This is a genomic window from Kitasatospora sp. NPDC023118, from assembly GCF_055560875.1.
Window position 1 is genome coordinate 1 of record NZ_JBVHHW010000027.1, and the last position, 54,223, is coordinate 54,223.

The following is a 54,223-nucleotide window of genomic DNA, read 5'->3' on the forward strand; positions in this document are numbered from 1 at the left end:
GCGCCCCCACCCGCACCCACCCCCCCCCCCCCCCCCCCCCCCCCCCCCCCCCCCCCCCCCGGCCACCCACCCTCCCGAAAGCCCCCCACAACAGACACCCCCCATCCGGTACCGTCCAGGCTGGTCCGACGACGCCAACGGGGGGCGGGATGACGCAACACGACCACGAGGAACTCACCACTCTCGTCCGCGCGGCACAGCAGGGTGACGCCCTCGCCCTCGACGAGCTCCTCTCCCTGCTGATGCCGTACGTCGGCCGGGTCTGCGCCCCGATCGCCCTCCAGGACGCCCCCGACGCCACCCAGGAGGCGATGATCGCGATCGTCCGCGGCCTGCGCCAACTCAAGGCGCCCGAGGCCCTGTTCGGCTGGGCCCGAACGATCGCGGCCCGCGAGGCCGTCCGCCTCGCCACCTGCCGGTCCCCACCGCCGACAGCCCCCGCCGACCAACCCGACGACCACGACCCCGAGTTGGCCGCCGACATCCAGGACGTCCTGGAACGCCTACCACCCGACCATCGCGCCATCCTGACACTCCGGCACATCGAGGGCTTGGACGAGAAGTCCGTCTCCGAGGTCCTCGACCTCCCACTCGGAACGGTCCGTTCACGACTCTTCCGCGCGCGTCACGGCTTCCGCACCGCCTGGGGCACCGAACACCGCTGATCCCGAAAAAGGCCCCCACCCCACGGATTGCAACCCCCTCTCCCGCCCTCTCCTCTCCTGACAGCCCCCTTCAGGAAGGAGCCCCCTGATGACCGACCCCCGCCCGCTGCCCGACCTTCCCGCCCTGCCCGACCTTCCCGGCGTACGCCACCACCACCTCGACGCCGACGGCGTCCGCCTCCACCTCGCCGAGGCCGGCCAGGGCACCCCGCTGCTGCTCCTGCACGGCTTCCCCCAGCACTGGTACGCCTGGCGGCACCTACTCCCCCTGCTCAACGGCGAGTTCCGGCTGCTCTGCCTGGACCTGCCCGGCTTCGGCTGGTCCGAGGCGCCCCGCCACGGCTACACCACCGACGATCGCGCCCGCCTCGTACTCGCCGCCCTCGACCGGCTCGGCCTGGACCGGGTGGGCCTGGTCGGCCACGACTGGGGCGCCTGGACGGGCTTCGAACTGGCCCTGCGCGCGCCGGAGCGGTTCACCGGCTTCCTGGCGCTCAACATGACCCACCCCTGGCCGCGCCAACGCGCCCTGCTCGGCACCGCCTGGCGCTTCTGGTACACCGCCCTGCTGGAGTACCCGGGCATCGGCCGCCGGGTCGTCCGCCACCGCCCCGGCCTGCTCGCCCACCTGCTGCGGCGCGCCACCAGCGCCGAACACCCCTGGCCCGCCGAAGAGTTGGCCGGGTACGTGAGCGCCGGCAGCACCCCCGCGGCGGCCCGCGCCGCCGAGCGCCTGCACTGGGGGTTCGTCGTCCGCGACATCCCGCGCCTGGCGCTCGGCCGGTTCGGCAAGCGCCGGCTCACCGTCCCCACCCTGCTGCTCGGCGGCGAGCAGGACCCGGTGATCCGCCCGTCCCTGCTCTCCGCGGCCGGCGCCCCCGCCGACGACCTGCGCGCCGAAGTCCTGCCCGGCTGCGGCCATTTCCTCCCGCACGAGCACCCCGAAGCGGTGGCCGAAGCCGTCCGCCTCCTACTGCGGCGATGAGAGTTCCGCCACCCGCGACTCCAGCCGGTCCAGCAGCACCTCGCCGCGCCGCTCGGTGAGCCCGCCGAGGAGTTGCTGCACCGGCCCGGCACCCGGCACCCGCAGGCTGCCGAGCAGGGCGAAGCGCGTCCCGTCCCCGTCCGGTACGGCCGCCATCCCGCCCAGCAGCACCCTGCTCTGCATCAGGCACCAACCGCTGCGCAGCACGATCTGGAACCGCTCGCGGTGACCGACGACGCTCACCGCGAGCCCCTCCAGCCGCCCCCCGCCCCCTGAAGGCCCGACCTCGAAGGATCGCAACCCGCTGATCAGGCCCGGGAGTTCGCCGGACAGGTCACTGGCGACCGCCCACACCCGGTCGAAGCCCGCCGCAAGGCGCCGTTCGGCGAACAGCGGCCGCCCGGCCCCGGCCGCCGCGAGCACCCGCAGCCGCCGCACCGGGTCCAACTCGACCGTCGGCCACCCGTCCGCCATCCCCGCCCCTCCCACCGCACGACGCCCACCGCACGAAGCTCATCGAAGACGGTACCGGCCCGGCCCCGGAACGCCGACGGGGCGGCGACCAACCGGTCACCGCCCCGCCGGAACTACCCAACGAACATCCCAACCGGTGGATCAGACCGCCGGGGCCGGGAAGGTCGGGTACTCGACACCCGAGATGTACTGCACGACCCGCACGACCTGGCACGAGTAGCCGAACTCGTTGTCGTACCACAGGTACAGGATCGCGTTGTCGCCCTCGACCTTGGTCGCGCCGGCGTCCACGATCGAGGCGTGGCGCGAGCCGATGAAGTCGCTGGAGACCGCGTCGGGCGAGTCGGTGAAGTCGATCTGGCGCTTCAGCGGCGAGGTCAGCGAGATGTCCCGCAGGTAGTCGAGGACCTCCTCGCGGTTGGTCTCGCGCTTCAGCTGCAGGTTCAGGATCGCAATGGACACGTCCGGCACCGGCACGCGGATCGAGCTGCCGGTGATCTTCGCCTTGAGGTCCGGCAGGGCCTTGGCGACGGCCGAGGCGGCACCGGTCTCGGTGATCACCATGTTCAGCGGCGCCGAGCGGCCACGGCGGTCGGCCTTGTGGTAGTTGTCCAGCAGGTTCTGGTCGTTGGTGAACGAGTGGACGGTCTCCACGTGGCCGCGCACCACGCCGTACTCGTCCTCCATCGCCTTCAGCGGCGGGACGATGGCGTTGGTGGTGCAGGAGGCGCAGGAGATGATCTGCTCGTCCGGCTTGATCATGTCGTGGTTGACACCGTGCACGATGTTCGGCACGTCGCCCTTGCCCGGGGCGGTCAGCACGACCTTGGCGATGCCGGGGCGCAGGTGCTTGGACAGGCCCTCGCGGTCACGCCACTTGCCGGTGTTGTCGATCAGGATCGCGTCCTTGATCCCGTACTCCGTGTAGTCGACCTTGGTCGGGTCGTCGGAGTAGATCACCGTGATCTCGTTGCCGTTGACGACGATCTTGTTGTTCGCCTCGTCGACGGTGATCGTGCCCTGGAACTGGCCGTGGATCGAGTCCCGGCGCAGCAGCGAGGCGCGCTTGACCAGGTCGTCGCCGCCGCCGTTGCGCACGACGATGGCCTTCAGGCGCAGGCCGTTGCCGGAGGCCTTCTCGATCAGCAGGCGGGCGACCAGGCGGCCGATGCGGCCGAACCCGTACAGCACGACGTCCTGCGCGGACCGGCGCTCCAGCTTGTTCTCACCGGTGGCACCGGCGACGGCCCGGGCGGTGAACTCCTCCACCGACAGGCCGCGGTCGTCCGCCCGGTAGGTCGAGGCGAGCATCCCGAGGTCGATCTGCGAGGGGCCGAGGTCCAGGGTGGTCAGCGCCTGCAGGAACGGCATGGTCTCGGTGACCGAGAGCTCCTCGCCCGCGATCTGCCGGGCGAAGCGGTGCGTCTTGAGGATGCTGACCACCGACTTGTTCACCAGGGACCGGCTGTGGAGCAGGACGGTGACGTCCTTCTCCCGGTGCAGCCGCCCGATGATCGGGATCATCGACTCCGCGATCTCCTCGCGGTTCTTCCAGTCCGTGAACACGTCGTCGTTGACAGTCACAAGTCCATCTTTCGAGCTGAGGGTGTTGCCCACATGGTAGCTTCGCCCGCTCCCGCCCCAACGGCCGGTCCCTCCTCCGACCACCTCACACCACCCTCCCACCTGCGTTTTCCCCCGCCGCCCCGCCCCCAAAGGTGATCACCGCCACGCCCCCCACCCAACAAGAGCCGACCCGGGTGGGGTTCGTCACGCCCGTCATCACTCATCAGAGGGAACCAGCGGGCCCGCTTCCCCGCCCGGTAGAGGGAGGGCACGCCAGGTCGGCGAGCAGATCCTCCAGGACCAGCTCCTCCTCGATGCGCCGGCCCGAGGCGAGGAGTGCCGGGCTCAGGTCCGGGTCCCAGGGCGCTTCGGCGGGGATTCCGACGAGGGCCGCGGTGCCGGGGTGAGCGTCCCGGGCGGTGCGGTAGTCGGCGGCCGTGTAGCGCCACGGGATCCACGGGACGTGGGCGAGCAGGCGGGTGGCGATCCGGATACCGCCCCAGTCGAAGTCTCCGTGGTAGCGGAAGGTCCAGCCGGAATCGGCGTAGAGCGACAGGAGGCGTAGGGCGGCCGTACTGGGCTGGCCCTGGAGGCAGACCAGCGGGGCACAGTCGGGGCCGAGCCGGTCGGCGGCGGCCAGGACGACGGCGGGGTTCTCGCAGACGTACGCCGTGCCGCCGCGCGGCGGCCGGGGTGCGTCGTGGACGAGCTGGCGGAGCGTCAACGCCATCGGTTGGCCGACCGACCCGAGGGCGTCGAGGGCTCGTCCGGTGGCGGTGGTGCCGTCGCCGGGCAGGCCGAGGACGAGGACCTGGGAGGAGAGTTCGTCGAGCAGGAGTCCGGCTGCCGCCCAGGCGTCGCGCCGTGCTTGGGCGCCCTCGCCGGGCGGTGTGCCGGTGAGCGCCCGGACGGCGTCCAGGGTGAGGGTCGCCAGGGGGCCCTGGTCGAGGGCGTGGGCGTCGCCGGTGTGTTCGGCGGCGAAGGTGCTGAGCGAGCAAGGCGCCGAGACGGGCAGGTGGGGAAGCAGCCGAGCGAGACGGACGAGCAGCGGTGCGGCTTCCTCGGGGGTGTGGACCAATCGGCGGACCAGGCCGGTGGCGCGCAGGGAGGCGTACCAGTCGGCGAGTTCGGGTCGGGCGGCCACCGCGGATTCGAGCGGGGCGAACGCGCCGGCCCAGGCCCGGGCCAGCCAGTCGGCCGTCTCCTGCCTGGGAATGACCGGCCCGGTGAGCGCGACGACGGCGGCGGCCAGGCCGTCCGGGCTGGCCCCGCTGTCGCGCAGTACCCGGTCGACCGCCGTCAGCGACACGGACAGTGAGCGGCCGGGGCGCGGGACACGCCCCAGGAGCCGGGCCACGGCAGCCCGTTCGGCATCAGCCGCACCGGTGAGGGTGACGGTGCCGTCGAGCGACTGACCCGCCTCCATCCGTCGGCGGGCGCGGTCCAGCAGCCGGGCGAGTTCGGGCGTGCCGATCAGGCGTTGAAGTCGGGGAACGTCCATGGTCAAGAGAACACGCTCTCCTGCCGCGGGCCCGGCACCTCGCCGTCCTCCACGCGCGAGCGCCGACGGCCGTCCCATTCCCAGCGGGTGACCAGCACGGCGGCGATCTCGTCGACCCGGGAGAGCTGGGCGATGGCCAGCCCCGGCACCTGGGGGTAGCAGCCCCACTCGCGTTCCGAGGTCATCACCACGTCCAGGTCGAAGGCCGCGAGCAGGCCGAGGGACTTGGCGCGGGAGTCGTCGTCCACGCCGGCGAACGCCTCGTCCAGGGTGACCAGGCGCGGCGCGTGCGGGTTCCCGGCCGAGGCGTAGTGCGAGGAAGCGGCGGCGAACAGCGGCAGCGACACGGTCAGCACCCGCTCACCACCCGAGGCCGGGCCGGTGGCGGACTGCCACTTGCCGTGCTGGTGGCGCTCGATGCCGAACTCGTGCCAGGAGCGGTAGTCCAGGGCGGTGGTGAGGTGTTCCAGCCAGGTCCCGGAAGGGTTGTCGGTACGGGCCCGCTCGATCTGGGCCTGGAGGAACTCGCCGAGCGCGGTCCGGTCGGCGGTGGTCCAGGCATCGGAGGACTGACGCAGGAGGCGCTCGCGGGCGGCGGCCAGACCGCCGGGGGCGTTGCGTGCGGGACGCCACACGAGCCGCAGCAGCATGCCGGTGCTGGTCGGACGGTGCTCGAGTTCCCCGTTCATCCGCAGGACCTGGTGCTCGGCGGCGCTGACCAGTTCCTGGAGGGTGCCGGCGACCTCGGTGATCAGGTGGTTCTCCAGGATCTCCTGCTCACGGGCGGAGAGCAGCTGCTGCCGGTCCGCGACCTCGGCGGCCAGGGCGGTGGCCAGCTCGGGGACGGACCGCTCGCGGCCCTGGAAGACGATGTCGACGACCAGACCGACCTCCAGCATCCGGGCCGCCGCGGTGTGCCCATGGCGGGCGAGGGCATCGGAGAGCTCCTTGAGCTCCTCGGTGATCCGACGCTGGACTCGCTCCCAGGCCGGGTCGGCGTCGTCGACGGACTCCAGCTCACGCTCGACGGCCCGGGCGAGGCGGACGGCCGGCTCGGGGGCCCAGGAGTCGCCGACGTGCTCCTCGGCGAGCTCGGGCAGAGCGACGGCGAGCAGCCCGGTGGCGGCGAAGCGGCGCAGCGCGTCGATCGCCTCGGCGCGTGTGCGGGCGGTGTCCTCGATCTCGGTGCGCACCCGGGCCCGGAGAGCGTCAGCAGCGGCCTGACGGCCGATGGCGGCGCTCTGCGCCTGGCGGGTGGCGCGCTCGCTGTCCTCACATTCCCGCAACGCGGCTGCCACGTTGGCGAGTTCGCGCTGCAGCTCGGCGACGGCGGCGCCGACGATCGCAGCAAGCGTCTCGTGGCGCTCGCCTGCCGTCACGGCCTCGAGCCCCGCCTCGCGAGCGCGCCCGGCCAGGTCGGCGGCGTGCTCGGCGGCGCGGCCGTGGTCAACCTCCTCGGCTGCCAAGGCGGCCCGGGCGGCGCGGGTCTCACGGACGGCCGGCCAGAGTGCGGCCAGGACCTCCCGGTAGGAGGCGAGCGCCTCACGGGCCTCGCGCAGCCCGATGCCGGTCGGGGGAAGGGCGAGTTCCTGTGCCAGGGCGTGCAGTTCGTCGGTGGCCTGCTCGGCGAGGACGACAGCCTCCGCCGCCGCCCGCTCAGCCGTCGCACGGTGTTCGGCGGCTCGGGCGTGCTCCCGCTGGGCCGCGACCGCGGCAGCGTGTGCACCGCGCAGGGCAGATTCGTCCGGCAGCGCGGCCTGTTCCGCCGCCAGGGTGCGGACCTCCGCTTCCATACCCTCGAAGCGGACCGCCAGATCCTCCGACCGGGTTTCGAGCAGCCCGAGTTCCGCGCCGATCACGGCCATCCTGGCACGCCGGGCCTGTTCGCGGGCGCCCTCGCCGAGGTACTCGGCGGCGGGCTTGGACCAGGCGCCGGCGAGCGCCCCCAGGCGGAACCTCCCGTCCAGACCGATCCAGCTGCCGGCGCCTGGCAGGTCCCCGTCCGGGTGGAGCAGGCCGATGCCGTCGAGCAGTCGGACGACCAGTTCGTCGGACAGCGCGGCCGCACCGGGGTCGGCACGGTCCACCGCCGGGCGCAGCACGGTGCCCAGTGACGGGCCGTCCACCGCCGGACCGACGATCGCCAGGGTGTCCCAGGTGTCAGCCGCGGCCACCGTACCGTCCGGGGCGACCCAGGCGTCCAGCAGGCCGGATGCCTCCAGGGCCGCTTCGAGATCGGCCGCCTGCTGCTGCGTCAGGCCTTCCGTGAAGTCGACCAGATGCCAGAGCGGTGCACCGGGGCGGCCCTGCCGGGTCTCGGGTGAGCGGGTGTACGGGGCCCGCGGGCCGCGCCGGCCACCGGCCTGCAACTCGGCCAGCTCGACCCGCAGCCGCCCGCGGCGCTCGGCCACCTCCCGCTGCTCGGATTCCAAGGCCGCGCGGTGTCGGGCGAGTTCGGCGCCGACGACGGAGGCTGCCTGCTGCGCGGCCGCCCTGGATGGGTCGACGCCGACCAACGTCCCTGTCCACTCCGCCAGTTGGTCGAGCATTCCCTCGACGTCGGCGGGGCGGAGCAGCGCGCACGCGGCGAAGTGCGCGCGGACGGCGCCGAGATAGTCCCGACCTTCCTGCGCCGTGTTCTCCTCGGCCTCGGCCCGCAGCTCGGCCCGGTGCGCCAGTTCGCCGTCCGCGTCCTCCAGCCGGCGGCGCGCCCGGTCCAGCTCTCCGACGGCACCCTGCGCGGTCGCGACGTGCTCCTCGACCAGGGCGATCGAGCGCTGGCGGCGGTCGGTGAACTCCGCTGCGTTGCGCTGCGCGGTCTCGGGCGTCTCACCCTCGCCGAGCGGGCGAACGACCCGGTCGGCGTGTTCCCGCTCCAGGCCTGCCGCCGTCGCCGTCGCGCCGGCCCGGTCCAGTGCGGCCTGACCGACCCGCTCGGCTGCCTCCGCGCGCGACCGCGCGGAGCCCAACTTGGCGGCGCCCCTGTCCAGTTCTCCCTCGGCCCGGAGACGGTCCGCCTCAGCTCGTTCGGCGTCCCGCGCGGTGCGCTCGGCCAGGGCCGCGGCCCGCTCCAGCTCCCGGGCGCTGCGCATCTCCGGGCCGGCTCGCAGGGCTTCGTCCTTGGCTCGCAGTCCGGTGCGCTGTCGGTACAGGTCCGCCAGCCGGGTCTCAGCCTCGACGAGTGCCGTTCCGGCGGCCTCGAAGTCCTGCTCCGCGGTGTTCAGCTCGGCGCGCAGTGCCTCGTACCGGGAGTGCTGTGCCCGGGGAGCGCGGGCCTTGCGTCGGGCGGCCACCCGGGCGTAGCGGCGGTAGTGCTGGAGGAACGCGCCCGCGGCGCGCTCGGCGGCCGTCATGACCGCCAGCTGCTCCTTCTCCTCGTCCAGTGATCGGAACGCCTCCGCGACGTCGGCAACCACCGCCTGGTCCATCGGCGGCAGCGACTCGGTCAGGGCCTGGGAGAGCGCCTTCTCGCTGGGCCGCTTGGACAGCTGCGGCTGGCGCAACTGGATCAGCAGGTCGACGAGCGCCGCGTACCGCTGCTCCCCGAGGCCGAACAGGGCCTCGTCCACCGCGCGCCGGTAGGCCTTGGCCGAGTCGTACAGCAGGCCCCGGCCGTCCAGCGCCTCGGCCAACCGGTCCCGGCCGATCGCGGCGCCGGTGGAGTCCACCAGCCGCAGCTCCGGACCGATCCGCCGGTCGGTCACGAAGTACCAGTGACGGGCGATGCCCCGGCCGCTGACCGCCTTCAGGCCGCAGCCGAGTGTGGTGTACTGCGCGCCGCCGCCCTCGTCCAGGCGGCCGAACTCGATCCAGGTGTATCCGAGCCGCTCGGGGTGCGGATGCTCGCCGCCGAGCAGCAGGTTCCACTCCATCCGCTTCTTCGGGTCGGCGTCCGGCTCCACCCGGTGCGGGGAGAGGTCGCCGTCGAACAGGAAGGGCAGGGTCAGCGCGAGCACCTTCGATTTGCCGGTGCCGTTGTTGCCGCGGAAGAGCAGCCTGCCGTCGCGGAAGTGGAACTCCTCGATGTCGTAGTAGAAGAGATCGACCAGGCCCACCCGCAGCGGCTGCCAGCGGGCTCGGCCGGGCAGTGGCAGCGGCAGCCGCTTCTCGGCGGTGGTGTTCATCGGGTCCTCGCGCCCTTCGTACGGCCGGCAGTCGTCTTCGTGTTCTTCCGGGGAGCGCTCCGGCCGGGTTCCAGCAGAACGGCCTCGCCGACTCGATAGCGGTCCAGGGCGGGCCTGGAGCGCGCCAGCGCGGTACCGTCCGGAGCCTCCGCGCGCTCCAGCAGCCCGAGCGCGACCAGTCGCTCCACGGCCTGCTCGGCCAGCTCCGCCTCGGCTCCGGGGGCGGTGGCGCTCCGCCTCCAGAACCCCGCGTGCTCCTGCGCCCAGCCGGCGATCTGCCGTTGCAGCTCGGCCAGTGGCACCGGGCCGCCCCTTCCGGCGAGGTATTCGGCCACCAGCAGGGCCACATGACCGTCGGTGCCCGACTCCGGCATCCGCAGGTCCGTCAGGTCGTCGTCCGGGTCCACCATGGCCAGCCCTTCCGCCCTGACCTCCGGGACCAGGCCGGTGAGTTCGCCGATCCGCCGGGTCAGCGCGCCGCGCTGCGAGGTGAGGTAGGCGCTCTCGCTCTCGGTGAGCCCGTCCAGGTACATCACCGGGTCGTCCAGCAGGCGGCGGGTCAGGCTGTGCCGCAGCGCGCGGTTGCGCAGTTCGTCACTGTCCGGCAGGACCTCGGCGTTGAGTTCGGCCAGGCGTTCCTCGAAGCCGTCCGCGCGTACGGTGCTCGGACCGCGCCGGGACACGAGCAGGACGGCGAGCACCCGGCGGTCCACGTCGTACAGGGCGTCCCCGGCGGACTTCAGGAAGGCCTCCTCGTCTCCGGCGACCTTGGCCAGCACCCCCCACTCCAGCAGCAGCCGGACCACGGCCACCAGATCTGTGCGCTGCTCCCGGTCGGCGAGCGTGAACGCCACACCCGCGGCGTCGAGCGCCGGATCCGCCGCGGCGAGCACGATCTGCTCCGCCAGCCGCCCCAGCGCGATCTGGTGCTCGGCACGTTCCAACACCGCCAGGCACAGGCAGACCAGGACGTAGCGGCGCCGCGAGAACGGCAGACCGATGCGATCGCGGGCCGGATGCGTGGCGTCGTCAGCCCGGCCCGGAGTGCGCCGCAGCCGGGCCACCTCGGAGTCCACCAGCAGCGGCCAGCCGGTGTTCCGCTCGAACCAGGCGCGCAGCTCCGTCGCATGCTGCCGCACCAGGCGGAACTCATCGGATTGGGAACCACCAGCCCGCAGCAGCGGTCGGCGCAGTAGCGCCCGCGCGGCGCGCCGCACTTCGGCTGCGCGCTGCGCCGCGAGGGCGTCCCCCAGGCGGTGATCAGTCACGGTCAGCTCCCACCGGATCGCGTTCGCTCGCCAGGTCGGTGACCTCGACCAGGTGTTCCGGGCCCCACAGCACACCGTCGAGGGTGTGGATCTCGGCGATCCCGCCGCCCGGCACCCTGGTCAGCCTGATCTCCATCGTCCCGTCGTTGGTGGTGGTCGAGACCGACTCCGTGCCCGGGCGCCAGGCCGACAACGCGTCGCCGAGGAGCAGCAGGAACAGCCGGAAGGCCTCCCGATCCAGTTCGTCCAGGTCGCTGAGCCGCACCTCGCCACGGGTGGCCAGCCGGGCGCGGACCGCCGCCGTCTGTTCGGCCTGCTTGCGGGCCAGCTCGGCCAGGTACGCCTTTGCCTCGCCACGGTCCTGCACGGCCCGGGCCCGGCCGCGCCGCTCGTACGAACCGGTGCGCCGCAGTTGCGGGCTGATCCGCACGCCCGGCGCGTCGCACCAGGACGTGGAGACGGGAACGGGGTCGTTCTCCCGTTCAGCCAGGGTATCCTGATCGACCGTCAGATGCCGGGCTGAGTACATCCCGAAGGCCGAGCGCCACAGGCGGTGCCGGGCGTCGTCGTCGGGCGCCTCGGCGAACCATCGGGCGAGCTCGCGGAAGTCCGCCGACCGGTCCGATCGGCCGGCCCGGCGCTCGTTCAACGCCTGGATGACACTGAGCAGTTGGGGAATCGCCTGGCGGGCGGCGGAGCGTAGCAGCTTGGCTTGGGAGCTGCGGCCCGGCACACTGAGGAACCAGGCCCGCAGGCCGTCCCAGCGACCGAGCCAACGCCGCTCCGCCGCCGTCAGTGCCTCGGCTGCCACATCCGGGGCCGCATCGGCTGCCTCACGCTCGGCGGCCAGCCGCAGCAGCGGCCCGATCCGCCCCTCCTGCTGCGTGCCGAGGCTCTCCAGGAGCTGCGCGATCTCGGCACCCCGGGTCACCAGGTCCTCGATGAACCGCTCCAGGTAGTCGATCAGTCTCTGCTTGTAGGCGAGGAACACCTCGACCTCGGCCTCGTGCAGATCAACCGTCCGCTGGAGCGAGTTCATGAAGGCGCGCGCGTTCTCAGCCAGCCCCGAGAAGCGGTCCACCAGGGCAAGCATCGCGAGGTGCGTCACGGCCGGGTCCGGTTCGTCCCGGTCGGCCAACGCCAGCAGGGCCCGCAACTGCACGACGATGTCGGTGAGGGCGACCGCCTGCAACTCGCCGCGTCGGCCGAGCGCTTCGTCGTACGCGCCCAGCGCCTCCTCGGCGGCCTCGCCCTCACGCGTGAGCTGATAGATGTACCGGGACCGGTAGAAGTCCTCCAGCGCCGTGACCCGGCCGGTGTCGGGATCGGCCCGCAGATTCCCCCACTTGGCCAGCCGTTCCAGTGCGATGGCCACCGCCTCCAACGACGGCCGGCCCTCGGGCGAAAGGCCCAGGTGGACGTCCTCAGGGCGCAGGTGGACGGTGAACTCCTGCTTGGCCCGGACGAACACCCCCATCACCTGGCGGTAGAGCTCACAACCCTCGGTGGTGAGATGCGCGAACGGCCGGTATCGCTCGGCAGCTCGAACGGCGTCGCCGACGGGTGGGCTCGCACTCGGGTCGTCGGGGCTGATCATGGGCCTCATTGTGCCGGAGAGCCGTATCTGCCGAACGGCTTTGGCGGAACCGAGCGCATCCCGGCCGAGGATTTGCCGGGGGCGCGGTGGGGTGGGGTAATGGGAGGCGGCCGGTGTTCGAGCGTTCCGTAGAGACCCGGGAGCTTGCCATGAGCGGTGGGCCGGAACCGATCAGTGCCGAGGGGCTGCGTGTCGTGCGGGAGGAGCTGGCGCAGCTGCGGGTGGAGCGGGGGGAGGTGGCCGCGACGCTGCGGGGCGAGGAGCCGGTGGGGGACCGGGCGGATGCGGCGGACGAGTTGCAGCGGGCGTCGGAGGTGACGCGGTTGGATCGGAAGATCGCGGAGTTGGAGGGGCGGTTGCGGGAGGCCGAGGTGGCCGGGGCGCCGTCCACGGATGTGATCGGGGTGGGCTCGACCGTCACCGTGCGGTTCGCGGACGGTGAGGAGGAGACCGTCGAGATCTCCGAGGTGGCGGAGGAGCGGGAGCTGACCCTGGTGACCTACGACAGCCCGTTCGGGAAGGCGCTTCTGGGCCACCACGCCGGGGAGACGGTGAACTACGAGACGCCCGGCGGCGCGGCGAGCGCGGTCGTCCTGGCGGTGGGCAACGCGGCATAGCCGCTCGAGCGGGTATCCCCGATCGCGCGATCAGGGATACCCCGCAGTTCGCTTTCCCGCCGCCGACCGGTACGGCCGGCGGCGGACGGTGGGCGGCGCGCCGGGCCTGGCGCGCCGCGCCGGGCTGCCCGCTCGTCTGCGGGTGGTCTGCGGGCCGCCCGCCGGCTCCCGGAGACCACCCCTGGCCGCTGCACGCCACAGCGGCCTACCTCCGCCTTGCTCTACCGGAGCACCACCTCCAGTGGCTTCCTCACCCCGCTGCTGCTCGCCGGGACCTCCGGCCACGCCTCCTGCCCGGCGCTGCTGGCGGGCACGGCGGTCGTGGGCCTGCTCTGCCTGGCGGTGACCGCCGCGCACAGCCGCCGCCACCTGCCCGGACCGGACCACCGCCCCCCGCCGCCACCCGAGGCCGCGGAAAGAGCGAGGATTCATCCATACAGTCCGGACCGACACCACCGAGGAGCCGAGGACGATGGGCCGAGTGACCGTACCGCGCAGGGTGCTGCGACTGCGCCAGGGCGTGCCCTCGCACCGCCCCGACACCCTGGCCGCCGAGGAGCCGATGGAGATCCGGGTCGGCGGGCGCCCGCTGACGGTGACCATGCGCACCCCGGGCAGCGACTTCGACCTGGCGGCCGGTTTCCTGGTCAGCGAGGGCGTGCTGCACGCCGCCGACCACCTGGCCGGGATCCGCTACTGCGCGGGGGCCACCGCCGCCGACGGCAACACCTACAACGTGGTGGACGTCGTGCTCGCCCACGGCGTGCCCGCCCCGGACGCCTCGCTGGAGCGCAACTTCTACACCACCTCCTCCTGCGGCCTGTGCGGCAAGGCCAGCCTGGACGCGGTGCGCACCACCGCGCCGTGGAGCGTCGCCGAGGACGGGCTGCGCGTGACCCCCGCGCTGCTGTCGGCACTGCCCGAGCGGCTGCGGGCCGCCCAGAAGGTCTTCGACAGCACCGGCGGCCTGCACGCGGCCGGCCTGTTCGACGCCGAGGGGCGGCTGCTCTGCCTGCGCGAGGACGTCGGCCGGCACAACGCGGTGGACAAGGTGGTCGGCCACGCACTGCGCGAGGGCCTGCTCCCGGCGCGAGGCACGGTGCTGATGGTCAGCGGCCGGGCCTCCTTCGAGCTGGTGCAGAAGGCCGTGATGGCGGGCGTCCCGATGCTCGCCGCCGTCTCCGCGCCCTCCTCGCTGGCGGTGGACCTGGCCGAGGAGAGCGGGCTGACCCTGGTCGGCTTCCTGCGCGGCGACTCGATGAACGTCTACACCCGCGCGGACCGCATCGACACCGACCGCGTCGGCCCTGTCCACCTCGACCCTGCCCGCCTCGACCCTGCCCGCCTCGACCCTGCCCGCCTCGACTCCGCGCACAGCGGTACCGTCCCGGGGGCCGAGTAGATGCTCTTCCGCCAGCTCGAGTACCTGGTCGCCCTCGCCTGCGAGCGCCACTTCGCCCGCGCCGCCAGGCCTGCCACATCTCCCAGCCGGCCCTGTCCGAGGCCGTCCGCAAGCTGGAGGACGAGCTGAAGGTGCTGCTGGCCGCAGAATACGGCTGAGCCGTCACCGGTTGGGGGTGGGGCCTGGCCCCACCCCCAACCGGTGACGGCTCAGCCGACGTTGACGGTGAACTGGCGCCTGGTCTGCTCCGGACCGCCGGAGAACGTCATGCCCTGGACGTCGCGGTGGCCGACGTGCAGGGTGACGGTGGTCCGGCCGGGGTTCGGGGCGGCACGGAAGACGAAGTAGTAGTGGCCGCCGGAGTCCGAGCCGATCGCACCGCCCAGATTCGCCAGACCGACGCTCCGGACGTACTCGTCACCGACGGTCTGCACCACCGCGGGGTCCGGGGTCGGGTCGGTCATGGTCCAGACGTCGCCCCACACCCGGTGGGCGCTCACCTCGACCGAGAACAACTGGCCCGGCTTGACGAGAAGTTCACCCGAGGTCGCGGTGAACACCGTGCCGTGGTCGAGCTTGCCGGTGGTCATCTTGTGGATCGCCACCGCGCCCGCCGCACCCGCGACGGCCAGCAGGACGACCGCGACGAGGAGGATCCGCTGCCACTTCTTCTTCACGAGTTCGACTCCCGGTTGGTTACGCGCAGTGCCAGTACGGCGGCGACGGCGTCGAGCCATCGGGCGACCAGCCGGTCCCCCGCCGGGTCCCGCACGACCGTGGCGGCCGCCGCCAGCCAGCCCCGGGCCACCGCGGCGGCCGGGCCCGGCAGGGGTTCGGGCAGCTCGGCCGCGAAGGGGGTGCCACCGGAGCGGACCACCTCGCCGAGGAAGACCACGGCGCGCGGCAGCACGCCGAGCCGGTCGGCGGTGATCGCGGCGGCGACCGCGCCGTCGCCGAACAGCACGGAGCGGACCACGCCGGGGGCGGGCAGGCCGAAGCGCAGCAGGACCTCGATGTCCATCTCGGCCAGCCGGTCGTCGCTCAGGGGTTGGTGGTTGGTGCTCAACTCTCAGGCCTCACTTGGGCATGCGGACGCTGTCGGCGATGGGGAGCTCGTCCCCCTGGGTGGCGCCCCCCAGGTGGTTGTGGATGAAGTCGTCCTCGCTGACCCAGACGGTATAGCCCCAGGGGTTGTAGATCTCCAGCTGGTCGCCCCGGTGTCCGATGATCATCATCTGGTGGCCGTCCGGGATGAACTTGTCGTTCTTGACCGAGATCGGGACCGGCTTGCCCTGGTCCACCGACGACTCGACCTGGGCCAGCACGTCCTTGCGCTGGTCCGCGTCCCCCAGGTCCACGTTCTTGTAGCCGGCCCCGGTGTGGTCGCCGATCTCGGAGTTGGCGATGTCCTTGGACTCCCAGTCCCACATCCCGTCCGCCCCCAGGTGCATCCAGGAGCGGGAGTCGTAGACGCGGTTCGTCTCGTTGTCCCAGCGGTCCTTGGCGGCCTGCCCGTTGTCGTACTTCGGGTCTCCGGGGTGCCCACCGGTGGTGAGCTGGAAGGCGAACAGCGGATCGACCATCGCCCGGGCGGTCACGGTCGAGGCGGCCACGCAGGTGTTGTGCTGGCCCTGGTCCCACGCCACGCCCCCGTAGCCGGTCCCGTTCTGGCCGGGCGTGGCCGAGTCCAGTTGCACCGGGGAGATCCGCGCCGCCAGCCAACCGGGATCGTCCGCGTGATCGTGGATCTGGTCGTCGAAGGCCTTGATCTCGTCGTAACCGTGCCCGGCGGCCAGCGCCTTCATCAGGTAGGCGCGCTCCTCCGGGGACTTGCTGCCGGCCAGCAGCTGGTCGAACCGGGCCCGGTCCGCGTCGCTCATCTGGTCCATCAGCTGGGCGGCCCGGGTGGCGTTGGCCTCGGTCAGGATGGTGCCGTCCCCCTGGTTGCCGCCGACGAAGGCGTCGACCAGGACCAGCTTGTCCTCCGCGCCCAGGCCCTTGTTCTTGAACTTGCCGGCCAGCGCCTTGTCCGCGATCGCGTTCAACTCGCGGGCGGCCGTCCGGCCCGCGTTCTCGGCCTTCACCGCAGCGTCGTAGATCGACTTGATGCCGTCCTTCGCCTTCGCGTGGGCGCTGTGCATCTTGTCGTCGTCCCAGTTGACCGGGTCCGGCGCCCCACCGATGGTGATGTCGTGCAGCAGCTTCAGCGCCTCGCTCAGCGGCGCGGCGCCCTGGCCGTGCAGGGTCTGCGCCTCGCTCAGGGCGGTGGACAGCGTCTTGAGCTGCTGCCGGCCCTTCTCCATCGCGTCGCGGCAGCGCGTCAGGTCGTCGGCGGAGGCCTTGACCACCTCGGCGGCCTTCTCGCCGACCTGCCCGGTCCAGGCGTCGGGCAGGTGCTGGGAGCTGACCTTCGCCACCTTGATCTGGATCTGGTCCAGCTGGCCGACCGCCTTGTAGTAGGCGGCGGCGAGGTCGCCGACCTTGCCGGAGTCCCCCTTGGGGGCGGGCAGTTGCAGGGCGTCGTGGACGGCGTACTTCAGGTCGCCCGCACCCCACATGCCGTGCGACTCGTCGATGGTCTTCTTCAGCGACTCGGCCTGCTGCCGCTGGGTGCCCGGGTCGGTGCCGAGCGGATTGAGGTCGTGGTCAGGCACGGTCAGGCCCCCGGCTTCTGGTACTGCTGCTCGACGCTGCTGTCCGTCTTGGCGTAGTTGGCCGCGGTGGTGTGCACCTTGCCCCCGAGGTCGGTCAGCGCGTCGAGGTTCACCCCGAGCTCGTCCTGCCAGGCCGACCAGAAGGCCTTGGCCGCGTCACCCGCGTACTCCCCGAGCACCGCCGGGTCCGACATGTTCAACTTGCCCAGGGTGTCCTTGACCGAGCGGACGTCCTGCCCCGCCGCGATCAGCTGGTCACCCGCGTCCCCGAGCTTCTCCGGATGCGCACCGAACCCCGTCCCGGCGCCCTCGCTACCCATGCTGTTCCCCCGATTCCCCGTCATACCGTCCGAAGATCGCCGGTCAGCATAGCGGCAGTTCCGCCGCCTCCCACCAGGGAGGACGGCGCAGTGGAGGGGCGTGCGCACAACCCGTCGGATCTGTACGGAACGGGCACAGAATCGGGGGGAAGTCTTGGGGAACCCGGGACCCGGCCGTGCCGACGAGCGCCGGTGCGGCGTTCGGGGATTTCGCGACGCGCCGTCCCAGTAGAGGTTGGATCAAGGTGCCTTATAGGCCGGCTGACGATACCGGTCCGAACGGGGATCACACCAGGGACAAGCGCCGCAATCCAGGAGGAGCTATGGACGACGACCGGCTCGGCCCCGTTCGGATCCCCCACCCGCTGTCCGTGCTCGACCAGATCGAGCAGGACCACGAGGCCGAGGAATCGGCCCACCTCCAGTCCTCCGACATCCATTGGGGAGAGGTCCTCGCCGCGTACATCGACGTCCTGACGGAGCTGATCACCTCGCAGGCCGAGGGCGACGACCCGGGCGAGCGGTCCGGCGAACCGGAAACGGCGTGTGAAAGAGAATCGAAACGGCCCCCCAGCCCGGTGATCACCACTCTGCGTGGGCCAGTCTGCCCCGACATCGCCATCCCGCCCTCTCCGTCTGCTGTTCCGGCCGTGCCCTGCCCTGCCCTGCCCTGCCCGTACGATGTCGCCGATTACCAGCCGGCAGCCTGGGAGACGACCTCGTAAACACCCTTGAGGTTCACCATGCGGGCCAGCTCGGACTGGTCGATGGTGACGCTGAACTCCTTCTCCAGCTTCGCGAGGATCTTGATCGAACGAAGCGAGTCGGCGGAGTGGTCCTCCTTGAAGAGGCTGGTCTCGGTTACCTCGTCCTCCTCGATTTCGAGAATGTCGCAGACGATCTCCTTGATCTTCTGAACGTTTTCGTCGTACGAAGCCATAATGGGTACCCTTCCTTTTCGGCGCGGCACCTCTGGCCACTACCCCGTTTTCTTCCGGAGATCTTTCTAAGGCACTCCCGTTGAACCCGGCAATCCCGGTTGCAGAAAGCTGCCAAGTCTGCCGGCGGGGAATGACAGCCTCCTGCCCCGCGGCTACGCCGCGGCGGGAAGCCCGGCGGCGGACGGGGCCGTCCGTCGGCGAGGTGCCGATCGACGCCGCCTCCCGGCACCGACCAGTCCGGAGGCCACACCTCCGGCACGGGCGACGAACTCTGCTTCCAGCGGTTCGCCCTCGGCTGCGAACTGACCGACGAGGACACCCCGGTACGGCCGCTCACCCGGCTATGGCTGCGCGCCATCGGCGTCGACCTCGACACCGTCAAACAGGCCGAGCACACCGGCCGGCGCGCCCGCCGGACCACTTGAGCCGGGCGCGGCAGGGCATCGCACCAGGCCCGTACGGCGGGCCACGAACGGCAGATCCACCGGCGCAATCTGGCGCACATTCCGCGCGCTCTGAATTCACGGTTCCAGCATTTTCACAAAGGAAAGGAGGACAGAACCAGCTCCGACTGTCCCGCAGTTCACTCTCCGTCGCACACCCGGAAGAAGGGGTGAACAGAATTGCGACCCTTTTCGCCGGCCTCGGCGCGTGTCATGTTGACAGGGACACCGACTCGATGCCTGACTGTAGTGGCGTGGACGCGGTTATTACAGCCGGGAGTTGAATTGTTACACTGCGAAGCCGTCTGCAAGCGCTACGGTGCGGGCCGGTGGATCCTCAGCGATGTGGACATGAAGGTCTCCGCCGGCGACGTGGTCGCGGTGGTGGGCACCAACGGTTCCGGGAAGTCGACCCTGCTGAAGATCCTGGTCGGGCTGTCGCAGCCCACGTCCGGCACGGTCTCGGCCCGACCACCGACCATCGGGTACGTACCGGACCGTTTCACCGCGCACGAACGCATCTCGGCGATCTCCTACCTCACCCACATGGGGCGCATCCGAGGCATGTCGACCTCCGCCGCCCGCTCCCGGGGAGGCGACCTGCTGGAGCGACTGGCCCTCGTCGGCGGCCCGACCGCGTCGCTGCGCACGCTCTCCAAGGGCAACGCGCAGAAGGTCGCACTGGCTCAGGCCCTGCTCGTCCGGCCCGACCTGCTCGTCCTCGACGAGCCCTGGTCGGGCCTGGACGCCTCGGCCCACAGCGTCCTGGGCGAGTTCATCGATGAAGTGGCCGCCCACGGCGGCGCGGTGGTGTTCACCGACCACCGCGAGGCGATCACCGGGACGCACGCCAACGGCGCCTACGCCATCACCGACGGCAAGGTCACCTGGCGGGGCGCCACGCAGGCCGGGAGCCCGGCCCCGATGGTGGAGCTGGTCCTGACCCCGCCGGCCACCGGCGCCGTTCCGACCGAGCTGGACTGGTACTCGCTCCCGGGCGTGGTGGACGCCGCCCGCCGGGGCCAGGGCATCGTCCTGCGGGTGACCCGGGAGCACTCGGACACCGTACTGATGACCTCGCTGCAGCACCTCTGGTCGGTGGACGCAGTGGCCAGGGCCGCGCACGACCACGGCTCCCGGACCGACGCCAGGAGTGCCGCCCTGTGATCTCCCTGGTCCGCTACATGTTCACGGTTCTGCTGCTCTCCCAGCGCTACCTCGCGCCGCTGCTCCTGTTCGTCGGCCTGGCTGCCGTGCTGACCAGCAGCGACACCGGTCCGCTCGCCGCCACCTACTCCGCGGTGGCCGGCTCCATGCTGCTGTGCTCCGCCTGGCTCACCATGGCGCTGATCGGCCTGGAGGACCCGCCGCACCGCTCGATCGTGGTCGTCAGCGCGGGCAGCCACCTGAGGGTCCTGCTCGGATCGGTCGCGACCGCCGCCGCCTGGTGCCTGCTGCTGACGGTGGCCGGTCTGGCGCTGCCGCTGCTGTTCGGGACGCACACGGTCGGCCCCGCCGATCTGGCCCTCGGTACGGAGGCGCAGCTCATCAGCGCCTTCACCGGCATGGCCATCGGGCTGGTCTGCTCCCGGCTGGTGTTCCGGCGGCAGGGCTACGCGCTCGTCGTCGCCCTGGTGCTCCTGCTGGCCGTCATGCTCGGCAAGGGCGTGTCCCCGGTCAACGTCATGCTGACCGACCTCCAGCACGCGTCGAACTCGGCGGACGTCCTGGGCTCCACCAGCGTCCTGGTCGCCGCCGCCGCGCTGCTGCTCGCGGTGGGAACGGCCGTCACTTACGCGATCGCCCTCAAGAAGAGCTGAGCCGACCACCGGGGGAACGTCCCGCGCCGGCGCCGGACGTTCCCCCGGTCACTCACGCGGCCGCCGCCGTCTCGCTCGCCGCCGTCCCGCCGGCCGTGGTGGCCCTCGACCGGCGGTTACCACCGCCCCACCGATCGCCCCAGCGCGACACCCAACAGCACTACCCCGCAAGCGCCTTGGAGGAAGAGCGGCGACGGATCCGGGACGACATCCACGACGGCCTCAGCGGCACGCTGGCCGGCATCCGGCTCCGGCTCGACACGGCGGTCTCCCGGCTCGGCCACGACCCGGGCCTGCGCCGCCTGGTCCTGGACGCGGCCGCCGAGACCGCGCGCGCCGTCGAGGAGATGCGGTCGGCCCTGCACGGGCTCGTCCCCCCGGACCTGGCTGCCAACGAGGGACTGGCCGTCGCGCTGCACCGGCTGGTCTCGCGGACCGCCAAGGCGAGCGAGGACGTGCTGCTGGTCGCGGACCTTCCGTACGAACCGCTCATGCTGGCGCCCGTGGTGGAGGCGACCGCGTACCGGATCGCGGCCGGGGGACTCGGCAACGCGCTGCGCCACTCCGGCGCCGGCACGGTGACGGTCTGCTTGCGGGCCGAGCGGACCTGTCTGGTGCTCGACGTCCGAGACGACGGTGTGGGCATCGGGCGGACCGTCGGCCGGGGCACCGGCCTGCGGTCGATGCGCAGAAGGGCGGAGGAGGCGGGGGCTTCTGCGTGGTGATGAGCGTGCCTGGTGGAACGCTGGTACGGGCCATGTTGCCGCGGGGGGAACGATGACCGTCCGGGTCTTCCTGATCGAGGACCACCCGATGTTCCGCGAGGGGGTCCGCCACGCGCTGGACGGTGCGGAGGGCATCGTACTGCTGGGCGAGGCCTCCTCGGCCGCGGACGCACTCGACCAGCTGCGCGAGCTGGACCCGGGGCCGGACGTGGTGCTGATGGACCTGCGGCTGGGCAGCGAGTCGGGCATCGACGCGACCCGGGCGATCACCGGCGGCGCCGGGCCGGTCGACGGCCCGGGCTCCACCGAGCACGGGAGCGGGCCCGCCGACGACACCGGGCGGACCGGCGGCGCCGCGGGGCCGACCGGCACCGGTTCGGCGGCACCGGGGGCCGCGACCCCCCAGGTCCTGGTGATGTCGGCCTCCGAGGAGGACGACGCCGTGGTGGCCGCGATCCGCGCGGGTGCCCGCGGCTACCTGGTGAAAGGCGTCTCGCGGGAGGAGCTGTGCCGGGCCATCACGACCGTGGCGACCGGGGCCGCGGTGTTCTCGCCCTCGGTGGCGCTGCGGTTCGGCAGCTACTTCGAGGCGATGCAGCAGGGCTCGGGACGCGTCGCGTTCCCGGACCTGACCGAGCGCGAGCGCGAGGTGCTGGACCTGCTGGCCCGGGGCTGGACCAACCACCGGATCGCCCGTGAACTGACCCTGGCGGAGAAGACGGTGCGCAACCACGTCACGCGGGTGCTGCGGAAGCTGGAGGTGGAGCGGCGCGGGGAGGCGATGGTCCGGGCGCGCTCCGCCGGGCTGGGCGAGTGAGCCGGGAGCCGGCCGCGGGCCGTCCCGGACGGACGTGCTGCGACCGGCCCCCTGTCCGGGGGCTCCTTGTCCGGGAGCTCCTTGTCCGGGGGCTCCTTGTCCGGGGGCTCCTTGTCCGGGGTGCGGCGCCGACCGGTCAGACCCGGTGGCGCGGGGTGAGTAGACCACTCTCGTAGCCGACGATCACCAGCTGGACCCGGTCCCGGGCGTCGAGCTTGTCCAGCAGGTGGCCCAGGTGCGTCTTCACCGTCGCCGCGGAGACGTGCAGCTCCTGCGCGATCTCCGCGTTGGACCGCCCGGCGCCCACCAGTTGGAGCACCTGCCGCTCCCGGCCGGTCAGACCGTCCAGTGCGGGCGGCGGACCGGCCGGTTCGGTGGCCGGGTGGCGGCAGAACTCCGAGATCAGCCGCCGGGTGACGTTCGGCGAGAGCAGGCTTTCCCCCGCGGCCACCACCCGGATCGCGTGCAGCAGTTCGGCCGGCGGGATGTCCTTGAGCAGGAACCCGGCGGCTCCGGCCCGCAGTGCCGCGAAGACGTGCGCGTCCAGGTCGAACATGGTGAGCATCAGGACCCGCACGCCCGGGCTCCGCTCACAGATCCTCCGGGTGGCCTCGATGCCGTCTGTTCCGGGCATCCGCACGTCCATCAGCACCACGTCGGGCTGCTGCTCGGCGGCCAGCTCGATCGCGGCGGCGCCGTCCGCCGCCTCGCCGACCACGGTCAGCCCGGGTTCGGCGTCGATCAGCATCCGGAAGCTGCCGCGCAGCAGCGCCTGGTCGTCCACCACCAGGACACGGACGGGCTCGGTCATACGGTCCTCCACACATTCGTCGTTCCGCCCGGGGGCGGGGTGCCCACCCGGCCGGTCCGGCCCGGCCCCGGGCGGTGTCGCGCCGGTCCTGATCAGGGCTCCTCCCCCACCGACACCGCTGTCCGGTAGGGCAGTTCGGCCCGAACGGCGAAGCCGCCGCCGGCCAGCGGTCCGGCGTCGAAGCGTCCGCCGAACAACTCCACCCGCTCCCGCATGCCGATCAGGCCGTGGCCGTGACCATTCCCGTGCCCGGCCGCCTCGGTCGGCCCGTGCCAGGTCAGGTACCTGCCGGCGTGGCCGGGCCGACGGGCGCCGCGGGCCGTGCCGGCGCCCTCGTCGGTCACCTCGATCCGCAACTCCCGCCCCTCGGCGACCAGCTCGACCCGGCAGCGGGTCGGCCCGGCGTGCTTGAGCACGTTGGTCAGGGCCTCCTGCACCACCCGGTACGCCGAACTCTGCACACCCTGCGGCACGTCGGCGGTGCCGTCGGTGCGCAGTTCGGCGGTGAGCCCGGCCGCGGTCGCACCGGCCACCAGCTCGGGCAGCGCGGCGAGCCCGAGCGCCGGCCGCAACCCGTCCACCCCGTCGGCCTCCGGCCCGGACTCGCCGGCCCGCAACACGCTGAGCATCTGCCGCATCTCGGTCAGCGCCGAGCGGCTGGCCGTCTCGATCACCCGCAGCGCCTCGCCGGCCCCCTCCGGGTGGGTGGCCAGCAGGTGATTGGCCACGCCGGCCTTCACCGCGATCACCCCGACGTGGTGCGCCACGATGTCGTGCAGCTCCCGGGCGATCCGCAGCCGTTCCTCGGTGACGGCCTCCACGGCGACCCGCCGGGCCGATCGGGCGACGTGCGCACGCCGCTCGCGGACCGCCCGGCCGAGCACCCAGGCCATCCCGGCCACGGCCAGGCCGGCTAGGTGGAGCACGAGGTCCTGCCCGCCGCCGCTCGGGGAGCCCGAGATCAGGAGCAGCACCAGCACGCCGCCGCTCACCGCCCCGATCACGGGGGTGGGCACCCGCCGGGCCGGGGTGGTGACGGCCACCTGGTAGAGCGCGAAGGCCACGGCGAGGAACGGCTCCCGGACGGCGCCGGCCACCGAGGCCACCACCGAGGCCACCGCGACCACGGCACAGACCGCGGCCGGGCGGGTCCGGCGCAGGGCCAGCGGCAGTCCCATCGCGGCCGCGAGGGCGAGCCGGACCGACCACCCGCCGTCGGAGCTCCACGCCGGGCCCGGCAGGGCCACGAAGAGCGCGGTCAGCGCCACCGCCACCAGGCTGTCGACGGCCACCAACTCGCGGCGGCGCAGCGGTCGGACGGCGCCGTCGCGGTACAGCGGTTGCCAGGTCGACGGGAGTTGGGCCATGCGCTCACCGTAGCCGTCCGGGCACGCCGACGCCTCAGCCGCGGGGATGACCGACCGTGGTAGGAGACGGCGCCGGTGGAGCCCGCCGCCTCCGCCGCCCGGTGGAGGCCACAGTTCGGAGCGCCGGCCGATGTGCCGGGGCCCCGCTCCACGGCAGCCTGATGTCGTGATCGAACTACGGCAACTGACCAAGCGCTATCGCGACACCGTCGCGATCGACGGGCTCACCTTCACGGTGCGGCCCGGCCGCGTGACGGGCTTCCTGGGCCCGAACGGGGCCGGCAAGTCCACCACCCTGCGGATGATGCTCGGCCTGGACCGCCCCGACAAGGGCGACGTCCGCTACGACGGCAAGGCCTACCACGAGCTGCGCGAGCCGCTGCGGCATGTCGGCGCGTTGCTGGAGGCCAAGGCGGTGCAGAGCAGCCGCACCGCGTACCACCACCTGCTGTGGCTCGCCCAGACCAACCGGATCGGCCGCGACCGGGTCCGCGAGGTGCTCGCCATGGTGGGCCTGGAGTCCGTCTCCTCCCGCCGGGCCGGCGGCTTCTCGCTCGGCATGGGCCAGCGGCTCGGCATCGCCGCCGCGCTGCTCGGCGACCCGCAGGTGCTGCTGCTGGACGAACCGGTCAACGGCCTCGACCCGGAGGGCGTGCGCTGGATCCGCACGCTGCTGCTGGGCCTGGCCGCCGAGGGCCGGACGGTCCTGGTGTCCAGCCATCTGATGAGCGAGATGGCGATCACCGCCGAGCACCTGGTGGTGATCGGGCGCGGCCAGCTGCTCGCCGACACCAGCATGGACGACTTCATCGCCGACAACTGCCGTCCGCAGGTGATGGTCCGCACCTCGGATCCGGCCCGGCTGCTGGACGTCCTGGGCCGCGCCGGGCTGACGGCGCACCAGGAGGAGCGCGGCGCCGTGGTCGTCGACGGCGCCGGAACGGAGAAGGTGGGTCGGATCGCGGCCGAGGCCGGGCTCGTCCTCGGGGAGCTGGCCACCCGCACGGCCTCCCTGGAGGACGCCTTCCTCCGTCTCACCAGCGACGCCGCCCAGTACCGGGCCGAGGCTTTCACAGGAAGGGACCGGCATGCCCTCTAACGCGGCCACGGCCGTGGTCCGGGCCGAACTCACCAAGATCAGGACGGTCCGGTCGACGCTCCTCCCACTCGTCATCGCCCTGGTCGTCAGCGTCGGGATCGGCGTGCTGAACGGCGCCTCGGCCCGCTCGGCGATCGACAAGAAGAGCAATCTGCTCCGCTCCGACTTCAATCCGGTGGACGCCGGCTTCGTCGGGGTCCAGTTCGGCCAGCTGGCCCTGATCGCCTTCGCGGTCCTGCTGGTCTGCACCGAGTACGGCAGCGGCATGATCCGCACCTCGCTCGCCGCGGTGCCCAACCGCGGCCTGTTCTACCTCTCCAAGATCGCCGCCGCCACCACGGTGGCCCTGCTGCTGGCCGTACCGACCGCGTTCCTCGCCTTCCTCGCCTCCCAGACGGCCCTGGGCCCGCACGGCGTCGAGCTGAGCCATCCCGGAGCGCTGCGCGCCGTCCTCGGGGCCTGCCTCTACCTGCCCCTGATGTGCCTGTTCTCGGTGGGCATCGCGACGATGCTGCGCAGTACGGCGCTCGCGCTCTCGCTGCTGTTCGCCTTCGTCTTCGTGCTCTCGCCGGTGGCCAACGCCATCCCGGCGCTGCGCGCCGCCGCCCGCTACCTGCCCGACCACGCCGGCGCCGAGGTCATGAAGGCCGATCCGGGCCTCAGCCCGGCAACGGGCCTGCTGGTCCTCGCGGCCTGGGCGGCGGCGGCCCTGCTGGCCGGCTACCTCACGCTGCGCAGCCGTGACAGCTGACTGATGCCCACCTGTCCTGCTCGAACCCAGCTTGACGGGACCCGCCCGCCCGAGCGGGCCGGGAGATTCGACGGGACCAGAACAGGACGGATGCCCCACGCAATCGGGACTCCCGCCCGCATACGTTCTTCATTGTCCGAACGGACAGGCAGGGCTGGCCAGTTGGCAGCCGCGCCAACCTCTATCCCTTTGGAGGGACACCATGGAGAACACCACCGTGTACGAGACCCCCGCCCTGGTCGAGATCGGCGACTTCACCGAGCTGACCCTGTGCACCCCGTGGGGCAGCTGCCGTGGCTTCCTCGGCTGCGGCAGCGCGCCGGTCTGCGTCGGCTGACGCTCCGTTCTAGCACCAGCCGGTAGTCAGTAGCACGCGATCCGGCCGAGGCAGGAGGCCGACGGTGGCGGACCATCCCGCTGCCGTCGGCCTCCCCGCACGCTGGGACCAGGAAGAGGGACGGGGAAAGTGGAATTCATAATCCTCCCGGACTGTCCGGGAGCTGGGGAGCTACTCGCCGAACGCCGGCCCGGGTTCGGGGCGATGAGGGTGGATCATCACTCGGGCCGTCCCTGGCTGGTCGGCCGCTGGAACGACTCGGACCTCACCCTGGTCACCGCCGGCCCGCGCCGGCTCGCCGTGTTCGGACGGACCAGGTTCGACGGCGGACAGGCCGAGCGCCTCCTCGACCGCGCCCGTTCCTCGCACGACCTGGACCGGCTGGCCACCCGGATCCACCGGATCCTGCCCGCGGAGCGCCCGGCCAACTGGTTCGACGCCGCCCCGGCCGGCGACGAGCCCGGCGCCGACGGCGCCTCCTTCGTCCCCCGGTTCTGCACCGAGATCGACGTCCCCGTGCACTCCGTCAGCGTCAAGCCACCCTCGCTCGACGACGTGTTCCTGCACTACACCGGCCGCAGCATCCGCGACACCGACGGTGGCAAGGCCACCATGGGCGACATCGGCAGGAGGGACGTATGAACGAGATCTCGGCACCCGTCGCCGCGGGCCCGCACACCGCCCCGGCCGCCGGCGCCAGGCCGGTGCCCGCACCGACCCCGGCCGTGGTGATGGCCCGCTCCGTCGCAACGCCCGCGCGATCAGGATGCTCTGGCACCGCGAAGTGGTCCGGTTCGGCCGCAACCGGGTGCAGATCGGCATGGCCCTGGTCACCCCGCTGATGTTCCTGCTGGTCCTGGGCACCGGCCTGCAGGCCGCCCAGAGCGGCTCGGACGCCGGGTTCGACGAGTACCGCGCCTACCTGTTCCCGGGCACCCTGGTGATGGCCACCCAGGCAGGCCATCGCGGTCGGCATCTCCGTCGTCTGGGACCGCCAGGCCGGCTTCCTGCGCCAGGCGCTGGTCGCCCCGGTCCGGCGGGAGAGCCTGCTGCTCGGCCTCGGCCTGGGCGGCGCCACCTCCGGCGCGCTCTACGGCGCGCTCTACGGCGCCATGGTGCTCCTGATCGCCGGCCTGGTCGGGATCCCGTACCACCCGCTGCTGCTCGTGGCCCTGCTCGAAGTCGCCCTGGTGGCCCTGACGTTCACCTCGATCGGGATGCTGGCCGCGGTCTGCATCCGCCGGATCGAGGTGTTCCAGGTGGCGGTGAGCCTCTGCCTGATGCCGCTGATGTTCTTCTCCGGCGCGATGTTCCCGGTCGGGGGTCTGCCCGGCTGGCTCGGCATCGCCGTCCTGATCAACCCGCTGACGTACGCGATCGACGCCATCCGTCGCACCCTGCCCGGGGACGTGCACATGGGCGGCTACGCGGACGGGCCCGCGATCTTCGGCTGGACCCCGCCGGTGATCGTCGAGATCGGCTTCGTCGCCCTGCTGGCGACGACCGCGCTGGCCATCGCGGCACGCCGCTTCTCCCGGGGGGAGTGAGTCGTCATGCGGACACCCAGTGGAGACACGCGCGCCGATGGTCTGCGCGCGGCCGAGGCGGAACCCGGCGGCGTGGTCGCCGGTACGGCGGGCCCCGGCCGGCTGAACGGCCGGGCCGCCCGGTACACCGATCTGGCGGGCACCCTGGTGCGGTTCGGCCTGGCCGCGGTCTGGTTCGTCGCCGGCCTCGCGAAGCTGACCGACCCCGGGGCGAGCTACCTCGCCGTGCGGGCCTACGAGTTGCTGCCGAACGGGCTGGTCCGGCCGGTGTCGATCGGCCTGCCGCTGCTGGAACTGCTGCTCGGCCTGTTCCTGATCCTCGGACTCGGCACCCGGGTGGCGGCGGTCTGCTCCGGCCTGCTGCTGCTCGCGCTGATCGCCGCCATCGCCCAGTCCTGGGCCCGCGGGCTCAGCATCGACTGCGGCTGCTTCGGCGGCGGCGGCGAGATCGACGCCGGGCAGACCCGCTACCCCCAGGAGATCGCGCGGGACGTCGGCTTCCTCGCCCTCGCGCTCTGGCTGACGATCAGGCCGCGCACCCTGCTGGTGCTGGCCACCACCGACACCCGACGGACGGAGGCCGACGCATGACCGGGACCACCCAGGACCCCCAGGCCGGGCTGAGCTCCCAGGCCCTCGCCACCATCGAACGCAAGCAGCGCGAGGGCCGGCGCCGGCGGGGCATCCAGGCCCTGGTGGCCGTCGTCGTGGCGGCCGCCCTGGCCGGCGGCATCGCCCTGGCCACCCGGGCCAGCGACCGCTCGGCGGCCGAGCACGTCATCCCCGCCCAGGACACCGGCCACATCCGCGCCGCCTACTACGGCACCCGGGACGGCACGACCGTGCTCTCCGGCGGCAGCGCACCCCACACCCTCGATCTCTACGCGGACTTCCTCTGCCCGCAGTGCGGCCGGCTGCACAAGACCCTCGGCACCGCCATCGAGCAGGCCACCGAGTCCGGCAAGCTCCAGGTCCGCTACCACATGGTCCCGCTCCTGGTGGACTTCTCCAACCCGGCCGGCTACTCCCTGGACGCAGCCAACGCGGCCCTGTGCGCCGCCGACGCGGGCAAGTTCCTGCCCTTCCACACCAGCCTCTTCGCCGACCAGCCCAAGGAAGGCCGCCGGGGCTACGACCGCTCCCAGCTGGCGGACCTCGGCCACCGCCTCGGCATCACCGGCCAGACCTTCGACTCCTGTGTCACCGCCGGCACCTACGACGCCCAGCTCCGCCAGGAGCTCACCCGCGTCTCCGCCGACCCCGCCCTGCAACAGCCCGGCGCCCGCAACTCCCGCTTCGGCACCCCCACCGCCGTCGCCGACGGCACGCACCTCGTCGACCTCACCACCTCCGACTGGCTCGACCGACTCCTCGCTTCCTGAGCGACCACAAGCCACACCGTCCGTCCGAGCAGCACCGGCACACCCCCGAACTGCCACTGCTCGGACGGACGGTGTGTCCGTGAACCCGATGCGCACGGCGCGTACGACCACCGGCACAGGGGCGGGGGACGACCCGCTAGACGGCGGGCTTCCAGAGGGTGAGCAGGACGCCGTACGCCGGAGGGTCGAACGGCTGCCCGGTCGGCTTCACGTCGGTGATCCTCAGCATCGCGAGGTTCCCCTTGTCGGTGACCGTGCAGAGCACGTCGCCCTTCTTCAGGACCTTCTGGTCGATCAGCGCCGTGTTGCTGAGCTCCGCGGGCAGCGGGGCGGTGTCCACCGACTGACGGCACTGCTCCGGTGACGTCCCCGGGCTCTTGGCCATGGGGGTGCGGAAGTGCATCCACTGGAGGAGGTAGTAGAAGTCGGTTTCGTGGTCGCTGAGATCCCCGTTCGGTACGACCTTGGGCACGTCCAGATCGACGGTGATCACCGCGCCGGTCACCGGCGGGCCGATGAGCAGCGGGCGGTCGACGAAGATCGGCTCGTAGCCGCGGTTGGGGGCCGCCGTGGCGGACGCCGTGGCCTGCGGGGCGTCGGCGGGCTGCTTGCTCGGGGTCGCGGCCCCGACCGCAGGGGCGGGCGCGGCCGTCGCCGACGTGCCGGTGGCCGCGGTGGTCCCGGACTTGTCGTCGCCGGACAGGAACCAGGCCGTACCGGCGGCCACCACGGCCAGGGCCGCCACGAGGGCGACGGCCAGCGGTGCCCGTCGACGCGGCGGCCGCCCCGTCGACGTGGCTGCCGCCGCTGTCGCCGGCGGGGGCGGGGGTGCGGTCCGTGTGGGCGCGCTGTGCACGTCGCCGCCGGGATGCCCCGACACCTGCGTGGGCACGTACGTGGCCGCACCCGCGCCGGCCCCCGCCGCCGGTGCGGGATCCGTCGCCGGTGCAGGATCCGCCGCCGCCAGCAACCGCTCCGTCCCGCGCTCGCGCTCGGCGACGGCCGCGGCGAGCAGGGCCGGCAGCCAGCCGTCGCGAGGCTGCAGGGCATGGCCCAACACGCGCTCGCACAGCTCCGCCAGCTCGGTCGGCGTCGGCCGGGCCGCCGGGTCGGCGGCGAGCGTACGCTCCAGCAACGGCCGCAACTGCTCCGGATACCCGGTCAGATCCGGCGGCCGCAGCTCGGTGTTGGCGATCTGGGTGGCGACGGTCAGCGCGCCGCCCGAACCGTACGGGTGCCGCCCGGTGGCCGCGACGGCGGCGATCAGGCCGAGCGAGAAGACGTCGGCGGCCGGAGTGACCTCGGCCCCTGTGCCGTGCTCGGGCGACATGAACTGCGGGGTGCCGATGAAGCCGCCGCTCCTGGTGAGCTGGGTGGCCTCGGCGGCGCGCGCGATCCCGAAGTCGATCACCCAGGGGCCGTTCGCGCCGAGCAGGATGTTGGCGGGCTTGAGGTCACGATGGACGACCCCGGCCGCGTGCACGGACGCCAACCCGCGTGCCACGCACCCGACGAGCTGCAGCGCCACGGGCACCGGCAGGGGGCCGTACCTCGCCAGCGCCTCGTCCAGCGCCAGCCCCGGCACGTACGCGGTCGCCAGCCACGGCTGTTCCCCGCTCGCGTCGTGGTCCAGCACCGGCACCAGGTGGTAGCCCCGCACCTGCTGCGCCGCACGCACCTCGTGCTGGAAGCGGCGGAGGAACTCCGCGTCACCCGCGAACTCCCGGCGGACCACCTTCAGCGCGACCGGCTGGTTCCCGCGCGTGCGCGACAGATACACCGACCCCATGCCGCCCTCGCCGATCCTGGCGAGCAACCGGTAGCCGGCGATCTCCCGCGGTTCATCCGCCCCGAGCGCACTCATCGCGCCGCTGTTCCCACTGATGGAACCCACCCCCCGATCACCTTGAAGATCAACAATAACCGTCGGCCACAGCCGGTCGGACGGCACGGTCCCCGAACGCCGGAGCGCACCGGAGACGGCGATGGTCGGCGGGCGGCAAGGCGAATGACGCACCGCGGAGTCAGATTCGCGTTCGGGTGGTAGGCGAAGGGCGCGGCATCAAGTGCGGACTCCACCATGGCCGGTTCAGCGTCGGCGGCCGCCTTCCGGACGGCGGCCGGAGTACGGGCCCGGACCCGCGCGGTGCGGGCGGACCGCACTGGCCTGCGACTTCTGCGCCCTGTCAGCTGTTCACGATGACGGTTGTCATACGGATCAGGGAACACGCGTCACTGACGTGACGTCAGGTCGGCCGGAAAGGCTGGAGGCAGGCACGGCGCTGACGCCTGTCGCCCCCTCCGGTGGCGAACCAGGCCTGTCTTCAGCCTGTCGGTTCAGCACAGGACGCTCCGTCATCCAACCCCTGAAGGAAAAGGCGCCATGCACAAACGAATCACCGCCCTCGCGGTCGGGACCGCGATCCTCGTCGGCGGCCCGGCCGTGGCCCCGGCGGCGGAAGCCGAGGAACCACCGCCCACCGCGACCGTCACGGTCGACGGGCGCGTCATTAACACCGTCCCGGCGGACGCGGTCGGGGTCGACACCCCCTTCTGGGAGCCGAATTTCGCGCGGCGCGACACGGCCCGGCGGATCCGCGAAGCGGGCATCACCACGTTGTCGTTCAACGCCGGCGGGCCGGCCGACCTCTACCACTTCGACCACGGCGGCTGGCTCAGCCCGGACCCGTACGGCCCGTACAACGGCCCCGACGGCCACGGGTACGAGAGCCTCGCGCCGCGATTCACCTTCGACCGGTTCGCCGAGACCGCCCGCGCGGCGGGCGCGGGCATGCTCGTCCACGTCAACTACGGGACCGGCCCGACCGACACCAGAGAGCACCCCAGCACGGACGCCGATCCCAAGCCCGGAGATCCGCAGGAGGCCGCCGCCTGGGTGCGCTACGCGAACGTCACCCACGACTACGGCGTGCGCGACTGGGTGATCGGCGAGGAGACCTACCTCAACGGCTGGAACAAGCCGCCGGGCCCGACCGAGCCCGGCAACAAGTACCGGGTCCGCGAACCCGACGCCCACCCCGACAAGTCCCCGCAGGCCTACGCCCGCAACAGCATCGAGTACGCGAGGGCCATGAAGGCCGTCGACCCGGGCATCCGCGTCGGCGTCGAACTCTTCCCGTACGACCCGGCGGCCCTGGGCCAGCCCGGGGTCAACCGGTCCGCCAAGGAGTGGGACGACGCCATGCTGGCCACCCCCGGGCTGGCCGACGCGATCGACTTCGTCGACGTGCACTGGTACCACGCCCACTACGCCGGCGCCACGACCGACGCCGACCTGCTCGCCGACACCACCGCCACCGCACCCGCCATGGCGACCGTGCGCGCGGCCCTCGACCGCGCCTCGGCGCCGGGCCACCGCATCGACATCGTCGCGGGCGAGACCAACGTCAACAACACGGGCGACCCGCACCAGCGAACCGCCGCAGGCGCCCTCTACCTCCTGGACAGCAACCTGTCACTGCTGGACAACGGCGTCTCCCGGGTCGACTGGTGGGCCCTCTACAACGGCCCGCAGTGGACCGAGGACCGCAAGGACTGGGGCGACCTCGGGCTGCTCTCCTCCGGCGAGTGCCCCGCCGACTGGGCCGGCCCGCAGCCCTGCGAACCGCCCGCCGGCACCCCGTTCGCGCCGTTCCACACCATGAAACTGCTGACCACCGCGCTCAGGGGCGGCGGCGACACCCTCGCCGTGTCGTCGGACAGCGCCACCCTCGGCGCGCACGCGATCCGACGCCCCGACGGCACCCTGGCCGTCGTCGTGATCAACAAGGACCCGGAGCACACCCAGCCCTTCCACCTCGACCTGCCCGGCGACTACCGCGCGCAACGTACCCTCACCTGGCGCCGGGGCGACACCGCGCCCATCACCCGCCGCGGGCCGGCACCCACCGCCCTGGCCCCTTACTCAGCCGCGGTCATCCTGCTCACCCCGCGCAACTGACACCCCACACTGATGTGCCGTCCTCGGGCAACGCCTGGCCTCGGCAACGGATCCTGCACGTCGCGGGAGCCTCTGGTCGACCACGTCATGCCGTACCCGACTCCGTACGAGGGATTGACACCATGGAAAGCACCGATGGCGTTCTGGAACTGCGTCCGGCCCGGCCGGAGGATGCGGACACCATCGCAGACATCTGGTACCGAGGATGGTGCGACGCCCACCTGGGAAACGTTCCGGAGGCCCTCCTCGCGGTGAGGACGAAGGAGTCGTTCGGCGTGCGCGCCGTGCAACGGGTCGGCGACACGACCGTCGCAATCGTCAGCTGCGTGGTGGCCGGCTTCGTGATGGTGGTCGACGACGAGGTCGAGCAGCTCTACGTGGCCGACAGCCACCGCGGAACCGGTGCGGCCGTGGCACTGCTCACGGAAGCCGAGCGCCTCGTCGCTGCCGGCGGTCACCGGCGCGCATGGCTGGCGGTGGTGGCAGGCAACACTCGCGCCCGCAGGTTCTACGCACGCAACGGCTGGCAGGACACGGGAACCTTCGACCACCGAGCGCCAAGCGACCAGGGACCGGTACGAGTGCCCGCACATCGCTACGTCAAACCGCTTGCCTGATGCTGTGACCGCCTGGGTTCGCCGGGCTGGTGGTCGTGGCGGTCGGATGCGCGGTGGCCGATCCGACCGCTCGCCGCGATCACGAGCAGGGCGGATGGGGCCTTCGGCAAGCACACGTCGATCTGCCCGGGAGTCAGCAGGCCGACCGAGAGGCGGCGCTGGTGGGCTGCCTCGGGTGCGTCGTGGAGGTGGTGCATCGGGGTCCAGAGCACCCCGCAGTCCAGCCGAGTGCCCCTCCACCGGCCGCTGCGATGTGCCGGATCGGGTTGATCGGGGTGCGGAGCTTTCACTCACGGACGTCCTGGTGACGCAGACCGTGCCGGGCGGGTGCGGCGGTGAGTTCGGCCGAATTCCGAGGACGTCCGGACACCCGAGGGAAGTGCGATCAAGAGAATTGCGATGGCCGGGAATTGGGGACACGCGCGATCCGGAAATGCCGTAGGCGCCCGGCCCGCCCGGCGCCGCCCTCGCCTTGCGAGACCTCTGCGCAGGATTGATCCTGAAAGTGAGGCATGCCTACCGACCACACGGACCGAGCGCGGACGGCTGCGGGGCTCTCTACCGCGGCCCCGTGCAGGGAGCGGGTTCCAGATGAGGCTTGTCGTCGATCTCAACCGGTGCCAGGGATTCGCGCAGTGCGTCTTCCTCGCCCCGGACGTCTTCGCCCTGCACGGCGATGAGGCGCTGCTGTTCTCCCCCCGCTTCGACGAGGCGCAGCGCGACCGGGTGGAGAAGGCCGCTGCCGCCTGCCCGGTGCAGGCCATCCTTGTCGACTACTCGGACGAGCCGACGGAGGGTGTGGAGCCCCATGTCGGCTGACACGGACGTCGAGGTTCTGCGGCGGGAGGGTCGCATCGTCGTCGTCGGTGCTTCGCTGGCCGGTCTGCGTGCGGCGGAGACCTTGCGGGACGAGGGTTTCACCGGATCGTTGACCATGATCGGTGATGAGCCGTACGAGCCCTACGACCGGCCGCCGCTGTCCAAGCAGGCGCTGCTCGGGCGGGCGCGGGCCGAGGACACCGCGCTGCCGCGGCGGCGCGAGATCGATGCGGATTGGCGTCTGGGCGTCGCCGCCGAGGGCTTGGACCGGGACGCCAAGCGGGTACGCCTGGCGAACGGGGACACCGTCGCCTACGACCGTCTGCTGATCACCACCGGGACCAGAGCGCGGCCCTGGTTCCACCCGGAACAGGCAGCTCTTGACGGTGTTTTCGCACTGCGTACGCGCGGCGACTCCGCGCGCCTGTACCGGAGGCTGACCGGGGGCGTGTCCCGGGTGCTGGTGATCGGCGCCGGTTTCACGGGCTCCGAAGTCGCCTCCGCCTGCCGGGAGTCGGGCCTCGAAGTCACGGTCGCCGAACGCGGCCCCGCACCGCTGGTGGGCGCACTGGGCGGGGTGATCGGCGAGGCCGCGGGCCGGCTGCAGCGCAGGAAGGGGGTCGATCTGCGCTGTGGCATCAGCGTCACCGCCCTGGAGGGCGACTACGCCGGACGGCTCAGGCGCGCCCATCTGTCCGACGGCTCGGCGATCGAGGTGGAGGTGGCGGTCGTCTCGCTCGGAGCCATCCGGAACACCGATTGGCTCGCCGGCTCCGGGGTGGCCGCGGGCCCCCAAGGGATCGCGTGCGACGCCGGGTGCCGCGTCTTCGACGTCAACGGCATCGTCACCGACGACATCTACGCCGCCGGTGACGTCGCGCGCAGCCCGCACCCGCTGTTCGACTACCAGTTCCTGTCGCTGGAGCACTGGGGCAACGCGGTCGAACAGGCCGGGACCGCCGCCCACAACATGATCTGCGCGGGCCCCGAGCGCCGTCCCCACCTGTGGCTGCCGATGTTCTGGTCCTCCCAGTTCGGCGTGAACATCAAGTCCGTGGGTGTGCCCTCGCTGGGCGACCAACTGCTCGTCGCCCAGGGGGCGCTCGCCGAGGAGCGGTTCGTCGCGGTGTACGGCTACCGCGGCCGGGTCATCGCAGCGGCGTCCTTCGACGGAGCCAAGTGGCTGGGGTTCTACCAGCAGCAGATCGAGGCCGCCGCGCCGTTCCCGCCGGAGTACCGCGTGGTCGACCGCCGAACCGAAGCATCGCAGCCGGTCGACCCGGCGTTCCCCGACCCCCACCTGCCCACCCACGGGCCCACCGTCACGCTGACGGGCCACTCACCAAGCGAGCGGCGTGTCGAGTTCGTTCCGCCGCGTGCCTGATCACCGGCCCTGTGCCGCCCGGAGCCCTCAGGAGACACCATGACGCTCGGTAGCATCTCCGCGCAGATCGCCGACTACGCCAATCGAGCCGATCCGTACCCGCTCTACGCGGAACTGCGCAAGACACCGGTCAGGCGGGAGGACGACGGCACCTACCTGGTCAGCACCTACTACGAGGTGCGGAGCCTGGCCAACGACCCGCGGCTGAGCAACGACACGAGCAACCGCCCGGCCGGCTACGCCCGTATCGGGCAGCCGGCGAAGGAGACTGGCCTGCCGCCCGGCTTCATCTTCACGGACCCGCCCGTGCACGACCGGCTGCGCGACACCGTCAACCGGCCGTTCGGTCCCCCGCACAGCCCCAGGTTCCTCGACGGCCTGCGCGGGGAACTGGCCAAGGTCGTCACCGAGCTGCTCGACGCCTTCGACGGCAAGGACCAGGTCGACATCGTCGAGGACTTCTCCTACCCGCTCCCCGTCACGGCCATCTGCAAGGTCCTGGGCGTACCGCGCGAGGACGAACGGAGCTTCCACGGCTGGGCCGACGCCCTGACGTCCGCACTCGATCCCCACCCCGGCGGCGACACCGACCAGGGAAAGGCGGAGCAGGCGCGCGCGGACCTGGGCGCCTACCTGTCCGACCTGATCGAGACCAAACGCCGCCAACCCGGCCCCGGGATGCTCAGCGCGCTCGCCCCCGAAACCGGTCCCGGAGGCAGCATGACACCGGCGGACCTGGAGGCCACTGCGGTGCTGCTCCTGGTCGCCGGCCACGAGACCACCGTCAACCTGATCTCCAATGCCACCCTCACGCTGCTGCGCCACCCGGACGTCCTCAAGCGGTTCCGGAAGGACCCGGACCTGGTCGTCCCGCTCATCGAGGAAGTGCTGCGGTACGAGCCCCCGGTCCAGTTCGTCACGTGGACCACTGCCCTGGCCGACATCGGCATCGCCGGCACCACGATCCCCCAGGGCTCGCCGGTCTGGCTCATGCTGGCAGCGGCCAACCGCGACCCCAAGCGCTTCGAGGACCCCGACCGGTTCGATCCCGACCGCAAGGACAACGAGCACCTGGGCTTCTACACCGGCATCCACTACTGCTTCGGTGCGCCGCTCGCCCGCATCGAAGCACAGCTCGCTCTGCCCGAACTGTTCCGCCGGGTCACGTTCTCCCGGCTGCTGGAGGATCCGCCGCCCTACCGCACCAACGCCGTACTGCGCGGCCCGCGCCACCTTCCCGTGGCGGTCGAGGGCCTGACGGCTTGAGCACCACTGAAGGAGGATCGGCCGACATCGGGGCCGGGCGCCCCGTCCGGGCCTACCGGATCGACAAGGAGTGCCATGACCGCACCGGCGAGCACCGCCGCCGATGTCCTGGTGATCTTCGGCATCACCGGGGATCTGGCCAAGAAGATGACCTTCCGGTCCCTGTACCGCCTGGAGCGCCGCCGGTTGCTCCAGTGCCCGATCGTCGGCGTGGCCCGCCAGGAGTGGTCGGCCGCGACCCTACGGGATCACGCGCGCCGCGCCATCGAGGACACCGGCGAGACGATCACCGAGGACGTGTTCCAGCGGTTCGCGGAGCGCCTGTCGATGGTCTCCGGCGATTTCGGGGACCCGGGGACCTATGACCGCGTCGCCCGGGCGATCGAGGCCTGGCAGACTCCGGTCTTCTACCTGGAGATCCCGCCGTCGCTGTTCGGCCGCGTCGTCGAGGGCCTGGCCGGTGCCCACCTCACCGGTCGGGCCCGGGTCGTCGTGGAGAAGCCGTTCGGCCACGACCTGGCGTCGGCCCGGGCGCTGAACGCCCGGCTGCGCGGGCTCCTGGAGGAGCGGCAGATCCTCCGCATCGACCACTTCCTCGGCAAGGAACCGTCCCTGGACATCCTGTTCCTCCGGTTCGCCAACTCCATCTGGGAGCCGCTGTGGAACCGCGACCGGATCCAGTGCGTGCAGATCACCATGGCCGAGGACTTCGGCGTGGAGGACCGGGGCAGCTTCTACGACCCGGTCGGGGCGCTCCGCGACGTCGTGCAGAACCACCTGCTCCAGCTCATCGGGCTGTTCGCCGCCGAGCCGCCGAGCACTTCCGCCGACGGACTACGCGACAAGCGAGTGGAGGTGTTCCGGGCCATCCCGTCAGCGGACCCGAGGCACTACGTCCGCGGCCAGTACGACGGGTACCTGGCCGTGCCGGGGGTGAGCCCGGACTCGCAGACCGAAACCTACGCCGCGCTGCGGTTGGAGATCGACAACTGGCGCTGGTCGGGCGTCCCGATCTTCATCCGGGCCGGTAAGGCCCTCCCGGAGCGAGTCACCGAGATACGGGCTGTCTTCAAGCAGCCCCCCAGGCTCGCCTTCGCACCGACGTTCGCGCCTGACCCGAACGAGCTCGTCCTGCGGATCGATCCCCACCCAGGTATCGACCTGATCGTGCAGGCCAAGCAGCCCGGCGCCCAGGCAAGCCGGACGGTGGATCTGTCGCTGATCTTCTCCGAGGAACTCGGAGAGGCACCGGAGCCGTACGAGCGGCTGCTCGGCGACGCCATGAAAGGGGATTCCAGCCTCTTCACCCGGGAGGACGGCGTCGAGGAGACATGGCGCATCGTCCAGCCGCTGCTGGACGCCCCGCCCCCGGTGGAGCCGTACAGGTCGGGATCCTGGGGGCCGGCCGGCGCGGACAAGCTGCTCGTCGGCCACCCGCGCTGGCGCGACCCCTGGCTCCACTCCCATGCCATGAGGCAACACCGCATGCAGGTGGAGACGCCGGACAGGACCGACTGAACGCTCCGGTTCCCGGACGAGGCCGGCAGATCCTGATGAGGACCCGCGGTCGGTCAGTGGACGGTCAGACCTGCCGGGAACCGCTCATGAACATCCTCACGGTCAGCGGACGACGTCGATGTAGCTCATCATGCCGTTGTCCTCGTGGGCGGCGATGTGGCAGTGGAACATCCACTTGCCGGGGTAGTCGGCGAAGGCGACCCGGACCACCACCTTGCCCGGCACGCCGTCCACCGCGTGCGGCACGGGGACGGTGTCCTGGCGGTGGGTGTAGGGCTGGGGCGCGCCGTTGACGGAGACCACCTGGAAGGCGTTGGTGTGCAGGTGGAAGGGGTGGTCCTCGCCGGAGTGGTTGACGACGGTCCACTCCTCGACGGTGCCGACCTTGGCGGGGGTGTCGAAGACGGAGCTGTCCATCGCGAACTGCTTGCCGTTGATGTAGAAGGTGTTTCCGTCCGTACTCTCGGACAGGTCCAGGGTCCGCTGCTGGGCGACGGGCACCGCGGAGAGGTCGGCCGGGGCGGTGGGGATGGCTCCGGTGACGTCCGCCAGCCGGTGTACGGGGGCGCCCGCGACCTTGACCGTGGCCAGCTCCGTGTCGGGGTAGGAGTCGCCCTGTGGGCCGTTGCTGTAGGCGGTGGTGCGCAGCGTCGTCCGGGCGGGGTGGGCGCCCGCGGTGACGAGGACGTCGTAGCGCTTGCCCGGGGGGAGCAGGAGGGTGTCGGCGGTGGTCACTTGGGCGACGGGGGTGCCGTCCTCGCCGATGACGGTGAAGTGGTAGCCGTCGAGCCGGAGTTGGTAGAAGATGTCGGCCCCGGCGTTGGCGAGGCGCCACAGTTGGGTCTCGTTCGGCTTCATCGACAGCACCGGCCGCAGCTGGCCGTTGACCAGGCGCACGGTCGGGTTGTCGGAGTTGATCGAGGTGGTGCCGGTGTTTTGCAGGATGTGCCCGGTGGGGTCGAGTTGGACGTCCTTGAGGACGAGGGTGTGCGCGGTGATGTGGCGCAGGTCCGCCGGGAGCAGGGTGCGGTCGTCGCCGACGGTCAGGGCGCCGGACAGGCCCGCGAAGATCTGGTTCTCCACGTCCCCGGGCATGGCGGCCATGTCCGGCATGCTCCCGGCGCCCGGTGCGGGGCAGGTGGTGCCCATGGCGTGGCTGTGGTACCAGAAGGTGCCCTGCGGGTGGTCGGCGGGGATCGCCAGCTCGTACGTGGTGGACTGACCCGGTGCCACGCACAGGAAGGGGTCGTCGGACTGCCCCTCGGGGGAGACGTGCAGGCCGTGGAAGTGCAGGTTGGTGGCGACCGGCAGGTGGTTGACGAGGTGAACGGTGACGGTCGACCCCGGGGCCACCTTGATGGTCGGCGCGACGAACGCGCCGTTGTAGGAGTCGCCGTGGACCTCGCGCCCGGAGACGTCGAACCGGGTGCGGGCGGCCCCGAGGTCGATGGTCAGGTTCGGGTCCGTGCCGTCCGTCTCGGCCGAAGCCGGGTCGTGGAACGGCAGACCCGCCCGCATGCCCTTCTCCTGGTCGGCCGTCGAGGGCGGCTGGGGAACGTCCGCCGGTGAGGCCGCCATCGCCTCGACGCCCACGGCGGCCGACAGCAGGACCGCCACCGCGGTGACGGCGTGGATGGCTCGCCGGGTGCGCCGTATCTGCTGCCGGTGGGTGTCGGCAGCGTCTTCGATGTCGCGGGACATCAGGTCTCCGTATTCGTGTTGTCCGTGAGGGTTGGTGGTGCGAGCCACGGCCTGACTCCGCCGACAAGCATGAGCGGGAAGGGCCGCTTCCGCCAGAAGGAGACCGGGGACCGGGCGGTCCCGAGTCACCAACCGGGTGTGGGGCCGGCGCCCGGTGGACGGCCCGGCTCGGTGGGGTCGTTCGCCTTCGCCCAGCAGTCCGGTCCGGCCAGGTGCGCGAGGTCGCCCGGGAGGTCGAGCGTGACGAGCAGGCCGAGTGCCATGTGGGAGAAGAACCGGGCCACAGTCGGCCGCGGCAGTCCGGTGCCCTTGTCCACGATCTCCCAGACCCGCTGCCAGCCCGCGGCCGCCTGAAGGGCGATCTCGCGGTCGCCGCAGGCCGCCGCGCAGACCTGGCTCTGCATCATCGGCAGCTCGGGCTCCTCGATCAGCTCCTCCCAGGCGCACCACATGGCGTGCATCGCCGCCTCGCCCGCCAGGTCACGGGCCGCGGTCTCGAACGCCTCCGATATCCGCCCGAAGCAGTACCGCGAAGCCGCCAGGAAGATCGCCTTCTTGCCCGGGAAGAGCCGGAACAGGTACGGCTGGGAGACCTCGGCGGTGCGCGCGATCGCATCGGTCGAGGTGCCGTAGAACCCCCGTCGGGAGAATTCCCTGACAGCCGCGCGCAGCACGGATGCTCTGCGCAGATCAGCAGTCATCCGCACGCGCGCCTCCACTGGTCGTCAGGGCTCGGCGAGGTGCGCCGCCGTGCAGCGGACGGCGCACCTCACGGGATGGACCGGGCAAGTGCATCAGGCCGAGGTCGGGGTCACGGATCGCGAACCGGCGGCCGGCTCCCCGTCAGCGGCGGTCTCGGGGGCGGTCTCGGGGGCGGTCGCGACGGGCCGCGGCTGGCGCGGGATGCCCAGGGCGCAGAGTCCGCCGAACACCACCACGCCGACGCCGACCCAGGTCGCCGGGTGCAGCCCGTCGACGAACGTCTGCGGGCTGAGGGCGCTGCCGCTGTGCGCGAAGACCGTGCTGAGGACGGCGATGCCGAGCGCGCCGCCGATCTCCCGGACGGTGGCGTTGGCCCCGGAAGCCTTGCCCTGCTGCTCCGGACCGGCCGAGGCGAGCACCACGGAGGCCGTGGGCGCGAAGACGAAGCCCATGCCCGCGCCGCCGAGCAGCATCCCGCCGACCAGGTGGGAGTAGGGGGTGTTCGAGGTGGCCTCCAGGTTGATCCAGGCGAGGCCCACCGCCTGGAGGAAGAGGCCCAGCGCCATCAGGCGTCCGCCGCCCACCTTGTCGGTGATGGCCCCGGCGACCGGCGCGATGGCCATCGGCATCAGGGTCCAGGTCAGGGTGAGCACACCGGCCTGGAGGGGGGTGCGGTGCGGAGCGATCTGGAGGTACTGGGAGAGCATGAAGATCGAGCCGAAGACCCCGAAGTACATGGCGGCGGAGACGATGTTGGTCAGCACGAAGGCCCGGGAGCGGTACAGGCTGAGCGGCAGCAGCGGGTACTTGGCGCGCAGCTGCCAGAGCACGAAGAGGATCAGCAGCACCGCGCCGCCGATGAAGGCGCCCAGGATGCGGCCCGAAGCCCAGCCGTCCTGCTGGCCGTTGACGATGCCCCAGACCACGGCGACCAGGCCGACGGTGGCCAGCAGCATGCCGAGCAGGTCCAGGTGGGTGTCGGGGACCTTGCTCTCCTTCAAGGCGAAGACCACCAGCGGGACGGCGATGACGCAGACCGGCACGTTGATCCAGAAGATCCACTGCCAGGCGAGGCCGTCCACCACCGCGCCGCCGACCACCGGGCCCAGCGCGATGGCCAGGCCGCTGAAGGCGGACCAGAGACCGAGCGCCAGGCTGCGGCGCCTGGCCGGCACGGCGGCGGCCAGCAGGGTCATCGAGAGCGGCATCACGGCGGAGGCACCGAAGCCCTCGATGACCCGCCAGAAGATCAGCTGGTCCGTGGTCTTGGAGAGCCCGCAGCCGACCGAGGCGAGCGTGAAGACGGCGATGCCTCCCAGGAAGATCTTCCGCCGGCCGAAGCGGTCGCCCAGCGCCGCTCCGGTGAGCAGCAGACAGGCGAAGCTCAGCACATAGGCGTTGACGAACCACTGGAGGTCCTGGGTGCCCGCGTTGAGCTTGACGGCGAGCGTGTGCAGCGCCGTCGAGACGACCAGGTTGTCGAGCGCCACCATGAACATGGGCACGCTGCAGGCGACGATCGACAGCCAGACCGGGATGTGGCGACCGCTGCCGGCCGCGGGTGGCAGGGCCCCACCCGAACTATTCATCGTGCTCATGACACTCCTTACTGGAGGCCGCCCCGCGGAACCTCCGCGGAACGCGCGGCAGTGCTGGATGAGGACAGGAGAGGGCATCACCGGCGGGCGCCGGCGCCCGGCGGGGCGGGCCCCGGCCCGGGGCGGGGGAACCCCGGGCCGGGAGTGCGGGGGCAGGACGGCGCGACCGGGGGGCGGTGCGGCCGACTCCGTGATGACGGCCCGGCGCCATCACCAACCGGCGCCAGACCCCGCGGTCGGCGCGCTCCCGGATGGAGAGTCCCGGATGGCTCCGGGCGAAGGGCTTCGGGTGGAGGGTTCCCGGACTGCGGGGCTCCAGGCCGGACGGGCGCCCGGGTCAGCGGCCGGCGCCGCCCTTGGCGGCGTCCAGCCTCGCCTGCTCGGCGAGGTGCCGCTTGGCGTCCGCCCAGGTGATCGGCAGTTGCTCCACCGGTACCTCCCAGAAGGTGAACGTTGAGTCCCGCATGGTGGAGCGCAGACCGTTCATGATGCTCCGGTGGGGCTCGGTCCTGGCGTAGGCGTAGAGGGCGTCACGGCCCTCCCAGGCGGAGAGCGTGAAGAAGGTCCGCTTCAGCGGCCGGGCGATCAGCGAGGCGCCCAGCGCGCCCGGTGCGGAGCGGACCTGACGCCACGCCGAGAGAGACTTCAGGAAGAAGCGTGGCACATCCTTGACGGACCGCACCTCGAAGCGGGACGCCATGACGAACGCCTGCGTGTTCGGCGAGGCCGGGTTCGGAATCGTCCAGGGAAGAGTTGGCACCGTACGCCCGCCTTCATCATTGGTGAGTGGCAGTGTCTATATTAGACAGCGCCGGTACCCAGTGGCTAGTCGAGCGCGACACCAACTTCCATCAGCCATGCCGCCGCACCACCATCCCCGCAATCCCGGGTTCCAGCAGCCTTTCCAGCTCCCCCGAAGCCCCTACGCGCCCCGCGCCGGTCCTCGGTGGCCCTGGCCGGCGGCGCTCGCCTTCACCCTTGGCGAGTGGCAGTATCTACAGAGAGGGGAACGACAGTATCCAGATGGAGACCGTGGCGGCAGCCACCGGCCAGTCAAGGACAGACCAATTGCGAATCTCTGAGTTGAGCCGCCGCAGCGGGGTCGCGAACGCGACCATCAAGTTCTACCTGCGCGAGGGGCTGCTGCCCCCGGGGCGCGCCACCTCCGCGACCCAGGCCGAGTACAACGAGACGCACCTGCGGCGACTGCGGCTGATCCGGGCCCTGATCGGCGTCCGCGGACTGACGGTGAACGCCACCCGGGAGGTGCTGAGCGCGGTCTCCGAGCACGAGGCCGACGTGCACCAGGTGCTCGGGCTCGTGCTCGGCGCCCGGCCCGTAGACAAGGACGAGCAGCCCGAGGAGCAGCCCGGCATGTCCGACGTGGACGCCCTGGTGGAGCGGATGGGCTGGCAGCTCTCGGAGCACTCCCCCGCGCGGGGCGTGATCGCCGAGACCCTGGAGACGCTGCGCTCGCTCGGCGCGGACTACAGCTGGCGCGCCCTGGTCCCGTACGCGGAGCTCGCCCAGCAGACCGCCGTGCTGGACCTGGACCAGCTGAAGGACACGGACGACTCGCTGGAGCAGGCCGAGCGGGCCGTCCTGCTGACGATCCTGCTGGAGCCGGCCCTGCTGGCGCTGCGCAGGATGGCCCAGGAGCACGAGTCCGCGGTGCGGCACGGCGGCTGAGCGCCCGCCCCGCGGGCGTGGCGGGCGCCGCTATCACCGCTCGACGTCCGCCCGCTCGCTCTCCGTGTGCTGCGGCTGTTCCTCCTCACCCGGGTGGGCGTCCGGGTGGACTCCCAGCCCCAGGCACAACAACTCGACCAGGCTGAACGTGAGTTGCTGGTGCCGCTCGCTGGGGACCGTCCCCCCTCGGACGGTGTTCCACAGAGCCATGTCCCGTACCTGCCTTTCGGCGCCGGCCGCCGAGCGGACCGGAATCGGAGTGTGACACTGGTCGAGGTGCGGTGGGCGGAATCGGACGAGAGTCAGGCTTCCTCGCCGGCGGGCAGTTCGGCACCGGGCGGGAGCTTGAAGATGGAGAGGTACCTCACCCCGGTGTCGGCGACGAAGTCGCTGTGCACCGAGCCGGCCGAGGCCGCGAAGACGTCCCCGGTGCTCATCGGCACGCCCTGGTTGCGCATGGTCCCGCTGATCACGTAGAGGAACTCGGCGTACTCGTGGACGTGCGGTCGGGTCCGGTAGCCGGGCTGACCCTCGACCAGCGCGATGTGGTAGCCATCGGCCCTGGCCAGGATCTTGGCACGGGCCGTTCCGCCGGGGCCCCACGGGATCCACCGGATCCCGTCGAACTCGCCGACCCGTGCGATGTCCCAGCCTTCGACTGACGGCGCCTTCGGCTCCTGGGTCAGCCCCTCCAACGGTTCCTCCAGCGCTTCCTTCGGTGACGGGGTGCCCGACCGGTCGCGGCTCACCGGCCCGGCAGCTCGCGCAGCAGCTGGGCTGCGGCCTCCATGCCGGAGGAGTAGGCCGCCTCGTGCGAGCCGATCTGGTCCCAGTGCAGCGCCTTGGAGTGGAAGTAGGAGCCGCAGAGCTTCACCCGGGTGCCCTCGTTGACCTGGTAGATGTCCTTCTGCAGCTCCCGCACCCGCACGTCGATGATCGGGTGGGTGTACGGGAACTCGGCGATCACGGCCTCCTGGTCGACCTCGCCCGGGTAGTCCAGGGTGACGAAGTAGTCCTTCTCCGCGGTGAAGCCGTGCAGCTTGTTCATGTAGTACGCCACGTAGCTGCGGGCCTCGCCGCCGTCGACCGCCACCTTGCCGTAGTTCCACGCCTCCCAGCGGCTGCGGTCGCCCGGCATCACCGAGGCGTCGGTGTGCAGGATGACCCGCGAGCCGTTGTAGCGGATCGGGGTGAGCACCGCGCGCTGGCGCTCGCTGGGGTTCTCCAGCAGGGCGAGCGACTCGTCGGCGTGGGCGCCGAGCACCACGTAGTCGAAGGTCTCGCTGCCGCTCGCGGTGGTCACCGTGACCGAGTCGGCGTCCTGACGGATGCCGGTGGCCGGCTCGGCCGTGCGCAGCTCGGCGCCGATGGCGGCGACCGCCTTGCGGACGTAGGAGACGGAGCCGCCGCTGACGGTGCGCCAGTCGACCCGGCGGCCGCCGAGGCCGCCCTCGTCGTGGCCCAGGAAGAAGGCGATCACCGTGGCGGCGGGCATCTCCCAGATGAGCTCGGCCGGCACCGACCACACCGCCGAGGCGAGCAGGATCACGTAGGAGTGGCGGAACTCCTCGCTGTAGCCGCCGCGGTCGAGGTACTCCCCCAGCGGGATGTCGGCGAGCTTGCGCACGAAGTCCTTGCGCCCCTCGGTGTGGAAGCGGCGGGCCTCGCGCCAGATCGTCAGGAACTGCGGGTACCTGTCGCCGTACTTGGCCGCCACCTCCTCCTCGCTCCACTCCAGCTCGCTGGTGCCGTACTCCAGGCCGCTGTCCAGGTCGAAGAAGTTGAAGCCGCCGAGGTGCTGCACGGCGCCCACGCCCAGCTCCTCGAAGAACCGGAAGATGTTCGGGTAGGCGGGGCGGTTGAAGACGACGAAGGCCGTGTCGATGCCGAGGATCCGGCCGTTCTCCTCGACCTCGACGGTGTTGGCGTGGCCGCCGAGGCGGTCCTCCCGCTCGAAGACGGTGATCCGGGCGTGCTCGCGCAGGTGGTAGGCGGCGGAGATCCCGGCGACACCGGCACCGACGACGGCAACGCGGGGGGTGGGGTTCAGCGGCATGGCTGTGTCCTTCACAGTCCGGTGGGGATGGGCGAAAGCTCGGTACAGCGCAGGGCGCCGGGGCGCCCGTGCTCGACGGCGACGGCCAGGACGTGCTCCGGGCCGGGACGCAGCAGGTCGAACCACCAGCGGTCTCCGGCGCCCGCGGGCCGCTCGAAGTCCTCAACGGTGATCCGGCCGGCTGCGGGCCCCCGGAAGCGGAACCCGCCGAGTCCCCGGGTCATCCCGGTGCCCAGGGCCTTGAGGTACGACTCCTTCAGCACCCACAGCTCACTCAGCCTGGCGTGGCGCGCCGCGGGTTCGAGGGCCGCGAGCTCCGCGCGTTCGGCGGCGGCGAAGTGGCGGCTGAGGTGACCGGCCGACACGGGGTCGGCCGGCGCGCGTTCCACGTCCACACCGCAGGCACGGTCCTGGGTGACCACGCAGGCGATGAGGCCGTCGGTGTGCGAGAGGTTGAATCTGACGCCCTCGCACCCCGGTTCCGGCTCGGGCCGGCCGAACTCGCCGAGCCGGAACCGCCAGCCGTCCGGCGGACGGCCGGTGCGGGCGCTGAGCGCGTGGCGGCAGAGCAGCCGCGCGCCCAGGTAGCGGCGCCGGGCGCCGGCGGTGCGCAGCCGCTCGTGCCGGGCCCGAGATCGCCGCCCTCGCCGCGACCGGGGTGTCCAACCGCGACATCGCCGGCCAACTGGTGCTCTCGGTACGGACGGTGGAGAACCACCTGCACCGCGTCTACCACAAACTGGCGGTCACGGCCCGAGCCGAGCTGGCCCGGGTGCTGGGCCAGGCGGAGGCCGCCGAGCCGGTGCCGCTCAGCGGTGTCCGGGCGGCGCCGGCGGCGGCTCCGGTGGCAGGCGCGACGGTCGAGCGGACGCGGTCCGGACGGAGACCGCCGGGTGCCGCCAAGGGCCAGGGTTGCCGGGCTGCCGGCTGATCCGCCCCGTACCCGCACCCGGGTGCCCGGCCCGCGCGAGGATCCCGGGCGCGCAGCCGCCCGACCGGACACCTGGCGACCCGTCGGCCGGGCGGGCGCCGGAGCCCGCCGGCCCGCGGTCCGGGTGCTCACCCCGTACCGGCCGAGCTGGTACCGGACCGCCCCCGGCAGGGCAGCTCGTAGGGCAGGTCATCGCGCACCGCCGCCAGGTGGTGCGCGGGCTCGCGCTGGTCCACCAGGGCCGTCAGGTGCTCGACCGCCGCCCGCAGACCCTGCTGATCACAGATCAACTGCTCGACCTGAAGCCTGAGTTGGAGAATTTCGAGAGTGGTGGGGAGATCGCCGCCGGACCGCGCCGCCGCCGGCAGCGCGTCGCCCGGCTGCCAGGACCGGCCCGGCTGCCGGGACTGTCCGCGCCGGCCCGACCGATCGGCCTCCGGCGCGAGTTGACGGCTTCTGGCGGACAGCAGCGAGACCGGCGCCAGGCCGCGCTCGCCGCTGGGACGACCCCGCTCCCGGCCGGTCCCGGCGGGCTCCTCGACCTCCCGGCCGCACCGCTTGAGCGCGACCGCCAGCTGCTCGTGGAACCTCTCGCGCCCCGGGTGAGCGGTGACCAGCTCCTCCAGCTGGCCCACCACCTGCCACTGCAGGCCAAGCCGCAGCGCGGCGTCGTAGAGGTCCTCCAGCGCCCGCAGCCGCTCCTCCTCCAACTGCGCCGCGGCACCGGCGCAGAGGGGGCCGCCGGCCCCGCCGTCCAGGGCCGGGCCGCGCCACAGCTTCAGCGCCTTGCACAGCAGCGAGTAGGCGGTCCGCGGGTCGCTCGCCACCAGCCGGCGCGCCCGGATCACCTCCATCCGGAAGTGCGAGCTGTCGATCTCGTCCGGCCGGGCCTGCAGCAGGTAGCCGGCGCCGCGGGCGATCAGGCGCGGCGCGTTGGCCCGCGCGGGCTCCGCCTCGATCAGCACCTGGCGCAGGCGCGACACGTGCGCCTGGAGGGCGTTGACGGCCTTGTCCGGCGCGTCGCTGCCCCACAGCTCCCGGATCAGCAGGTCGGTGGGCACCGGCGCGCCCAGCCGCGCGAGGAGCGCGCCGAGCAGCATCCGCTGCTTGGGACTGTTCAGCTGGACCCGCCGCCGCCTGGCCTCGTCGAAGATCTCAGCAGGACCCAGGATCCGGAACTGCATCTCTACCCCCATAGCTCGGTGCGGCCCGTGCTGCCCAGCAGCCTCGAGTCGACCACGAGTCAGCCTCCAGTACGTGAGTACGAGCTACTCAAACGTGTTCGAGCGACTGCCCGGCCACCCCACCGCGCCGCCGCTCCCGGGCCGCACGCCCGCCCCGCACGGCGCCCGAAGGTGAGTAGCGGCTACTCAGGTCCCATCGCCCACCCGTATGGTCGAGTGGACCGCGGACGCGAGCCGGCGCGGACCACCCGGCTGCGGCGGGGGCGTGCACCGCGTTCGACCACATGAGCTGGACGGGAACATCGCCACTCCCGTCCGCGGGTTTCACTGACCTGAGAACGGCCGTACCGGGAGCCGGCCCGCGATCGGCCTCGTTGACGGGAGATCACCGATCTCGCCCTGGCCGATCTCCGAGTACCAGCCGACCCGGGTGTCGCTGCGGGCGGTCAGGATCGCAAACTCGCCGTCCGCTACGAGGCAACGGTGCTGGTCGCAGCCATCAACGAGTGGCTGCGACCAGCACTATCGAAACACTCCCCAAGGGGAACGGGAGCCGTCACGGTGTCCGGGGGAGAGGCTGAGCACTGCGCGCGTCCGGGCCGTCATCGGCCGGGACGGGCGACGGGCTGCGCCGCGCTCACAGCTGCAAGGCGCGTCAGCTCTGCTGCTGGGCCCGAAGGTCGTCCAGAACGTCCTGGAAGCCGCGGATCAGGAGGGCGAGACCGGTTTCGAAGGCCCGCTCGCGAAAGTCGGGCGCGGCGTTCAGGAGGGGGCCGAGTCCGGGCGGGAGCTCCTCGGGCGTCGCGGCCGGGCGTCGCGGCTTCTCGATGTGGACGGCCGAGCCGAGCAGGAAGTACTCAAGGGACTGCACGACGGTCAGCACCTGGTCCTCCGGCCAGCCGGCCGCGCGCAGCATGGTGAAGGCGTTGGCGTAGCCCTGGAGCGCCGCGATGGACTCGGTCGGCCGGGCGGCCAGCAGCGGCACCGCGTTCGGGTGGGCGGCGAACGCGGCGCGGTAGGCGCGGGCCCAGGTGTCGAGTGCGGTCGTCCACGGCTGGACGCTCGGGTCCATCCCCATCTCGGCGACGATGAGGTCGCACATCCCGTCGATGATCTCGTCGCGTCCCGAGACGTAGTTGTAGAGCGACGGGCCCTTGACGCCCAGCCGGGCCGCGAGCCGGGTGGTCGACAGCGCGTCGGCGCCCTCCTCGTCGACCAGCTCCAGGGCGGCCCGCATGATCCCCTCCCGGGTCAGCAGTTGCCGCGGCGGTCTGCCCATCCGTCGCTCCTCTTCCCTCCGGCCTCGCCACCCCCGGTGTGTGCTCTGGTCGCCGACTAGTGTACGTTCCTGATCAGGCAAAACTACTGGCTCTAGTTTTAGGGTGCTGGTGGATAGCGCCCGGCGCCGAACCTGCGGCCCCGGGCAAGGGGTTGGGGTGCCTCGCGCCTCCACGACTCCCGGCCGACGGCGGAATTCGGCCTCCACCAGCCCGACCACCCTCGACACGGGCCGGTAGCCGCCCGGGGGCGTGATCGCACTTCCGCGTTTCCTTTCCCTGTGGCGGACCATGCCGCCGTGGCATATGGCATGCCCCTGACATATTCCCACGTCGGCGCACGGCTCCTTTCCCGTCCCTCTTTCGCCGAAGGTGACTCTCCGCATGAACATGCGCACCCTCGCGCTGCCCGCGCTCGCCGCATCCGTTGTGCTCACGCTCAGCGCCTGCGACCCGACGACGCCGGCCGCGCAGCCCGCCGATGCCGCGGCCGCCGCCAACGCCGCTCCGGCCGGCCCGGCCACCACCCACGACAACTCCACCCCGGCCGGCGACGGCAAGGTGCCCCTGGTCGCCCCCGCCGCCGACCGCACCCCGGCCGCCCAGCCCGCCCCGCCGACCACCCCGTCTGCCACCCCGTCGGCCACCCCGTCCGCTGCCAAGACGTCTGCCGCGGCACCCTCCCCGTCCCCGTCCGGCACGCCAGCCGTCGTGACCGGCACGCCCGCACTCAAGCTCGCCTCGTACGACCAGCAGTCCGGCAAGGCCGTGCTCGCCGTCGCCGACACGGGCAAGGGCACCCCGAGTCCGTCCGCCACGGCCGCGGTCGCCGCCGCCGTCAAGCCCGGCCAGGTGATCGACAGTCCGCCGTCCGCCGCCGCGCCGCACGGCGCCCTGCTCGCGATCACCGACGTCAAGCCGGCCGCCGCCGGAAAGGTCGAGGTCGCCACCCGCCCGGCCACCATCTCCGAACTCCTCGGCAAGACCTGGGCGAACATCAAGACCGCCCTCGACCCGCACAAGATCCAGGTCACCCCGCAGCTCAAGGACGTCAAGGTCTCCTACGTCCCCCGCCCCGACGGCGGCCAGGGCTCCGCCTCCGCCGCGCTGAGGCTGGACGCCAACGACACCGTCGACCTGCCCGGCGGGGCGAAGGCCCAGCTCACCGGCTCGATCGAACTCGACCCGAGCGTCACCTTCTCCTACCAGGGCAGCGGCATCCTCAGCCTCGACCAGGCCAGGGTCGGCTTCGACCTCGGCGCACACGCCAACTGGCGCGTCACCGCGGGCCTCAGCAAGGAGACCGGCCCGGTCAAGATCCCGATCGCCACGCTCACCTCCCCCTACACCGTGATGGTCGGCGAGGTGCCCGTCGTGATCACCGTCAGTCTCACCGTGTACGCCGAGGTCTCCGCCGACGGCACGGTCACCGTCGACGTCGCCCAGGCCGCCGACGGCGACTGGGCCGTCCACGCCGACTACACCAAGGCCTCCGGCTGGACCGGCACCAGCGAGCCGATCAAGACCAACGTCTCCCCGGTCAAGGCCGCCTTCACCGGCAAGGCCCAGGTGCGCAGCGGCCTGGTCGCCGACGGGTCGGTCGCCCTCTACGACTCGGTGGGCGTGAAGGCCACCGTCGAGCCGTACCTCAAGGCCGCGGTGGACGGTTCCGTCACCATCGACAGCAGCGCCGGCAAGCCGGTCGTCCAGGGCAAGGCCGACCTGTCCGGCGGCATCGAGATCGACGGCGCCGTCCTGGGCCGCATCGCCGTCTTCGGCACCCCGCTGCTGGAGAAGGACCTGCCGTTCAAGATCTACCAGCACGAATGGCCGATCGTGACCGCCGCCTACACCAACGCCAGCCCGAGCACCACACCGAAGAACTGACGCAAGGCCGGACCCGCCGTCGGGGCCCGGTGACCGCGCCGGGCCCCGACGAGAGGGCCGAAGCCGACGACCTGACGTAGGACGGCAGGTTCTCGGCATGGCCCGAGGGCTCAGGATGGACGTCGGCCGTCACAGTCGGCGATGTGGGCCCGACGGTCCGGTCAGGCCGAAGAGTCCGGTCGACGGCATGGCCGCCGTCCGCCCCGGACCGGCCCGTCAGCCCGCCAGCCCGCCATGGTCGTCACCTGATCGAGGGAACCGCTCTTGGCCTGGTCGAGGAGGTCCCGGAACTGGTCGGCACCCAGCTGGATCTGCCGGCCGAAGTCGTCGGCGATCCGGACACGGCCTCGACGCCGCCGCGCGGTTGATGGCGGGCACCGGGCACGGCGCCGCTCCGCAGGGATGTGACACGTTCACTCGGCCATGCTCACCCATGGCGTCGCGCCGGTCGCCGAAAGTGTCGGGATGGGAACGATACGGGGGGAGCCCGGCCGGGACGGTGGACGCGGGTGTCATGATGTCCCGGCCATGTCTGCCCCGAGAACCGAGCCCGTACCCGCGCCGGTACGTGCCGCCGCGCTCGACCTTCGCGCACTGCGGGCTCTGCCCTTCGCGACGGTCTGCGTCGTGCTGGCCGCCGGCGGGCATGCGCTGGCGTCCGGCAGCGCGATACCGCCGGGTGCGCTGCTGCTCGGGTGGGCGCTCGTCGGTGCCGTCGCCGTGCTCGCGGCGCGGCGGGAGCACTCACTGCGGGCGATCGTCGGCGGCCTGGCCGCGGGACAGGGCGGCCTGCACGTCCTCTTCCACGCCGCGCAGTGCGGTCGGCAGGTTCCAGCGGCTGCCGGTCCGACCAACCCGTCCTCCTCCATGGGCGCGATGCCCGGGATGCACGGCATGCCCGGGATGCACGGCATGTCCGGCATGGCCGGCATGGCCGGCATGGCCAGGGCCCTGTCGGCGGGCAGCGGGCGGCCCGGTCCGTCGGCCACCCATGTTGCGGCGGGAAGCGGCACTGCTCCGCACGTCGTCGTGGCGACCACGCACGTTTCCTTCTGGAGCCACGCGGCGCTCCTGGGGCTGAGCCCCGCGATGCTCGTCGCGCACCTGGCGGCGACCGTCGCCGCGGGGTGGTGGCTGTGGCGGGGCGAGGTGGCCGTCTGGCGGCTGGTCCGGCTGACGGCCGAGACCGTCACCGCGGCGGTTCACGCCCGCGCGGCATCGCTGCGCGGGGCGCTGGCCCTGTTCGCGACGCTGCGCGGCGGGACGCACGGACGGTCGCGGGCCGCTGCCACGCACTTCGTGCCCACCGAGGGCCGGTGGTGGCTGCCGCGGTGGACGTTGCTTCGACACGTGGTGATCAGACGCGGCCCGCCGCCCGTACCGGCCGCCTGACCGGAACGGGAACACCGACCGGCCACGGCCGTCCGCCCCTCCTCTGATCACATACGCGTGCTCCGCCTCCACGGGCAGCAGCGCCGGGTCACCCGCGCGCCCGCCGCCCGTGCGCACCGGCGTGCGCGTGCCTCCGACCTGGAGACCACACAGCCATGAGCCTGCCCCTGAAGAAGCGCCTCGCCGCCGCCTGCGCCCTGGGCGCCGCGACCGTCATCGTCGCGGCCGTGCCGGCGTCCGCGCACGTCATCGTGCAGCCGTCCAGCGTGCCCAAGAACGCGACCGACCAGACCTTCGCGTTCCGCGTGCCCAACGAGGACGACAAGAACAGCACCGTGAAGGTGGAGATCGACTTCCCCACCGACCACCCGATCCCCTCCGTCAAGGTCGCGCCGGTGCCGGGCTGGACCGACGCGATCCAGACCACCAAGCTCGCCGCCCCGATCCACACCGACGACGGCGACATCACCGACGCCGTCTCCCAGGTCGTGTGGACCGGCGGCCAGATCACCCCCGGCCACTTCCAGGACTTCACCGTCGACCTGGGCGCACTGCCCGACGGCACGGACAAGGTCGTCTTCAAGGCCCTGCAGACCTACAGCGACGGGAACATCGTGCGCTGGATCGAGGAACCCCAGGACGGCCAGCCCGAGCCGAAGAACCCGGCGCCGGTGCTCAAGCTGACCGCCGCCACCGCCGGCGACTCCGATGCTCCCGCCCCCAGCGCCGCGGCGAGCGCCAAGGCCGACCCGGCGCAGGCGAACACGACGAGCACCGCCACCGCGAAGGCGAGCGGCAGCGACTCCACCGCCCGCGCTCTGGGCATCGCCGGCATCGTGGTCGGTGTCCTCGGCGCGGTGACGGGCGTCGTGCTCGGCCGTCGTGGCCGTGGCACCGGCCCGGACGCCTCGGCGTAAGCGCCCGGGCGGGGTGGGGGTGTGAAAATCCACGCCGGAACAGGCCCGCGGGGGGGCCGGGCACCCGGGGAACGGGATGCCGGGGGGTGGGGACAAGGTTTTCAGAATATT

The 54,223-nt window shown here is 72.2% G+C and carries 51 protein-coding genes and 1 pseudogene; 28 read left to right on the plus strand and 24 right to left on the minus strand.

From position 1 onward, the window contains the following. Positions 1-149 precede the first annotated feature (149 nt). On the plus strand, positions 150-665 hold the full coding sequence (locus ACZ3UD_RS28945) for an RNA polymerase sigma factor (RefSeq protein WP_465593939.1): 516 nt from the start codon (positions 150-152) through the stop codon (positions 663-665). 88 nt (positions 666-753) lie between these two features. After that, positions 754-1,650, plus strand: coding sequence for an alpha/beta fold hydrolase (locus ACZ3UD_RS28950; protein ID WP_465593942.1), 897 nt, complete (start codon positions 754-756; stop codon positions 1,648-1,650). Here ACZ3UD_RS28950 and ACZ3UD_RS28955 read toward each other — a convergent pair. The 6 genes from ACZ3UD_RS28955 to ACZ3UD_RS28980 form a co-directional block, all read right to left on the minus strand. Then, positions 1,636-2,124: a hypothetical protein gene (locus ACZ3UD_RS28955; RefSeq protein WP_465593945.1), complete on the minus strand. Its 489-nt coding sequence runs from the start codon at positions 2,122-2,124 to the stop codon at positions 1,636-1,638. The genes ACZ3UD_RS28950 and ACZ3UD_RS28955 overlap by 15 nt on opposite strands. 141 nt (positions 2,125-2,265) lie before the next feature. After that, positions 2,266-3,708 (minus strand): glyceraldehyde-3-phosphate dehydrogenase, encoded by a 1,443-nt coding sequence (locus ACZ3UD_RS28960; protein WP_465593948.1) that lies wholly within the window; start codon positions 3,706-3,708, stop codon positions 2,266-2,268. Positions 3,709-3,913: 205 nt separating this feature from the next. Further along, positions 3,914-5,191 (minus strand): TIGR02679 family protein, encoded by a 1,278-nt coding sequence (locus ACZ3UD_RS28965; protein ID WP_465594215.1) that lies wholly within the window; start codon positions 5,189-5,191, stop codon positions 3,914-3,916. A 2-nt stretch (positions 5,192-5,193) separates the two neighbouring features. Next, positions 5,194-9,315, minus strand: a complete 4,122-nt coding sequence (locus tag ACZ3UD_RS28970; RefSeq protein ID WP_465593951.1) for a TIGR02680 family protein — start codon at positions 9,313-9,315, stop codon at positions 5,194-5,196. Beyond that, on the minus strand, positions 9,312-10,583 hold the full coding sequence (locus ACZ3UD_RS28975) for a TIGR02678 family protein (RefSeq protein WP_465593954.1): 1,272 nt from the start codon (positions 10,581-10,583) through the stop codon (positions 9,312-9,314). The genes ACZ3UD_RS28970 and ACZ3UD_RS28975 overlap by 4 nt, the downstream gene beginning before the upstream one ends. Further along, positions 10,576-12,180, minus strand: a complete 1,605-nt coding sequence (locus ACZ3UD_RS28980) for a TIGR02677 family protein (RefSeq protein ID WP_465593957.1) — start codon at positions 12,178-12,180, stop codon at positions 10,576-10,578. Before ACZ3UD_RS28980 ends, ACZ3UD_RS28975 begins: the two co-directional genes overlap by 8 nt. Before the next feature lie 149 nt (positions 12,181-12,329). On the opposite strand from ACZ3UD_RS28980, the gene ACZ3UD_RS28985 reads away from it, so the two are divergent. The 3 genes and pseudogenes from ACZ3UD_RS28985 to ACZ3UD_RS28995 all read left to right on the plus strand — a co-directional run. Continuing rightward, complete coding sequence (locus ACZ3UD_RS28985; RefSeq protein ID WP_465593960.1) at positions 12,330-12,797, plus strand: GreA/GreB family elongation factor; 468 nt, start codon at positions 12,330-12,332, stop codon at positions 12,795-12,797. A gap of 472 nt (positions 12,798-13,269) precedes the next feature. Beyond that, a complete protein-coding gene (gene fdhD / locus ACZ3UD_RS28990) occupies positions 13,270-14,199 on the plus strand; it encodes a formate dehydrogenase accessory sulfurtransferase FdhD (RefSeq protein WP_465593963.1) in 930 nt (309 codons plus the stop codon). Then, positions 14,200-14,339 (plus strand): annotated as a pseudogene (locus ACZ3UD_RS28995) (LysR family transcriptional regulator); the annotation flags it as partial. It abuts the gene before it with no gap. A gap of 69 nt (positions 14,340-14,408) precedes the next feature. On the opposite strand, the gene ACZ3UD_RS29000 reads toward ACZ3UD_RS28995, so the two are convergent. From ACZ3UD_RS29000 to ACZ3UD_RS29015, 4 genes are read right to left on the minus strand one after another with little or no spacing between them, the layout of a single operon-like run. Next, on the minus strand, positions 14,409-14,876 hold the full coding sequence (locus tag ACZ3UD_RS29000; RefSeq protein WP_465593966.1) for a hypothetical protein: 468 nt from the start codon (positions 14,874-14,876) through the stop codon (positions 14,409-14,411). Beyond that, complete coding sequence (locus ACZ3UD_RS29005; RefSeq protein ID WP_465593969.1) at positions 14,873-15,265, minus strand: hypothetical protein; 393 nt, start codon at positions 15,263-15,265, stop codon at positions 14,873-14,875. The genes ACZ3UD_RS29000 and ACZ3UD_RS29005 overlap by 4 nt, the downstream gene beginning before the upstream one ends. A 10-nt stretch (positions 15,266-15,275) precedes the next feature. Next, positions 15,276-16,853 carry a hypothetical protein gene (locus ACZ3UD_RS29010; protein ID WP_465593972.1) on the minus strand — a complete coding sequence of 526 codons (1,578 nt, stop codon included), beginning with the start codon at positions 16,851-16,853 and terminating at the stop codon, positions 15,276-15,278. 2 nt (positions 16,854-16,855) lie between these two features. Further along, positions 16,856-17,173, minus strand: a complete 318-nt coding sequence (locus ACZ3UD_RS29015) for a WXG100 family type VII secretion target (RefSeq protein ID WP_465593975.1) — start codon at positions 17,171-17,173, stop codon at positions 16,856-16,858. A 323-nt stretch (positions 17,174-17,496) separates the two neighbouring features. On the opposite strand from ACZ3UD_RS29015, the gene ACZ3UD_RS29020 reads away from it, so the two are divergent. Next, complete coding sequence (locus tag ACZ3UD_RS29020) at positions 17,497-17,898, plus strand: DUF6269 family protein (protein ID WP_465593978.1); 402 nt, start codon at positions 17,497-17,499, stop codon at positions 17,896-17,898. Here ACZ3UD_RS29020 and ACZ3UD_RS29025 read toward each other — a convergent pair. Further along, the gene (locus ACZ3UD_RS29025) at positions 17,865-18,113 is read right to left on the minus strand and encodes an acyl carrier protein (protein WP_465593981.1); all 249 of its coding nucleotides are present in this window, start codon (positions 18,111-18,113) and stop codon (positions 17,865-17,867) included. The genes ACZ3UD_RS29020 and ACZ3UD_RS29025 overlap by 34 nt on opposite strands. Before the next feature lie 789 nt (positions 18,114-18,902). Between ACZ3UD_RS29025 and ACZ3UD_RS29030 the strand changes: the two genes are divergently transcribed. The 4 genes from ACZ3UD_RS29030 (at position 18,903) to ACZ3UD_RS29045 (ending at position 21,919) form a co-directional block, all read left to right on the plus strand. Continuing rightward, positions 18,903-19,724: an ATP-binding cassette domain-containing protein gene (locus tag ACZ3UD_RS29030; RefSeq protein ID WP_465593984.1), complete on the plus strand. Its 822-nt coding sequence runs from the start codon at positions 18,903-18,905 to the stop codon at positions 19,722-19,724. Next, positions 19,721-20,377, plus strand: coding sequence for a hypothetical protein (locus ACZ3UD_RS29035; RefSeq protein WP_465593987.1), 657 nt, complete (start codon positions 19,721-19,723; stop codon positions 20,375-20,377). Before ACZ3UD_RS29030 ends, ACZ3UD_RS29035 begins: the two co-directional genes overlap by 4 nt. 176 nt (positions 20,378-20,553) lie before the next feature. Then, on the plus strand, positions 20,554-21,102 hold the full coding sequence (locus ACZ3UD_RS29040) for a sensor histidine kinase (protein ID WP_465593990.1): 549 nt from the start codon (positions 20,554-20,556) through the stop codon (positions 21,100-21,102). Positions 21,103-21,154: 52 nt separating this feature from the next. Then, entirely contained in the window at positions 21,155-21,919 is a 765-nt protein-coding gene (locus ACZ3UD_RS29045; protein ID WP_465593993.1) for a response regulator, read from the plus strand. 136 nt (positions 21,920-22,055) lie between these two features. Here the strand turns inward: ACZ3UD_RS29045 and ACZ3UD_RS29050 are convergent, their stop codons facing one another. Both ACZ3UD_RS29050 and ACZ3UD_RS29055 read right to left on the minus strand, forming a co-directional pair. Next, on the minus strand, positions 22,056-22,730 hold the full coding sequence (locus ACZ3UD_RS29050) for a response regulator (RefSeq protein ID WP_465593996.1): 675 nt from the start codon (positions 22,728-22,730) through the stop codon (positions 22,056-22,058). A gap of 92 nt (positions 22,731-22,822) precedes the next feature. Further along, positions 22,823-24,097: a sensor histidine kinase gene (locus tag ACZ3UD_RS29055; RefSeq protein WP_465593999.1), complete on the minus strand. Its 1,275-nt coding sequence runs from the start codon at positions 24,095-24,097 to the stop codon at positions 22,823-22,825. Between the two features lie 166 nt (positions 24,098-24,263). Between ACZ3UD_RS29055 and ACZ3UD_RS29060 the strand changes: the two genes are divergently transcribed. The 7 genes from ACZ3UD_RS29060 (at position 24,264) to ACZ3UD_RS29090 (ending at position 29,213) form a co-directional block, all read left to right on the plus strand. Beyond that, complete coding sequence (locus ACZ3UD_RS29060; RefSeq protein ID WP_465594002.1) at positions 24,264-25,196, plus strand: ATP-binding cassette domain-containing protein; 933 nt, start codon at positions 24,264-24,266, stop codon at positions 25,194-25,196. Beyond that, complete coding sequence (locus tag ACZ3UD_RS29065) at positions 25,186-25,947, plus strand: ABC transporter permease (protein ID WP_465594005.1); 762 nt, start codon at positions 25,186-25,188, stop codon at positions 25,945-25,947. The genes ACZ3UD_RS29060 and ACZ3UD_RS29065 overlap by 11 nt, the downstream gene beginning before the upstream one ends. A 202-nt stretch (positions 25,948-26,149) precedes the next feature. Further along, on the plus strand, positions 26,150-26,284 hold the full coding sequence (locus tag ACZ3UD_RS29070; protein ID WP_465594009.1) for a lasso RiPP family leader peptide-containing protein: 135 nt from the start codon (positions 26,150-26,152) through the stop codon (positions 26,282-26,284). A gap of 204 nt (positions 26,285-26,488) precedes the next feature. Next, positions 26,489-26,926 carry a hypothetical protein gene (locus ACZ3UD_RS29075; RefSeq protein ID WP_465594012.1) on the plus strand — a complete coding sequence of 146 codons (438 nt, stop codon included), beginning with the start codon at positions 26,489-26,491 and terminating at the stop codon, positions 26,924-26,926. 377 nt (positions 26,927-27,303) lie between these two features. Beyond that, positions 27,304-27,831 carry an ABC transporter permease gene (locus tag ACZ3UD_RS29080; RefSeq protein ID WP_465594218.1) on the plus strand — a complete coding sequence of 176 codons (528 nt, stop codon included), beginning with the start codon at positions 27,304-27,306 and terminating at the stop codon, positions 27,829-27,831. Between the two features lie 6 nt (positions 27,832-27,837). Beyond that, positions 27,838-28,422, plus strand: coding sequence for a MauE/DoxX family redox-associated membrane protein (locus ACZ3UD_RS29085; RefSeq protein WP_465594015.1), 585 nt, complete (start codon positions 27,838-27,840; stop codon positions 28,420-28,422). Next, the gene (locus tag ACZ3UD_RS29090) at positions 28,419-29,213 is read left to right on the plus strand and encodes a DsbA family protein (RefSeq protein WP_465594017.1); all 795 of its coding nucleotides are present in this window, start codon (positions 28,419-28,421) and stop codon (positions 29,211-29,213) included. The genes ACZ3UD_RS29085 and ACZ3UD_RS29090 overlap by 4 nt, the downstream gene beginning before the upstream one ends. A 136-nt stretch (positions 29,214-29,349) precedes the next feature. Here the strand turns inward: ACZ3UD_RS29090 and ACZ3UD_RS29095 are convergent, their stop codons facing one another. Further along, positions 29,350-31,107 carry a serine/threonine-protein kinase gene (locus ACZ3UD_RS29095; RefSeq protein ID WP_465594019.1) on the minus strand — a complete coding sequence of 586 codons (1,758 nt, stop codon included), beginning with the start codon at positions 31,105-31,107 and terminating at the stop codon, positions 29,350-29,352. Positions 31,108-31,596: 489 nt separating this feature from the next. On the opposite strand from ACZ3UD_RS29095, the gene ACZ3UD_RS29100 reads away from it, so the two are divergent. The 6 genes from ACZ3UD_RS29100 (at position 31,597) to zwf (ending at position 38,778) form a co-directional block, all read left to right on the plus strand. Further along, a complete protein-coding gene (locus tag ACZ3UD_RS29100; RefSeq protein WP_465594021.1) occupies positions 31,597-33,174 on the plus strand; it encodes a hypothetical protein in 1,578 nt (525 codons plus the stop codon). Positions 33,175-33,296: 122 nt separating this feature from the next. After that, complete coding sequence (locus ACZ3UD_RS29105) at positions 33,297-33,791, plus strand: GNAT family N-acetyltransferase (protein ID WP_465594023.1); 495 nt, start codon at positions 33,297-33,299, stop codon at positions 33,789-33,791. Between the two features lie 591 nt (positions 33,792-34,382). Further along, positions 34,383-34,610: a ferredoxin gene (locus tag ACZ3UD_RS29110; RefSeq protein ID WP_465594026.1), complete on the plus strand. Its 228-nt coding sequence runs from the start codon at positions 34,383-34,385 to the stop codon at positions 34,608-34,610. Further along, positions 34,600-35,994 (plus strand): NAD(P)/FAD-dependent oxidoreductase, encoded by a 1,395-nt coding sequence (locus tag ACZ3UD_RS29115; RefSeq protein WP_465594029.1) that lies wholly within the window; start codon positions 34,600-34,602, stop codon positions 35,992-35,994. The genes ACZ3UD_RS29110 and ACZ3UD_RS29115 overlap by 11 nt, the downstream gene beginning before the upstream one ends. Positions 35,995-36,033: 39 nt before the next feature. Beyond that, positions 36,034-37,260 (plus strand): cytochrome P450, encoded by a 1,227-nt coding sequence (locus tag ACZ3UD_RS29120; protein ID WP_465594032.1) that lies wholly within the window; start codon positions 36,034-36,036, stop codon positions 37,258-37,260. Positions 37,261-37,335: 75 nt separating this feature from the next. Then, positions 37,336-38,778 (plus strand): glucose-6-phosphate dehydrogenase, encoded by a 1,443-nt coding sequence (gene zwf / locus ACZ3UD_RS29125; RefSeq protein WP_465594035.1) that lies wholly within the window; start codon positions 37,336-37,338, stop codon positions 38,776-38,778. A gap of 102 nt (positions 38,779-38,880) precedes the next feature. Here zwf and ACZ3UD_RS29130 read toward each other — a convergent pair whose 3' ends face one another. From ACZ3UD_RS29130 to ACZ3UD_RS29145, 4 genes are all read right to left on the minus strand, one after another. Continuing rightward, positions 38,881-40,479, minus strand: coding sequence for a multicopper oxidase family protein (locus tag ACZ3UD_RS29130; protein ID WP_465594038.1), 1,599 nt, complete (start codon positions 40,477-40,479; stop codon positions 38,881-38,883). A gap of 125 nt (positions 40,480-40,604) precedes the next feature. After that, positions 40,605-41,180, minus strand: coding sequence for a TetR/AcrR family transcriptional regulator (locus tag ACZ3UD_RS29135; RefSeq protein WP_465594041.1), 576 nt, complete (start codon positions 41,178-41,180; stop codon positions 40,605-40,607). Positions 41,181-41,273: 93 nt separating this feature from the next. Then, complete coding sequence (locus ACZ3UD_RS29140; protein ID WP_465594044.1) at positions 41,274-42,779, minus strand: DHA2 family efflux MFS transporter permease subunit; 1,506 nt, start codon at positions 42,777-42,779, stop codon at positions 41,274-41,276. Between the two features lie 337 nt (positions 42,780-43,116). Then, a complete protein-coding gene (locus tag ACZ3UD_RS29145) occupies positions 43,117-43,539 on the minus strand; it encodes a DUF3291 domain-containing protein (protein WP_465594047.1) in 423 nt (140 codons plus the stop codon). 308 nt (positions 43,540-43,847) lie between these two features. Between ACZ3UD_RS29145 and ACZ3UD_RS29150 the strand changes: the two genes are divergently transcribed. Beyond that, a complete protein-coding gene (locus tag ACZ3UD_RS29150; protein ID WP_465594050.1) occupies positions 43,848-44,468 on the plus strand; it encodes a MerR family transcriptional regulator in 621 nt (206 codons plus the stop codon). A gap of 33 nt (positions 44,469-44,501) precedes the next feature. Here the strand turns inward: ACZ3UD_RS29150 and ACZ3UD_RS29155 are convergent, their stop codons facing one another. From ACZ3UD_RS29155 to ACZ3UD_RS29170, 4 genes are all read right to left on the minus strand, one after another. Continuing rightward, positions 44,502-44,678, minus strand: a complete 177-nt coding sequence (locus ACZ3UD_RS29155) for a hypothetical protein (protein ID WP_465594053.1) — start codon at positions 44,676-44,678, stop codon at positions 44,502-44,504. Positions 44,679-44,770: 92 nt separating this feature from the next. Further along, positions 44,771-45,163 (minus strand): cupin domain-containing protein, encoded by a 393-nt coding sequence (locus ACZ3UD_RS29160; RefSeq protein WP_465594056.1) that lies wholly within the window; start codon positions 45,161-45,163, stop codon positions 44,771-44,773. 50 nt (positions 45,164-45,213) lie between these two features. Next, a complete protein-coding gene (locus ACZ3UD_RS29165; RefSeq protein WP_465594059.1) occupies positions 45,214-46,524 on the minus strand; it encodes an NAD(P)/FAD-dependent oxidoreductase in 1,311 nt (436 codons plus the stop codon). Positions 46,525-46,535: 11 nt separating this feature from the next. Next, positions 46,536-46,946, minus strand: a complete 411-nt coding sequence (locus tag ACZ3UD_RS29170; protein WP_465594062.1) for a 4'-phosphopantetheinyl transferase family protein — start codon at positions 46,944-46,946, stop codon at positions 46,536-46,538. A gap of 236 nt (positions 46,947-47,182) precedes the next feature. On the opposite strand from ACZ3UD_RS29170, the gene ACZ3UD_RS29175 reads away from it, so the two are divergent. Further along, positions 47,183-47,455 (plus strand): helix-turn-helix domain-containing protein, encoded by a 273-nt coding sequence (locus ACZ3UD_RS29175; RefSeq protein WP_465594065.1) that lies wholly within the window; start codon positions 47,183-47,185, stop codon positions 47,453-47,455. 128 nt (positions 47,456-47,583) lie between these two features. Here ACZ3UD_RS29175 and ACZ3UD_RS29180 read toward each other — a convergent pair whose 3' ends face one another. Both ACZ3UD_RS29180 and ACZ3UD_RS29185 read right to left on the minus strand, forming a co-directional pair. Then, entirely contained in the window at positions 47,584-48,639 is a 1,056-nt protein-coding gene (locus ACZ3UD_RS29180; protein ID WP_465594068.1) for an AfsR/SARP family transcriptional regulator, read from the minus strand. 655 nt (positions 48,640-49,294) lie between these two features. Beyond that, a complete protein-coding gene (locus ACZ3UD_RS29185) occupies positions 49,295-49,918 on the minus strand; it encodes a TetR/AcrR family transcriptional regulator C-terminal domain-containing protein (protein WP_465594071.1) in 624 nt (207 codons plus the stop codon). 382 nt (positions 49,919-50,300) lie between these two features. On the opposite strand from ACZ3UD_RS29185, the gene ACZ3UD_RS29190 reads away from it, so the two are divergent. The 3 genes from ACZ3UD_RS29190 to ACZ3UD_RS29200 all read left to right on the plus strand — a co-directional run bounded on the left by ACZ3UD_RS29190 (position 50,301) and on the right by ACZ3UD_RS29200 (position 54,112). Beyond that, positions 50,301-51,803, plus strand: a complete 1,503-nt coding sequence (locus ACZ3UD_RS29190) for a hypothetical protein (RefSeq protein WP_465594074.1) — start codon at positions 50,301-50,303, stop codon at positions 51,801-51,803. Between the two features lie 528 nt (positions 51,804-52,331). Then, positions 52,332-53,195: a hypothetical protein gene (locus ACZ3UD_RS29195; RefSeq protein WP_465594077.1), complete on the plus strand. Its 864-nt coding sequence runs from the start codon at positions 52,332-52,334 to the stop codon at positions 53,193-53,195. Between the two features lie 155 nt (positions 53,196-53,350). Beyond that, a complete protein-coding gene (locus tag ACZ3UD_RS29200) occupies positions 53,351-54,112 on the plus strand; it encodes a YcnI family copper-binding membrane protein (RefSeq protein ID WP_465594080.1) in 762 nt (253 codons plus the stop codon). Positions 54,113-54,223: the final 111 nt, after the last annotated feature.

Coding starts and splice junctions, on each gene's coding strand:
- ACZ3UD_RS29065 (WP_465594005.1), top strand. CDS start 25,186: ATGCCCTCTAACGCGGCCACGGCCGTGGTCCGGGCCGAACTCACCAAG.
- ACZ3UD_RS29025 (WP_465593981.1), bottom strand. CDS start 18,113: ATGGCTTCGTACGACGAAAACGTTCAGAAGATCAAGGAGATCGTCTGC.
- ACZ3UD_RS29130 (WP_465594038.1), bottom strand. CDS start 40,479: ATGTCCCGCGACATCGAAGACGCTGCCGACACCCACCGGCAGCAGATA.
- ACZ3UD_RS28955 (WP_465593945.1), bottom strand. CDS start 2,124: ATGGCGGACGGGTGGCCGACGGTCGAGTTGGACCCGGTGCGGCGGCTG.
- zwf (WP_465594035.1), top strand. CDS start 37,336: ATGACCGCACCGGCGAGCACCGCCGCCGATGTCCTGGTGATCTTCGGC.
- ACZ3UD_RS29055 (WP_465593999.1), bottom strand. CDS start 24,097: ATGGCCCAACTCCCGTCGACCTGGCAACCGCTGTACCGCGACGGCGCC.
- ACZ3UD_RS29050 (WP_465593996.1), bottom strand. CDS start 22,730: ATGACCGAGCCCGTCCGTGTCCTGGTGGTGGACGACCAGGCGCTGCTG.
- ACZ3UD_RS29135 (WP_465594041.1), bottom strand. CDS start 41,180: ATGACTGCTGATCTGCGCAGAGCATCCGTGCTGCGCGCGGCTGTCAGG.
- ACZ3UD_RS28980 (WP_465593957.1), bottom strand. CDS start 12,180: ATGATCAGCCCCGACGACCCGAGTGCGAGCCCACCCGTCGGCGACGCC.
- ACZ3UD_RS29090 (WP_465594017.1), top strand. CDS start 28,419: ATGACCGGGACCACCCAGGACCCCCAGGCCGGGCTGAGCTCCCAGGCC.
- ACZ3UD_RS29085 (WP_465594015.1), top strand. CDS start 27,838: ATGCGGACACCCAGTGGAGACACGCGCGCCGATGGTCTGCGCGCGGCC.
- ACZ3UD_RS29070 (WP_465594009.1), top strand. CDS start 26,150: ATGGAGAACACCACCGTGTACGAGACCCCCGCCCTGGTCGAGATCGGC.
- ACZ3UD_RS29045 (WP_465593993.1), top strand. CDS start 21,155: ATGACCGTCCGGGTCTTCCTGATCGAGGACCACCCGATGTTCCGCGAG.
- ACZ3UD_RS29105 (WP_465594023.1), top strand. CDS start 33,297: ATGGAAAGCACCGATGGCGTTCTGGAACTGCGTCCGGCCCGGCCGGAG.
- ACZ3UD_RS29140 (WP_465594044.1), bottom strand. CDS start 42,779: ATGAGCACGATGAATAGTTCGGGTGGGGCCCTGCCACCCGCGGCCGGC.
- ACZ3UD_RS29195 (WP_465594077.1), top strand. CDS start 52,332: ATGTCTGCCCCGAGAACCGAGCCCGTACCCGCGCCGGTACGTGCCGCC.
- ACZ3UD_RS28945 (WP_465593939.1), top strand. CDS start 150: ATGACGCAACACGACCACGAGGAACTCACCACTCTCGTCCGCGCGGCA.
- ACZ3UD_RS28970 (WP_465593951.1), bottom strand. CDS start 9,315: ATGAACACCACCGCCGAGAAGCGGCTGCCGCTGCCACTGCCCGGCCGA.
- ACZ3UD_RS29120 (WP_465594032.1), top strand. CDS start 36,034: ATGACGCTCGGTAGCATCTCCGCGCAGATCGCCGACTACGCCAATCGA.
- ACZ3UD_RS29115 (WP_465594029.1), top strand. CDS start 34,600: ATGTCGGCTGACACGGACGTCGAGGTTCTGCGGCGGGAGGGTCGCATC.
- ACZ3UD_RS29180 (WP_465594068.1), bottom strand. CDS start 48,639: ATGCAGTTCCGGATCCTGGGTCCTGCTGAGATCTTCGACGAGGCCAGG.
- fdhD (WP_465593963.1), top strand. CDS start 13,270: ATGGGCCGAGTGACCGTACCGCGCAGGGTGCTGCGACTGCGCCAGGGC.
- ACZ3UD_RS29200 (WP_465594080.1), top strand. CDS start 53,351: ATGAGCCTGCCCCTGAAGAAGCGCCTCGCCGCCGCCTGCGCCCTGGGC.
- ACZ3UD_RS28950 (WP_465593942.1), top strand. CDS start 754: ATGACCGACCCCCGCCCGCTGCCCGACCTTCCCGCCCTGCCCGACCTT.
- ACZ3UD_RS29165 (WP_465594059.1), bottom strand. CDS start 46,524: ATGCCGCTGAACCCCACCCCCCGCGTTGCCGTCGTCGGTGCCGGTGTC.
- ACZ3UD_RS29015 (WP_465593975.1), bottom strand. CDS start 17,173: ATGGGTAGCGAGGGCGCCGGGACGGGGTTCGGTGCGCATCCGGAGAAG.
- ACZ3UD_RS29190 (WP_465594074.1), top strand. CDS start 50,301: ATGAACATGCGCACCCTCGCGCTGCCCGCGCTCGCCGCATCCGTTGTG.
- ACZ3UD_RS29185 (WP_465594071.1), bottom strand. CDS start 49,918: ATGGGCAGACCGCCGCGGCAACTGCTGACCCGGGAGGGGATCATGCGG.
- ACZ3UD_RS29020 (WP_465593978.1), top strand. CDS start 17,497: ATGGACGACGACCGGCTCGGCCCCGTTCGGATCCCCCACCCGCTGTCC.
- ACZ3UD_RS29100 (WP_465594021.1), top strand. CDS start 31,597: ATGCACAAACGAATCACCGCCCTCGCGGTCGGGACCGCGATCCTCGTC.
- ACZ3UD_RS29155 (WP_465594053.1), bottom strand. CDS start 44,678: ATGGCTCTGTGGAACACCGTCCGAGGGGGGACGGTCCCCAGCGAGCGG.
- ACZ3UD_RS28985 (WP_465593960.1), top strand. CDS start 12,330: ATGAGCGGTGGGCCGGAACCGATCAGTGCCGAGGGGCTGCGTGTCGTG.
- ACZ3UD_RS29075 (WP_465594012.1), top strand. CDS start 26,489: ATGAGGGTGGATCATCACTCGGGCCGTCCCTGGCTGGTCGGCCGCTGG.
- ACZ3UD_RS29110 (WP_465594026.1), top strand. CDS start 34,383: ATGAGGCTTGTCGTCGATCTCAACCGGTGCCAGGGATTCGCGCAGTGC.
- ACZ3UD_RS28965 (WP_465594215.1), bottom strand. CDS start 5,191: ATGGACGTTCCCCGACTTCAACGCCTGATCGGCACGCCCGAACTCGCC.